The following is a 57,671-nucleotide window of genomic DNA, read 5'->3' as shown; positions in this document are numbered from 1 at the left end:
CCGGTCTACGGAGACCCGGATCAAGGAAGGGTTCCTGGAGCCTACGCTGAAGGAAGCGGTACCCGGTGACCTGGGTCTGGTGCTGCCGTACATCACGATGAAGAGCCTGATTGAAATGGTGGAAGCCTTGGAAAAGGTAACACCAGGTATCGCCTCTGAGCATACGCTGTTCTATGGCGTAGAAGCCAAATTCTATTCCGCCCGTCCGAAGCTGACGGAAGAGTTCGAGACCGAAATCTCCGGCCTCTACTGCGGCGGCGACGGGGCAGGCATTACCCGCGGACTGGCCCAGGCCGGAGCGGCTGGCGTCTGGATTGCCCGCGGCATGATGGCGAAGAATGCACAGGAAGTTAGGATCCAACCGGCGGGAGTGTAATTCTGGGTCGGAGGACACCATTAGAACAGCCGTACTTTCAGATGCTGGAGGCGGCTGTTTTTTGTTTTTTAGCAAACTATGATTTTCCTCATGCTTAAAACCAAATAGCAATTGGCTGGTACAGCGGCACACAGACCAAATGTATGTGAAAAACAGCATACATTGTGCTCGAAAGCAGGCACATGGACCGAATGTATGTGGAAAACAGCATACATTGTGCTCGAAAGCAGGCGCACGGACCGAATGTATGTGAAAAACAGCATATATTGTGCTCGCAAGCAGGTGCACAGACCAGATGTATTTTAAAAACACCATACATCTGCTATATAGATTGAACTAAAAATTTAAGTTAAGGGAAAAGTGGCGGAGGGGAATTTTGGAACTGGAGGAGCGGTAGCGACCGCCTTTGTCTACGGATTTCAACCGTTACAAACGTATAAAATCAAGAAATCTGTAGACAACAGCGGCCGGAAGTCCAAAACTTCTCTGGAGTCGCGGCAAACCCCTAACAGAAAAATATAAGTGCAATCCATAGAGTAATGGTTTCCTTAATTTAACTCTGCTGATATAATGTTAGAATACATAACATGATAGAGTGGAGTGAACGTGCAGAATGGAAATTCGCCGGAGCAAGGCCGCTATCGTTATTATTTTGCTGCTGGGTGTGGGGTTGTATGGCTTATGGATGGAGATGTACTGGATACATAAGGTTGTCTATCTGCTGCTGATGGCGGCACTTGCCGGGCTTGCGCTGGATATCCGCCGGGGCGGAGCAGCCGGAGCCGGGAAACTGGCAGAAGCCCGGAGCAAGGTAGAGAGGCTGGGCAATGAGATTGTGGTTACCTCGGACCGGCTGCATGGTGCTCTGGAGGAGATTACCCGCCATACCGAAGGACTTCAGCAGACAGCGGACTATTCGCATGCCTATGAGGTAGAGCTGCAGACCCGCAGCAATGAGGCGAAGGCCAATATTGAGGGGGCTTTTGCCAGAATGGGCGGAGTAGCAGCGGTTACCGGACAGATTGGAGAGCTGACCGGGCGGCTGAGTGCGGCGATGCAGGCAGCACGTGCAGGGATGGCGGGGATGGTGGATTCCCTGAAGAATACAGATGAGGTCATGGAGGAATTGCAGGAGCAGAGCGGAGATATGCTGGACAAATTCACCGTGTTAAGCGGACATATTGCGCTGGTGGAGGAGATGAACGCCCTGATCGTAGGCATCGGCAATGAGACCTCGCTGCTGGCGCTGAATGCCTCGATTGAAGCTGCGCGGGCCGGAGAAGCAGGCCGGGGCTTCGCTGTAGTCGCAGGCCGGATCAGGCAGCTGGCCGATCAGAGCCGGGATTCCGTGGAGCGTTCTACGGCGGTGCTGCTGGATCTCAATCATGGAGTGCGTCAGGTGCTGGAGTCGGTTACGAAGGAGCAGGCTGCGGTTGCGCACGGAGTGAATGAAGTAACGAAGGTGAAGCAGCGCCTCGGGGACATTTCAGCCCGGGTGGAGGAAGTTGGGGGCATAGTTACGGAGTCAGCGGCTGCGGCCGAGCGGCAGAGCAGGCTGATCGCAGAGGTGACCGGCGAACTAAGCGGTGCAGTGGGGATTGTTAATGAGACCATAGCAGGCGTAGACCTGACCCTGGAGCAGGTAACCCGCCAGCGGACCCAGATCGGGCAGCTTAATGAGATCAGCGCGAGCCTGCTGCTGGAATCTCAGACCCTGCAGCAGTCGGTGAACGGCATTGCCGGACGCGAAGTCATTGAGCTGAGCCAATATACGGCGAGGCTTGCGGAAATGCAGACGGTGCTTCAGGAGATAGCAGCCAAGCAGGAGATGTATGCAGCGGATGCGGACATCCATGGCAGAGTTCTTACAGCTTGCAAGCATAAGGTGCCGGATGTGCAGGCCATCTGGTCCAACCGGACAGATGGCACCTTCATCTACTCCGAGCCTGCGGCCGGGCTGCTGAATGCGAAGCGCCGTGACTGGTGGAACGGGGCGATGGCAGAAGGGCAATACATCTCGCAGCCATATGTCTCGGCCATTACGAAGCGTTCCTGCATCACGCTCTCCAGAGCAATTACGAACAGCGACGGGGAAGTTGTGGGTGTGGTGGGAATCGATCTGGCAGTGTAACAATAGAATACGGCTTCTACATAAGGAGCAGGCTGTCCCCGGGGGACAGCCTGCTCCTTATTTGAAATATAAGAAGTTATATGTTGCACACGATAACTTATCCTTCTATTTCTCGCTGAAACGGTACCGTCCTTTACAAGAACGGCAAAGCCGTTTCCACTTGGATTTCAGGGAGGTTGGGGACCGGCCGCTAACGCTTCCCGGCCGGAAGGACCCGCAGACCGGTCCAGATGCGCTGCCAATTCTTGCTGGCTATCCTCTTCTCATAGACAGGCCAGAGATGCGGATTGGCGGCGAAGTAAGGCGTGGGCCGCACCACCAGCTCAAGCACATCCTCTACGCCATGGGGAGCGCTGAGAATGACTTCGCCGTCTTCACGGAGGGAGAGGCCGAGCGCTGTGGCGGTCTCCGGGAACATGGACATGGCATCCGTGGAGGACCGGTAAGGCTTCAGGTCATTCACCTTATGCATTCGCGCCTGGTTCTTGACCGACCAGGGGATTCCGGGATGCTGCTCCTTCAGCTGTGTCTCCCAGAGCTTCTCCGTCTCCTCCCGCAGGTCACTACGGTCATAATAGATGACATCAATATCCTGGAGCGGGGTCCGCTCCTTATATCCGTGTCGCACATCCCAGATCTTGGAGCGCACAAACCCGGCGCAGACCCACCAGTCCGGCAACTGCGGCACGGCGGCCGAGGCCAGAATTCCCATCATCCAGTCATCTTCCTTCACCAGCCGGAGAATGTCCGGTTCATTATGAAGCTTCATCCCTTGACGCTCCTTCCTTACGCTGTATCTAGTTTCTGTCCATTATATACCACCCGTGCGGTGAGCGGCTGATCCGATTGCTATAACCATTATCCCGTCTTATAATGGACCGATAGCTTGTCCTATGGAGGCGTGAGTGTGCAATATAATCTGAGTATTTTGCTGCAATTGTTTGAGCGGGCAGCGCTGCTGCTGATGTGTCTATTCGTTCTGAGCCGGGTGCCGCGGTTCAAGGAGATTTTTGCCAAAGGCATTCATGCCCCGCAGGAGCTGGCGATTGTCACAGTTATCTTCAGCCTGTTCGCCATCTTCGGAACCTACAGCGGGATTAATGTGGAGGGGTCTCTGGTCAATGTGCGGATTATCGCCATTATAGCCGGGGGGATTCTGTTCGGCCCTTGGGTCGGGCTGATTACCGGGATCCTCTCGGGCGTACACCGCTTCCTGATCGATATCGGCGGGGTTACCTCGCTCCCGTGTCTGATTACCAGCATTACAGCCGGTGTGGTATCCGGGATTATTTACCGGCGCACTTCGCCTGAACGGCGCTGGATCGCTGCCATTGCTGCCGGGATGGCCTGCGAGGCACTGACGATGCTGCTGATTCTGGTGATGGCTGATCCCCACTCGCTGGGGGTGGACATCGTGTCGAAGATTGCTTTTCCAATGATAATGGGGCAGATCTGTGCTGGTCTGATCGTTACGCTTGTACAGAGTGTAGAAGGGGAGAAGGAACGGATTGCCGCGAAGCAGTCCAAGCTGGCGCTGGATATTGCCAATAAGACGCTTCCGTATTTCCGCAGTATTAATCCTGAGTCGCTGCGTATCATCTGCGGAATCATTCAAGAGGATATCGGGGCGGATGCGGTGGCCATTACCGATACCAGAGTCATTCTGGCCTATGTGGGTGTCGGGGAAGAATATTATGCCGAAGCTAATGAGATTATCAGTGAGGAGACGAAGCAGACGCTGAGCAGCGGGGAGATTACCATCCGTGACGACGATACCGAGTACATGAACCGGGACATCCGCTCGCTGATCATTATTCCGCTGAAGGAGAAGGGGGAGGTGACGGGATCACTCAAGATCTACTATACCCATGCGCATAAAATCACCTATTCCCTCCAGGCTATGGCTGTAGGGCTCTCACAGATCATCTCCACGCTGATGGAGGTCTCACGGGTTGAAGGGATCAAGGAGATGGCCAACAAGGCTGAGCTGAAGGCATTGCAGACCAGCATCAACCCGCATTTTCTGTTCAATGCGCTGAATGCGATCATCTCCTCGATCAGGATCGACCCGGACAAGGCGCGCGAGCTGATTGTCAATCTGTCGGGGTATATGCGGTACAATCTGGAGCTGACCGATGAGTCTATAGATATCCGGCGCGAGCTGCAGCAGGTGCAGCATTATGTGGAGATAGAGAAGGCCCGCTTCGGCAGCCGCCTGAGCGTACTGTACGATATCGATGAGGTGGCGGTACGCATTCCGAGTCTGGTCATTCAGCCGCTGGTGGAGAATGCGATTATCCACGGGATTTTGAAGGGAAAAGGGAACGGAACTGTGGACATTTCGGTCAAGGACCACGGAGACAGTGTAAGGGTGCGAATTGCCGATACCGGAGCGGGGATCAGTGAAGAGACGATTGCAAAGGTCTACAGCGGAAGCATGGAAGGCAACAAAATCGGCCTCAACAACGTGCACCAGCGTATCAAGCTGATCTACGGTACAGGTCTGACCATCCGGCGGCTGGCTAAGGGGACGGAAATCTATTTTGATGTGATGAAGGAGCAGCGATGAGAGCGATCATTGTCGAGGATGAAGTGCTGGCAAGACAGGAGCTTACGTATCTGATTCAGACCCACAGCCGGATCAAGATTGCGGCGGAATTCGAGGACGGGCTGGATGCGCTGAAGTACCTGCAGACGGATACGGTGGACGTGATTTTCCTGGATATCAATATCCCTTCGATTGACGGGGTGCTGCTGGCCCATAATATCAGCCGGTTCGCGGTCAAGCCGTATATTGTGTTCATTACAGCTTATAAGGAGCATGCCGCCGAGGCGTTCGAGATTGAAGCGTTCGACTATATTCTGAAGCCTTACAGCGAGACGCGGATCAGAGCGATGCTGCAGAAGCTGGAGGGGGCCATCGCGGCCGGGAGCCGCCAGGGGGAAGAGGGGCCGTTGAAGCTGGGCAGCGATAAGGTCAATCTGTGGAAAAATGAAAAGATTATCGTCGTCGATGCAGACGAGATCTATTATGCTTCGGCGCAGGAGAAAACAACGAGTGTGATTACCAAGGGGGAGGAATACAGCATGGCCTTAAGTATCAGCGAATTCCATACCCGTCTGCCGCAGGAGCAGTTCTTCCGCTGCCACCGCTCCTATCTGGTCAATCTGTCCAAAATCAAGGAAATCATCCCCTGGTTCAACAATACCTATCTGCTCCGGCTGCGTGATCTGAATGCCGAGGTGCCAGTCAGCCGCAGCAAGGTGAAGGAATTCCGGCAGATTATGCGTCTCTAGCGGCAGTTCATTCCCCGTGAGTGTCATCTCATTCCGGATTTCTCTCAGAAGGAGCACCATTCGCTACAATGAAAAGGCAAAGGAAGCCTTGAAGCGGATTCAGCGACTTCAGAGAGAAAGAGGGAATTCTGATGATAACGGATACAGCCAGTAAACGGTGGCTCATCGTACTAGGTACAGTAATTATGCAAATGGGACTCGGTACCATCTACACCTGGAGCCTGTTCAATGCACATCTTGTCAGTACATTTGGTTTTGAGCTTAGCTCAGTTTCGATAACGTTTTCTATTACCAGCTTTGCTTTGGCCTTCGCCACACTGTTCGCAGGCAAGCTGCAGGACCGGTTCGGTCTCCGCAGACTGACTGCAGCCTCCGGCATACTGCTGGGGCTGGGGCTGATTCTGAGCTCGCAGGCCAGTTCCCTGCCGATGTTCTACCTGCTGGCTGGCGTAGTGGTCGGGTATGCGGACGGAACGGCGTATATTACTTCGCTGTCCAACCTGATGAAGTGGTTCCCGAAGAATAAAGGACTGATCTCCGGGGTGTCCGTGGGCGCTTACGGAACGGGCAGTCTGATCTTCAAATACATCAATGGCGGCCTGATTGAATCGGCGGGGGTGTCGAATGCTTTTCTATACTGGGGCCTTATCGTTATGATGATGATCCTCATCGGCGCGCTGCTGATCCGGGAGGCTCCGGCTGCTGCGCCTGCTGTAACTGCTGCGGGAAACCGGGCATCGTCCGCTTCCGGGGCGGCTCTGCTGCCCAAGGATTATACCGTGAAGGAAATGCTTCGCACGAAGGAAGCGTACCTGCTGTTCGTGATCTTCTTCACCGCCTGCATGAGCGGCCTCTATCTGATCGGTATCGTGAAGGATATCGGTGTGCAGCTGGCGGGTATGGATGTGGCGACGGCGGCGAATGCTGTGGCGATGATCGCTATTTTCAACACGGCTGGACGCCTGATTCTTGGCGCATTATCCGACCGGGTAAGCCGGACCAAGCTGATTAGTATCACGCTGGCGGTAACGGCTGTGGCGATGTTTACCCTCAGCTATGCCGCGCTGAGCTATGGCCTGTTCTTCGCCTGTGTGGCGGCTATCGCCTTCTGCTTCGGCGGTAACATTACCGTCTTCCCGGCGATTGTCAGTGACTTCTTCGGCCTGAAGAATCACAGTAAGAACTACGGCATTATCTATCAGGGCTTCGGGATCGGCGCGCTGTCCGGTTCGTTCATCGCCGCCTTCCTCGGCGGGTTCAAGCCCACTTTTAACATCATCGGGCTGCTGTGTATTCTGGCTTGTATCCTGGCGGTTTCACTGAAGCCTCCGGTAGCCAGAGCAGCCAAAGCCAAGGGAATGAGCCTGAAGCCTTCACGGCATACGGCTTAACCATATATCGACTTACGCCGGCTTGAGAAAGTACAGATAAATAAGAGTACTATAGACAGATAAGAGTACCATAGACAGATAAGAGTACTATAGACAAATTTGAGTACTATAGACAAAGAGAATAAATCTGAGAAGAAGAGATGTCCTCCGCCCGCGTAAGCGGGTGGGGGATCTCTTTTTTTCATGGTCGAAAACAAACTTATCTTTCGAGGCACAACTCCAGCATGAAGTGAGTAGTGTTTCTAATACAGCAAACCGGCCACAAATGGCCCGGATGCGCCGCGTGGGCCAAATGTAATCGAAAAACCGATCACAATTGGACTGGGTGCGCCGCCTCGGCTGAATGTGGTCGAAAAACCGATCACAATTGGACCGGATGCGCCGCCTCGGCTGAATGTGGTCGAAAAACCGATCACAATTGGACCGGATGCGTAGCCTCGGCCAAATGTAATCGAAAAACCGATCACAATTGGACTGGGTGCGCCGCCTCGGCTAAATGTGGTCGAAAAACAGGCATGACAAGACAGAGACCTTGTCACCCCCAGGAATGAAAATAAGTGGGTGGCATCCGTCGCATCCATTCTAAAAGAGGCTGTAGTCGTCAACACTACATATACAAATCAAAGGGCGGAAACGGTTACTGGGATACACCCCGTGCGAAAAACTGTTCTATTGCGCTTTTCGAGCATCGCCTATTGTAGCCCCCAAAAGTACGTGTATTAAATTACACTCACTCGAGCGCATGATTTGTAAGCTGACGATGGAGGATGATTGGAATGGATGCTGTACGTATGTGTTGCGCCGGTCTGGACGTGCACCAGGAAACCGTTGTGGCCTGCGTGTTGAAAGGACCGATCGAACAGAAACCCCAATGTCACCTGAAAACCTTTGGGACGACAACCAAAGAATTGCTAGGCCTGCAAGATTGGCTGAGTGAACAAGGCTGTCGGGAGGTGGTGATGGAGAGTACGGGCGTGTTATGGAAACCGGTATGGAACATCTTAGAGGGCAGTTGTGATCTGGTCTTGGCCAACGCCCAGCGGGTAAAGAATACGCCGGGTCGAAAAAGTGACATGCAAGATGCGCGCTGGTTAGCGCAATTGCACCGTTGCGGGCTCATTGAAGGCAGTATGGTGCCCGAACAAGACATCCGGGATTTGCGAGACTTGACCCGTTACCGGAGTAAGATGGTGCAGGCGGTGACGGCGGAGAAAAACCGCATTCACAAAATCCTGCAGGATGCCAACATTAAGCTAACCACCTTTATGTCCGATCTATATGGGGTTTCGGGACGGGGCCTGCTCCAGAAGATCATGGACGGCGAGGTCATCGACGAAGGGACCGTTAAAAACCTGGTCAAAACCCGTTTGAAAAAGAAAGTTCCGCAGTTGCTAGACGCGCTCAATGGCAAGTTGCGCCGTCATCACCGCGAGATGATTCGAGACCACTGGGACCACTTGGTCTATTTGGAGAAAAGGATCACGGAGCTGGAAGCTCGAATCGAGGCGAAGGCAGAACCGTACCTGGAGGTGATTGAACAAATTGACTCCATTCCAGGAATTGAGCGGACGTCTGCCGTGACCATCTTTGCCGAAGTGGGGCCGCATGTCGCGGAAATGTTCCCGAGTGATGCGCAGTTTGCATCATGGGCGGGGGTGTGTCCAGGGAACAACGAAAGCGCGGGAAAGCGAAGAAAGTCAAAAACGATGCAAGGGAACAAGCATCTGAAAGGGGCCTTGTGTCAGGCGGCTTGGGCGAACTCTCGCTCCTCGAACCGGATCGGCCAATTTTTTCGACGAATACGTAAGAGAAGAGGCGATAAAAAAGCAAACGTCGCCACCGCGCATTTGCTGATTCGAATCCTCCATGCCCTGATGCGGGAGAAGAGGTCATACCAAGAAATAGACGTCTCACTAGGCGATGAGACGTCCAAGAAAAACACGTTAGATAGGTACGTGAACTATATCCAGCAGTTAGGATATAGCGTGCAATTAAATCCTATCCAATAGTCTTCCCTTTTTCAAAAAAAACGAAACGTTTTTTTGGGGCGGTGGGTCTTTTTTTGTCAAAACCCGTTCTGCTGCGCATTTTCCGGTACTTTTATTTTCGTATTAAACCGATTACAATTGGACCGGATGCGCCGCCTCGGCTGAATGTGATCGAAAAACCGATTACAATTGGATTGGGTGAGTCGCGTGGGCTGAATGTGGTCGAAAAACCGATTACAATTGGACCGGATGCGCAGCCTCGGCTAAATGTGGTCGAAAAACCGATTACAATTGGATTGGGTGATGCGCGTGGGCTGCCGGGAACAGGCGCATGTTGGTATGAGCGGGTATGGCGGAGTCAGCAGATAGACAAAAAAGGCATCCGGGAAGCGTAAGGCTACGCTCCGCCGGGTGCCTTTATGTTTATCATGTAAGTGGATGGAGAAACTATGTGGCCGGAGAATTAACCTTCCAGCAACAGAGATTCCGGGTCCTCCAGCAATTCCTTGACTCTGACCAGGAAGCTGACCGCTTCTGATCCGTCCACGATCCGGTGATCGTAGGACAAGGCGATGTACATCATCGGACGGTTGACCGTGCGTTCCTCATCCAGCGCGATGGGGCGCAGCTGGATCTTGTGCATGCCGAGAATGCCGACCTGCGGGGTGTTGAGGATCGGTGTGGACAGCAGGGAGCCGAATACTCCGCCGTTCGTGATCGTGAAGGTTCCACCCTGAAGCTCCGGCAGGCTGAGCGTATTCGCCCGCGCCTTGGAGGCCAGCTCGCCGATCCGCCGCTCGATCTCAGGGAAGCTAAGCCGGTCGGCATCGCGGACGACCGGTACAACCAGGCCTTCCTTGGCAGCTACGGCAATGCCGATGTCGTAATATTTCTTCAGCAGGAGATCTTCCCCGTCGATCTCCGCATTCAGCATCGGGTAAGCCTTGAGCGCGCCGATGACTGCCTTGGTGAAGAAGGACATGAAGCCGAGTCCAACCTCGTGCTTCTCCTTGAAGGCATCCTTGCGGCGCTTGCGGATGTCGAGAATCGCGGTCATGTCCACCTCGTTGAAGGTGGTCAGCATCGCAGCCGTCTGCTGCGCTTCGACCAGGCGGCTGGCAATCGTCAGCCGCCGCCGCGACATGCGCTTGCGCTCGGTGGCTTTGCCGTCCTCGGCATGCGGCGCCTTGCCCGCTGCCGGCGGCGCGGGCTTCGCCGGCTCCGGCCGCGCCGCCGGAGCCGCTTGCGCAGCGGCCTGCGGCCCGGCGGCGCTATGACCATCCACATCGGCCTGACCGATCCGGCCGATTGGGTCGCGGGCACTGACCTCGCCGAGGTCGATGCCCCGCTCCCGCGCCAGCTTGCGCGCCCCCGGCGAGGCCAGGGCCGCAGTGCCTGCCGCCGCACCTTCGGCGGCGGCTGGAGCCGTTACCGCAGCGGCCGGTTCAGGCGCTGCGGCACTTGCGGCAGCAGCAGGCGCGCTGCCGCCCTGCGGAACGCTGTCTGCTGCCGGCTTGCTGGCAGCAGCTGCTCCGGCGGCGCTGCCGATGATGCCGATGGCTTCGCCAACGGCAACGTTCTCGCCCGCCTGGCGCAGGATGGAGGAGATGACGCCGTCCTCCTCCGCACTGATCTCGAGATTGACCTTGTCAGTCTCAAGCTCGGCAAGCACATCCCCCTGGCCGACAGTGTCGCCCTCTTTAACCAGCCATTTGTAGATCGTTCCTTCGGAAATCGATTCGCCCAAATCGGGTACTTTTATCTCGGACACAGGCCGTACCTCCCCAAATATAGTGGTGTGCGTGATATTGGATGACCGCCTTGCTGTGCTCAGGAAGACGGTACAGGTGCTTGCACTGCAGCATTCAATTTCAGGGCTTCCCGTACAATGCGCCGCTGCTCGAAGCTGTGGACATCTGCGTAGCCGCTGGCCGGGCTGGAACGGTCCGGACGTCCGATGTACTGGACAGTGACCTTCTGCGGTGCGATGGCGCGCAGCCGGGATTCGGCATACGTCCAGCCGCCCATATTCTTCGGTTCCTCCTGTACCCAGACGATCTCCTCCAGAGAGCTGAAGCCGCTAAGGTGAGTACCAAGCTTGCGTTCCGGGAACGGATAGAGCTGTTCCATGCGCAAAATGTGCAGCCAGGAGAAGTCCTGTCCGCGCGTCGCCTCAAGCTCTGTCTGCAGGTCGATGGCCACCTTGCCGCTGCATACCACGAGGCGCTTCACGGCTTCCGGCTTACTGCCGAGCAGCGGCTCGGGAAGAACCGCCTGGAAGGTGCCCGAAGCGAGGTCTGCTCCGGCTGAGGTACTGCGCGTGTTACGGATCAGGCTCTTCGGCGCCATGATCACCAGCGGCCGGGCATCCGGTTGTCCGCAGAGCGCGGCCTGACGGCGGAGCAGATGGAAATACTGCGCAGCAGTGGTCAGGTTGGCTACAGTCCAGTTCTCCTCGGCGGAGAGCTGGAGGAACCGTTCCAATCTACCGCTGGAGTGCTCTGGTCCTTGGCCCTCGTAGCCGTGAGGCAGCAGGATCGTCAGATTGCTGCGCTGCGTCCACTTGGCGCGGCCGGCGGAAATGAACTGGTCAATAATGACCTGAGCGGCATTGGCGAAGTCTCCGTATTGAGCTTCCCAGATAACGAAAGTCTCCGGTGCGAACACATTATAACCATATTCGAAGCCGAGGACAGAGGCCTCGGACAGCGGGCTGTTGTAGACGCCGAAGGAAGCGCCGGCATCACTCAGCTGATGCAGCGGAGCATAGAGTTCCCCGTTCTCGCTGTCGTGCAGCACCAGATGGCGGTGGGCGAAGGTGCCGCGCTGTGCATCCTGCCCGCTGAGGCGGATCGGCGTGCCGTCCTTCAGGATCGTAGCGAAGGCAAGTGTCTCTGCCAGCGCCCAGTCTACCCGCTCTCCGTCATTCAGTGCATCCTTGCGGCGCTGCAGAATCCGTTCCAGCTTCGGATAGACCTTGAAGCCGGCCGGTACGCGCAGCAGCTCGCGGTTAATCTCCTGCAGACCGGCCAGAGGGAAGGCTGTAGGACGCTGCTGGAGACTATCGTTATCCAGCGCGACGGCGGTCTTAGACTCCGCATTCTTTTGCTTGCCTTCCTTCATCTGGTCGAAGGCCTGCTGAAGGACACTCTCAGCCTCGGCAATCATGTTCTTCACATCATCGGCAGTGACCACCTTCTCGCGTTGAAGACGCTCCGCATAGGAGCGGTAGACGGTAGGGTGGTTGCGCACTTTGCCGTACACAATCGGTTGAGTTGTCTCGGGATCATCCATTTCATTATGCCCGTGGCGGCGGTAGCCGATCAGATCAATCAGGAAGTCCTTCTTGAACATATGGCGGTAAGCACTGGCCAGACGGACAGCGGCAATACAGGCTTCCGGGTCATCGGCATTGACGTGCACGACCGGAATCTCATACCCTTTGGCCAGGTCGCTGGCATAATGGGTGGAGCGGGAATCCTCGCTCTCTGTGGTGAAGCCGATCCGGTTATTGACGATAATATGCACGGTACCGCCATTCTGATAACCCTGCAATTTGCCGATATTAAGCGTCTCAGCGACAATACCTTCGCCAGGGAAGGCGGCATCGCCGTGCATCAGCACAGCCATAGCCTTGCTTGTGTTCAGCTTAGGCAGTCCCGGAGCATTGCGCTCTTCCTGTGCGGCTCGTGTGAAGCCCTCGACGACAGGATTGACAAATTCAAGATGGCTCGGGTTATTGGCCAGCGTGATCCGGGTGCGAACGGTCTCGCCTTCGCGGACGGCGCGGTCAGCCCCGAGATGATACTTCACATCACCGCTCCAGCCGTAGGTCACACCCATAGAGCCTTCCGAAGGGAACAGCTCTTTGTTCGGCGAGTGATGGAATTCCGAGAAAATAATATCATAGGGCTTGCCCAGAATATGAGCCAGCACATTAAGTCTTCCGCGGTGGGCCATGCCCATCAGGATATGCTCTGCGCCGTCATGCGCGGCGGCCCGCACAATCTCATCCAGCATCGGCACGAGGGCATCATTGCCCTCCAGGCTGAACCGTTTCTGCCCGACGAAGGTCTTGTGCAGGAAGGTCTCGAAATGCTCCACCTGAACCAGCCGCTTCAGCAGCTCCTTGCGCTCTGTATTATTCAGCGGGGCAGGGGAGGTCATTGATTCCGCCTGGCTGTTGAGCCAGCGCAGCTCGCGTTCATCGTGTACATGCCCGAATTCATAGGCAATGGTCTGGGTATAGGCCTGACGCATTCTATGGACGGCATCCATTGCGGTATGCACATCCGCAGGGGCATTATCCCAGATCAGCGAAGCAGGCAGAGCATTAAGATCCTCGCGGGTAAGCTCGTAGGTCTCCAGCTCCAGCCATTTGGCCATCGGGTTCGTGCTGCGCTCCAGCGGATCAATGTCTGCAGCCATATGGCCATATATTCGAATATTTGCGATCAGCTTCGAGGCCTTGACAGCCTTCTTGAGCCACTGCGCATCTGCTGATACGGCAGGCCTTGGAGCCCTCTCGGCATCGGGTGCCAGCGGAGGGGGACCGGATACGGTGAAGAGATCGCGGTAATGTTGTTCAACAGAAGAGGGGTCCTTGACAAATTGCTCATATCTTTCTTGGATGTAGCCCAGGTTGGGGCCGTAGTATTTGCTCCATACTGTGTCGTTATAGGGCTCTTTGACTGCCATGAATAGGTCCTCCTAACGGATAAACTCCACGCGGGGCATCCAGTGTGCCACTTGGCGGAGCTGCAAATGTTTGCGGTTTCATTCTCACCTTATTGTGCTACTTTCCGGCGGGGTAATCAATTCATACTTTCGGTCAATCCGTTCGCAATTTGGCATGATTCATTACAGTATTCATACGGAACTATCATAAATAGGCATTAATCATGTATTTTAATTGAACAAATTGATTTTTATGCTTTGGGATTGGCCGTGACTCCAGAGAAGTTTTGGACCTCCGGCCGCTGTTGTCTGCAGATTTCTTGATTTTATCCCGTTGTTAACGGTTGAAATCCGCAGACAAAGGCGGTCGCTACCGCTCCTCCAGTTCCCAAATTCCCCTCCGCCACTTTTCCCTTAACTTAAATTTTCAACAAGTTCAATCCATATCACTGTCCGTAATCCATACAAATGGGTAATTGTCTCTATGCGATGTTGCGCGCAGCGGTAAGGCGGAGCAGTTAGAGTTCCCTTTAGTATATTTAAACTATTACCTAGGGTTTGAACTTGGAACTGGAAATATTTATACAAGCCACTGGCAATATTAGCTAAGTTTCCTCACATTTTATCATAAAAAAATTCCAGAAAACGACACACTAATCGCGCATGATCTTGTATAATGTTATTGCGGAGAACGGTTTCATCGATTCTTGCCAGATCCTTTCATGATGGAAAGGGTCCAGTAAAAGGTAAACCTGCCGAAAGACAGGGGCACAAAGTCTCGGATCTAAAGTAGAGATACTACAAAGTAGCAATACTACTATGATGGCCGGACTGCCTGGGGACGCGAAAATTCTAGGAGGAGATTTCTTGGATATGTCCAACCAGGGGAATGACGAGCTGCAGGCAGTAGATCTGGATTTAGAATGGGTGCACTTGCTGATGTCTGCCAAGCAGGCGGGGATCGCGGCGGAGGAGATCCGCCGGTTTCTAAGTGAGAAGGCGCTCCAGGCGATGTAAGGACGGTCATCATTGCTGCGATACATACAGAAAAGGCACAGCGCCCGGTACGCTGTGCCTTTTCTGTATGCCGCTTGAAAGCATGCCTTCGCCGAAGGCGGCCTCCCTGCCGTGCGGAGTCTTCCCTGTGACATACAATGCTGCGTTTAATTGTCCTTTTGTTCCATCCGCCATTTCTGGTAATCAAGGAATTCCTTGAATTCACGTTTGCTTATACCGGAGGCCATGGCCTCCTGAACCAGCCGGAACCATTCCCCGTCCAGAGCCTGTTCTTCCGTCTCTGCCAGTCCGCCATACAGCAGTGCATGAATGGATACCTGAAGCGCGTCAGCGATTTTTTCGATGAATTGAATGGAGGGGTTGGATTGAATATTGCGTTCTACATTACTGAGATATGATTTCGCCACATCAGCCTTATCCGCAAGCTCGGATAGCGAATAGCCCTTCTCCAGCCGGAGTTTGTGGATGCGGCCTCCCATAGTATCTGACACGATTACAACGCCCTCCGTACTTTTTATTAAAAGATAAGAAGTGATATGCTTCGCGCTATATCCTTATCTTTCTCACTGAAACGGTACCGCCCTCATAGAAAGGCAAAGCCGTTTTCACTTGTCAGTATAACAAAAAACCGCAAATCGGACAAAAATCATTAAGCCCGGCAGCCTGGGAAAAGGAAACGGCACACCCGGCCCGGTTGGGGGAAGGATGTGCCGTCTTGCTGAAACGGTATCGTCCTTTCAAAGGACGGCAAAGCCGTTTTCCACTTGAGTGTTGACTTACTTGGCCTCTCCCAGTCCTTGAAGTGCATCGAAGGTCCAGTTCAGAGCTAGGCCGTCACCCTGGAAAATGTTCTGATCTTGGCTGTTGTCTACGAACTCGAAGGCGATCTTAAAGGTCTTGGACCCGGCTGCGGCAATCCCTCCTGGCAGTACACCTGCTGCTACGAGATCGTAGCTGGGGGTGTTCTTCAGATCCTTCAGGGAGATCTCGGACAGCACATGACCGCTTAGTGAACCGCCGGTGTACGTGTTATCGAGAAGCTTGACCTTGAAGTGGTCTCCGAGATCCTGGCCCGCGTTATCGCCCTTGGCATCGGTTACGGTGTAAGTGGTGGCCAGCTTGAGGAATTTGATATCCAGTGTGCCGTCATTGGACAAGGTGAAGGTGCGGACGGTGTAGTCTCCCGGCTTCAGATTCGTCAACGCTACCGGAGTATTGAAGGAAGAGCCGAGCTTCAGCGTACCTGCGGCGAAGGTTGCCGTGCTGGTGGCTGTGGAGCTGAAGTAAGCGAAGGTGCCCCCGCCGATTAAAGACAAGCCCAGTGCCGCCGATGCTACGCCAAGACCCAATGTTTTTTTGATACCCATGATTGATTTCCTCCTCGAATGGTTTGTTTTGCCCTGAAATTATTTGAGACTGCCTTTTTCCTGGTTGGCTTCAAAATTCAGCGTCAGCGCAAGCGTATCGCCCTGATAATAGTTCTGCGGCTGGAGGGTCTCCTTGAAGGCGAATTGAATGGTCAGGTCATCCGAGGTACCGGCTTTGATGCCGGATTTCTCTCCGCCTAAGATTGCTCCGAGAATTCCCCGGGCCACCAGATCGGGACTCTCCTTCTCCAGATCGGCCAGCGAGATGACCAGAAGCGGTGATTCCTTTTTATCCTTGTTTACTAGGAAGGTCACAATAATATCATCCTTGAAATTATGCGTACCGTTATCACCTTGGGCGTCTGTAATGGCGGACGAGGTGCGCAGTACCACTTTAGGAATATTGAGCGTTCCGTCATTTTTGAGCTTGAAGTCCCGTAAGACTGTATCGCCCGGCTTGAGATTACTGAGATTAACAATGACAGAGGGATCAGATTTCAATGATAGGGTTCCGTTGTTAAAAGAAGCTGAAGAAGTAGAGGTACTGCTGAAGTAAGCGAAGGTACCTCCGCCGACCAGGGTTAAGCCTAATGCTGCCGATACAACGCCGAGACCTAATGTTTTTTTGACGTTCATTTGTTCATCCCTCTCTTATGAGTCTGCTTTGTAGAGCTGTATTGTGGCTCCGCGTTTCGTAAACGGGAGAGGACAATCGATCATTGGACGAGGTCAGTCAGACTATCCGGCCCGCCTCCGCTGGCTGCGGATGAAGCCACGTTCTTCTTTTCCAGTGCCGCAACGGCCTTCCAGGAAGAATACAGCGCGTAGAGGAGCAGAAGCAGCCCGGGAATAATCATCAGCACTACGCTGCCGGCTTTGGAGACTGCGAAGCTCATGGCATAGCCCACATAGGGGACGGTTACGCCGGTGTACTCACCTACCACATTCGTGGAACTGACGGGCGCGGTGTCGGCTGCATCATTATTGTCGCCCTTGGTGATATAGCTGGCTTGCCCCAGCGCACTGTTCAGCTCGGCATCGACCACGCGGTGGGTGATCAGAATATTATCTGGATTCAGAAAAGTGATCACATCGCCCTTCTGGAACCGCGTCATGTCTCCGCCCGGCTTAATGGCCACAATGGAACCGGTCTGGATGCCTGGCTCCATGGAGCCGGACAAAACCGTCTTAATCTGATAGCCGAAGAAGGAGGGCTCGCCGCCGGAGGCTTTGGAGATCACAACGGCTGTGATCAGCACGAGGAACACAATCAGAATCAGTGTGGAGATGATCGTACCTGCTATTTTTCGGATGCGCATCTTATTCGCCGCCTTTGCTGGTGTCGGATTGTGGAGACGGTGTAGCTGCAGGAGCAGGCTGCCCGTCGTCCATCACAGTGCCCGGAATTACGCCGTTAGGTCCTTGATCTGGAGTGGGTTCCGGTAAAAGAATCTCAGGCACAGGAGTGGCCGCTGGAGCAATAACCTCTGCTGCTGCTGAAGCTGTGGGGACTGGAGTATCCTGTACAGGCGCTGTTGGAGCGGGCTCCTCTGCCGGCTGGCTTTTGTCAGGAGGACTGGTTGCGGGCGGCTGGTTCCGGGCTTGTTCATGCTCCAGCTTCAGCGCTTCGTCAGCAGCCTTCTGCTTCTCTATGGCGAGCCGTTCGGCCTCTTCCGCTCTGGCCTTATCGGTCTTTTCCAGCGTCAGGCGTTTCTCTTCCTCCTGCTGTGCCTTCGCCTTGTCCTCAAGGGCCGTCCTGGCACCAGCGATCTCTGCCAGCTGTTCCTCTAAGGTGTGGATGGTGGAGGTCAGGGTATCCTTGGACGCTGTTAATTCGGTATTCAACTGCTCATACGCGGCCAGCAGCGCAGGGGATACCTGCGAATCTACTTGATAGGCGCTGGTTACGAATGAGAGCACAGGCTCCTCAGCGGGGAAGCTGTAGTCATCCTGCCGGAGTAAGACGCGGTCGGGATTACCGGTAGGCAAGGAACCGCCGATATCATGAATCGAGCCAAGGTATTGCACAATTCCGCTTAACGTCTCTGCCAGCGGCTCCGAGAGAATCCCGCTTTGCTGAAGACTCTCTTGAATCTGGTCAAAGAACTGTGCATCACGGATTTCCAGACAGTTAGGATCGAGATTCACCATATACCCTCCGAGCTTGTGCAGAATGGCCGCTGCATAGCCAATTTCCTGCAGAATTTGTTGCCAGACCGTCACGTTGAAGCTTAGTTGCTTCTCCAGCAGACCGATCTCGCTGCCAGCTTGAGTGAGCTCAGACGAGAGTTCGTCTGCAGCCTGATCCAGCTCGGCAAGCGACAGCTCTCCGGTAGCGGCTGAGGTGTTATACACTCCACTGATGCTATGGCTGCCAAGGGAAGCTTTCAGCTCTGCGAGGGTGCTTAGATGCCCGCCTAATTCCGATAACAGCTGTTCAATCTGACCCGGGAATACCGAGCACAGCCCGATGGAGCTGATTTGCTCCTGCGAGGTGTTGAACTCTCCATAGGTGCTGCCGATCTGGCCTGAGGTATAGATCAAAAGCACAGATACAGCCATACCCGATTGCAGAATCCGCAGGCCGAGCTTCCTGGTTGTTCGTTTGCGCCGCTTGGCAGATCTGGGGTACATAGCTAAGCCCCCTCTCAACTTGCTAATGAGTTATTCGTTATATTCGTTCTTTATAAAGAACGATATCGTAAGCAAATCATACACTGCGCCGCTTGGAAAAGAAAAATGTTAATTTCAGCGGAATGTTCGCAATAAAGTACGAATTAGGTGGGATATCTCGCTGTAACTGCGGTTATCGCTGTTTTTCACAAATGTTCTTTATAAAGAACGGATGGGGCGGGTGGCAGGAGCGGAGTGAGGTGAGTACACGTGCACCTGAATGGAGCAAAAGTTGGTGGGGAGCGGAAATGAGGGCATTAGTGCCCCTGAATGCGGCGAAAGTTAGTGTAGTGTGGAAATGAAGAGCATAAGTGCACCTGAATGGAGCAAAAGTTGGCGGGGAGCGGAAATGAGGAGCATAAGTGCACCTGAATGGGGCAAAAGTCGGCGGGGAGCAGAAATGAGGAGCATAAGTGCACCTGAATGGGGCAAAAGTGGGAGGCGTACGGGCCCGATGTATGCGAAAAACCGAATACAATTCAGATGCTGAACCAGTTGGCTAAACGAATGGGTTAGTGTTTCTTGGCAAAGAAGGGGTTGTCCCAAAAGCAGCGATCCTTCCGTTAAAAGAGAATCGCTGCTTTCTGTTTTGGAAGAGAAATCAAATGATATTCTCTTATGATGGGGTGTTACGTATACCGCTTAAACAGCGGAGCGTCCACCCAAGTGCCCACAAACTCAAGGAAGCTTCTCCCCGCGCGAAGTAACGTACAACTCATACCATTCCTTGCGGGATAACTCCAGCTGGTCCGCGCCAGCACAGGCAGCGATCCGCTGCGGATTCACTGTGCCGATCACAGGCTGAATGGCTGCGGGATGCGTCATTAGCCAAGCCAGCACGATAGCCTCGGGTGCCGCGTCCTTCTCGTTAGCGAGTCTCCGTACCATGGCCGCTGTATTCACAACATTCTCCGGCTGGCCTTCAAGCGGCCGTCCGCTGAAAAGTCCCTGGGCCAGCGGGCCCCAGGCCTGGAGCTGGATGTTCCCGGCACGGCAATACTCCATGGTGCCCTCCGGGAACGTAATGTCCTTCCACGGATCGCGGTTCACGCTAAGTACGGCGTCGACCCAGCTGATTTTGTACAGGCTCATATGCAGCTGATTGACAATAAACGGCTCGTCGCAATAAGTCTGCAGCAGCTGGATCTGGGCAGCGCTCATGTTGGAGACTCCGAAGTGGCGTACCTTGCCGGAGGCCTTGAGCTGATGCAGCGCTTCTGCCACCTCTTCAGGGTCCATTAACGGATCGGGGCGGTGCAGCAGCAGAATATCAATATACTCTGTGCCCAGCCGTGCTAGAGTTCCATCAACGCTGGACAGAATGTGCTCCTTGGAGAGGTCGAAGCTATTGGAGAGGTCTCCCGGCTCCATCAGCTTGATGCCGCATTTAGACTGGAGGAGAATGCCCTCGCGCAGCCCCGGCCGTTCCTTGAAGATCTGCCCGAACACCTTCTCCGCCTTGCCCCGGGTGTAGATATCGGCATGGTCAAAAAAATTAATACCTATCGACAGCGCCGCATCCAGCGCCTCATGTCCCTGCTTCATATTCGCAGCCGTGACCGGCTCGCGGTCCCAGCCGCCGCCCAGTCCCATGCAGCCAAGGGCAATACGGCTGGCGGGTATGCCGCGCCGGTTAAGGGGTAACGCTCTCAGCAATGTGATCCCTCCATACTATTAGCTTGAGAATGCTCTCGTTATGTTACCGGACAAGCTTACACCTTTAGAATCCGGTGTGGTATCTCTTATCACTGGAGGAACGGTGCTTCGTGGTCTCTTTATCCTTCTCTTCCTCTTTCTCAAGTGTCAGGTCCTCTACGGGTATCGGGTCCACATGCTGCTGGTCCTCATCTACATCGAACAGGCTGGGCTTGTCCGTAGGGTATTGCTCCGGGTGGTCACGCTCGTCTCTGATCGGCTTTTTATCATCGCTCATCACGGCTTCACTTCCCTTTCCAGAATATACGTCAGGCGGGGGCTGACACAGCTTTAGCCCCTCGCCAGCGGTTTGCTCCAAATATAAGAATTTTGAAACGGTACCGCCCTCTAAAAGGACAGTAAAGCCGTTTCCACTTGCTAATAAACACATATGGTCTCCGCTAAACAATCACAGCGGCTATTCACTTCTATTCATCTGCGATAATAGGTCTGCCGATATCATTCAGTCTGCGGGCGGCCACATCCTCATACAGGCGCTTCAGCCACTTCAGCTCAGTCTGGCAATGCTCGTATCTGCCGTACATCAGATGCAGCACCGAACGCGGTACCACGGCGATATGCTCCTCGTATAGCTGATAGGCGAGGTTTACCTCATGCTCTGCCTCGCGGATACGCTCTTCCAGCAGGCTTTCGACCTTCTCCTGGTCAATCAAATGCGTGAGTGACAGAGCGATCTGTACCGGATGGTACATGGGATCGCTTTTTCGGATCTGCTGCAGAATAAGCTGCTCCATGAAGGTCTTGCCTTTGTCAGTGATCCGGTAGATGGTTTTGTCCGGCCGGTCCGGGCTGTGGATGATCTCAACCGCCTCAATATGGCCGCCTGCTGCCAGCTTATCGACCGCATAATATAATGAACCTGTCTGCATCTTGATCACCCGGTCCATGGAGCGTTCCTTCATAACAAGCGTGATCTCATAAGGATGCATATCCCGTTCCAGCAAAAGTCCCAGAATTGCCAGCTTCATGGGCATGGGCTTACCTCCGTTCGTTATCAGCAGCGTGCTGGCTGCCCTGCGGCAGCAGACGGTCCTTCGGCATCAGCAGGACGAAGACCACGGTAAGCACCGCCGGAACGATGGCCCACAAGAAGGTATGTGAGATCGACGAAGACAGTGAGTTCGTGATTTTCTCAAGGACAGGCGCCGGAATCTGTGCTCTGGCCTCGGGTGTTAACGCGGAACGCGGGTCGCCGAAGGAAGCGGCCTGGCCGCTGTCTCCGAAGGCTGCGCTCAGCTGGGAGGCGAAATGGTTGCGCTGGATAATGCCGAAGATCGTAATCCCCAGCGTCATTCCGAGCGAGCGCATGAAGGTACTGGTGGAGGTTGCCGAACCGCGCTGGCGCATGTCGAAATGCTGGATCGAAGACAGGCTGAGTACGGAGAAGGAGAAGCCCACGCCGAAGCCGGTCAGTGCCATGAAGGCATTAAGCGCCATCCGGGGGGTCTCCGGGGTCAAGGTGCTGAGGGGGTAAATCCCGCCCACGAAGCAGACTGCTGACAGCAGCATGATGTTGCGGAAGCTCGTTTTAGTAGTAAGCAGGCCGCCGGACTGGCTGCCGATTACGGTTCCGATCATCATCGGCATCAGAATCAGGCCGGAGTTGGTGGCGGAGCCGCCGTATACCCCCTGGACGTATATTGGGATATATACCGTTGCTACAATGAATGCCGAACCATAGAACAAGCCCAGTATACTGCTGGTCGCGAACAGGCGCTGCCGGAACATGGCGAAAGAAATAACCGGCTCTGCCGCGAATTTTTCAATGATAATGAAGGCGATCAGCAGCACGGCGAACGCAGCGAACAGTCCAAGAATGGCTGCAGAATCCCAAGCATACTGGTTACCGCCAAGCTCCAGGGCGAACATCAGGCAGATAATCCCTGCCACCAGGGTGAAAGCGCCGCCCCAGTCAATCCGCTGTTTGGAATGCGATATGGATTCCTTATAGGAGGTCATAATAAAGAAGAACGAGACAATCCCGATGGGCAGGTTAATATAGAAAATCCAGTTCCAGCTCACATATTCGGTGATATATGCACCCAGCAGAGGCCCAATTACACTGGAGATCCCGAAGACAGCACCGAAGAGTCCGGTGAGCTTGCCTCTTTTCTCAGGCGGGAAAATGTCGAAGACAATCGTGAAGGCAATCGGCATGAGTGCGCCGCCGCCAATCCCTTGAATCGCACGGTAAATACTAAGCTGGGTGATGCTGGTAGCCGTTCCGCACAGTGCGGAGCCGATCAGGAAGACGATGAGTCCGAAGATGTAGAACCGTTTGCGTCCGTACATATCGGACAGTTTGCCGAAGATCGGGGTGCCGGCCATCACCATGACCATGTAGGCGGAGGTGACCCAGACGATTTTATCAAGTCCCCCGAGATCAGAGACAATCGTGCCCATCGCTGCGGCAACAATCGTATTATCCATGGCCGACATCAGAATGCCGAGCAGCAGTCCGGCAACGACAAGCTTCAGATTGCTCTCTTTGTTATGCATGTTGTTCATACTCCTTTAATTGAAATTGATAAGTTGCAGACCTTATTATATTCAAATTTGAATAGGGGGTCAATCCTTTTTATGCAGCGCTTGTACAGGAGTTCTGAAAGGCCGTTTAAGGAAAGCGGCGCCATTCTAATTGGTATTCCTTAAGCGGCGATTCTTTATTCCTGCAGCTTGACATACCCATGGGGGGTATATTATATTGGTACGTAAGGAGGCTGATTCCTGTGTCTACAAATGAGAAGGACCCTGCCGGACGGGACCCTGCCGAAGCCTGCCATTCTTCTGCTTCCGGTGTGCGTAAGAGTCATCATTCCCCGGAATTCAAGAATGGGCTGACGACCCGGCTGAACCGGATTGAAGGACAGATCCGTGGAGTGAAAGGCATGATTGAACGGGATACCTACTGTGATGATGTGCTGAATCAGCTGGCGGCGGTGCAGGCGGCCCTGAACAGTGTCGGCAAGCTGCTGCTTGAAGGCCATATGAAGAGCTGTATTATTGAACGGATCGAAGCCGGTGAGCATGAGGTCATTGACGAGCTGCTGGTTACGGTGAACAAGCTGATGAAATAAAGGTTGTGCTTTGTATGGATTTAATAGTTCGAATTCTCCAGGCTGTGGTGAGGAAGAGAGAAGAATAACGACCAAGGGTCTGATTGTACTTTGTGCAATAGAATTCCTGTTTAACGATGAAAATATCCATTCTATTGTATTCTGTACAATTGAAGTCAGGGAAATAGGATGAAAGAGCCTAAAAGCTGAAAATCTAATGTGCGAAATACAATAGATTCCATTCAGAGGCTGATTTGTCCGGCATCTGTTGTACAAAGTACAATCAAGCACAGCTATCCTTTCTTCACGCAACAATCTATATTCCGGTTGTAGAATATGAACACAAATTAATCGTGTACCAACAACAATTAGGAGGTAATTCAAATGTCGAACGTAACACTGAATGTTGAAGGAATGTCCTGCGGTCATTGTGTAAGTGCTGTAGAGAAGGCTGTTAGCGGTGTAGGCGCTGCGGCGAAGGTGGATCTGCCGGCGAAGACGGTGGCGGTTGAATTCGATGAGAATACGGTAAGCCTGGATAAGATCAAGGCTGCTATTGAAGATCAGGGCTACGACGTAGTGTGAGCTAATTGTTGTAATATAAGGGCTTGGAGCAGGGAACCCTGGGGTACAGGGCCGGGCGCCAATGCCTTTTCTTTTCAAAATAAATATACCCCTTGGGGGTATGTGGAGGTGCATGAGGATGGAAAAGAGTGCAGAGTCCGCCCCGGAGCAGCAGGCCACGCTGCAAATTACCGGAATGACCTGCTCCGCCTGTGCGGCGCGGATTGAGAAGGGCTTGTCCCGCATGGAGGGGGTATCCCGGGCGAGTGTCAATCTGGCGCTGGAGCAGGCTACGGTAGGCTTCGATCCGGCAGCTATGGATGTGCCGAAGATCGAGGAGAAGATACGCTCGCTAGGTTACGATACACTGAAGGAATCTGCGGATTTTGATATTACCGGCATGACCTGTGCCGCCTGCTCGGCGCGCATTGAGAAGGTGCTGGGACGCATGCCTGGAATCGCGGCCGTGAATGTGAACCTGGCGCTGGAGACTGCGCATGTGGAATATTCGCCGGGCAATGTCAGTCCGGCCGAGATTATGGATAAGGTGAGCAGCATCGGCTATAAGGCGGCACTTAAGCAGGACCGGAAGGATATCGCGGAGCAGCGCAGCGAAGAGATTACACGCAAGCGGAATAAGTGGATGATCTCCGCGTTGCTGTCTCTCCCGCTGCTCTGGGCCATGGCGGGCCACTTCTCGTTCACAACCTGGATCTGGACGCCTGAGCTGTTCATGAATCCCTGGTTCCAGCTTGTGCTGGCGACCCCGGTTCAGTTCGTGATCGGCTGGCAGTTCTATGTCAGCGCCTATAAGGCGCTGAAGAACGGCAGTGCCAACATGGATGTGCTGGTGGTGCTGGGTACATCTGCGGCGTATTTCTACAGCGTGTACCTGACGATTGATTCTCTGAAAATGAGCGGGATGCACCACACCGTGGAGCTGTACTTCGAGACCAGCGCGGTGCTGATCACGTTAATTCTCGTAGGCAAGTGGTTAGAAGCGCTGGCGAAGGGGCGTTCATCGGAGGCGATCCGCAGCCTGATGGGGCTTCAGGCCAAGACAGCGCTGGTGCTGCGTGACGGTGCAGAGCTGAGTATTCCGGTGGAGGATGTAGTGATCGGCGATATTGTGCTGGTGAAGCCTGGAACTAAGGTGCCTGTAGACGGTGAAGTCGTTGAGGGCTTGTCCTCCGTCGATGAATCCATGCTCACAGGCGAGAGTATCCCGGTGGAGAAGAAGCCGGGAGATTCCGTGATCGGAGCTACGCTGAACAAGAACGGAATGCTGCGGGTTAAAGCCCGCAAGGTCGGCCGTGATACGGCGCTGGCACAGATCATTAGAGTCGTGGAGGAAGCGCAGGGCTCGAAGGCACCGATTCAGCGGATTGCCGATGTCATCTCCGGGATCTTCGTGCCGATTGTGGTCGGTATTGCTGCCGTAACCTTCGGGGTCTGGTATATCTGGGGAGCGCCGGGGCAGTTTGCAGAGGCCCTGGAAAAAGCCATTGCGGTGCTTGTCATCGCCTGCCCGTGCGCACTGGGACTGGCGACGCCAACCTCCATTATGGCCGGGTCCGGCCGGGCCGCCGAGTTCGGCATCCTGTTCAAGGGCGGGGAGCATCTGGAAGCTGCGCAGGGCGTGAAGGTAGTGGTCGTAGATAAGACCGGGACCGTGACCAACGGCAAGCCGGTGCTGACCGATATTGTAGCGACTACTGGAATCGCTGCGCAAGGACGGGTGCTTGGCGAGAACCGGCTGCTGGCCATAACAGCGGCTGCGGAGAAGCTCTCGGAGCATCCGCTGGCGGAGGCCATTGTGGCTGGAGCACAAGGTAGAGGAATCGACCTGCCGCCAGCGGGCCAGTTCGAGGCGGTACCGGGCCGCGGGGTGTCGGCGGTAGTGGACGGCCAGAAGGTAAGCGTAGGCACACGGCGTATGATGGTGGAGAACGGGCTGGATATCGAGCCGTGGACAGGGATCATGACCAAGCTGGAGCAGGAAGGCAAAACAGCGATGCTGGTAGCCGTGGAGGATGCGGTTGCGGGAGTGATTGCTGTGGCTGACACGATTAAGGAGACCTCACGGGAGGCGGTAGCCCGGCTGCATGCCATGGGCATCGAGGTTGTCATGATTACCGGAGACAATAGGATTACGGCCCAGGCGATTGCGGATCAGGCGGGCATCCGCACGGTTCTGGCGGAGGTGCTGCCTGAGGGCAAGGCCGAAGAGATCCGCAGGCTCCAGAGCGGCGGGGTCAAGGTGGCTATGGTCGGCGACGGCATCAACGATGCTCCGGCGCTGGCAACCGCGGATACGGGCATGGCAATCGGCACCGGCACGGATGTGGCGATGGAGGCGGCGGATATTACGCTGATGCGCGGTGATCTGATGAGCATTCCGGATGCGATCCTGATGAGCCGCAAGACCATGCGCAATATCAGGCAGAATCTGTTCTGGGCGCTGGCCTACAATATCACCGGAATCCCGATTGCGGCGCTGGGCTTCCTGGCGCCTTGGCTGGCCGGAGCTGCGATGGCCTTCAGCTCGGTATCCGTTGTACTGAACGCGCTGCGTTTACAGCGCGTCAAGCTGTAAGAATGATGCAGCCCTTCCGCAGCCGGAGTCATCCGGACGGACAGAAGGGGGGAAGGAACCCAAAGAATCGCCGGGGAGCACCTAAATGCGTGTCTTCTATAGACGCATTCGGTACATGCTGCTCTATTCGCTGGCTGCTGGGGAAGCCGCAGCGGTCTCTTTTCGGCCAAGCAAGTTCGTGCCAATGACCCCGGCGATGATCAGGAATGATCCGATCCAGTGATAGACCGTGATCTGCTCACCCAGGAAGATCGCTCCGGCTGCAATGGATACGATGGTGGAGAGGTTGGTGAACACGCTCATGAGTGAGGCCTCGATTTTGGATAAAATATAGGTTGAGGTCAGGGTTGTGACCAGCGAGGCGACCACCCCCAGATATACAGCGGACAGGACAAACGTTGCGCTTCCCAGCGGATTCAGGAACTCCCCGAGCGTCCCGCTGACGGTATGTCCGGTAAGCGAGATGATCAGGAAGGTGGCGAAGCCGACCCCCATCATCAGGTAGCTGAGCTCAGCAGGGCTGAAGTGGCTGGAGAGGGAGCGGGCCAGCACACTGTACCCGGCAAACGCGAGACAAGTCATGAACAGCAGCACAATCCCGGTCATACTCGACAGCTGAATGCCGCTTCCCTTCATGACGAAGATGAATACCACGCCGAATACCGAGAGGAAGATGCACAGCTTTTGCAGCAGGGTGGTCTTCTCCTTCAGGAAAACCCCGGCGATGATCATCGTCACCACCGGAGTGAACGAATAGAGGATGCCTCCCTCGGCTGAGGTGGCGCGCTGAAGTCCGAAGACCTGCAGGGTGAAGAAGCCGAGCGGATACATCGCGGCGAGCAGCAGGGCCCGGCCAATCGGCTTGCCCCGGTAGGAAACCTTGACCCAGCCGAGGGCGACCGGAACCGACATCACGGCAAAAGAGGCAGCGAACCGGAAGGTCAGCGTATCGAGCGGCCCGGCATGAACGAGCGCCACTTTGGTGAACAGGAAGGAAAAGCCGATAATGAACGCATTGAGTACGGCGAAGCTGTAGGCCAGTTTGAGTCCTTGTTTGTGCATGGGTACATCTCCTTGTAGGTTAGTGAAGATTGGATGCTGTAAACATTCGATCTATTACTTTAAAATTAAAGGAAAAGGTGTGCACCAACAATACAAGGTTTCCTCAACTGTACCGGTACAGTCTGCCGTGATCCCTATATAATAAGGGGAGAATAATAGGATAGAATATACGGCATAGCAGGGGAATAACGGCAAACGGAGGCGGGCGATGAACAAGTATCATCAGGTGATCACCGAGCTGGAGAAGCAGATGAAGGAAGGGCAGTACCGCCCGGGGGACAAGCTGCCGTCTGTGCGCAGTGCTTCAGAAATCTACGGCTGTAGCGTCAGTACCATACTGAAGGCTTACGGGGAGCTGGAGCGGACGCATACGATCTACTCTATTCCGCAGAGCGGCTATTACATGGTGGACAAGAGTGACGATTCAGCGGCGTCGGGGAGTGAAGGGACGGTTGATTTTGCTTCGGCATCGCCGGATCTGAATGTCTTTCCGTACCTGGACTTCCAGCATTGCCTCAATAAGGCGATTGACCAGTACAAATACCATCTGTTCACCTATGGGGATGCCTTGGGGCTTGCAACACTGCGCCGCACCCTGGTGTCGCATCTGGCGGAGTATCAGGTGTTCGCGAAGGCGGAGTCGATCCTGATTACCTCAGGGATTCAGCAGGCGCTGGAGATACTGGCGAGAATGCCTTTTCCCAGCGGCAGGACGGAGATTTTGGTGGAACAGCCGGGGTATGATATCTATTTGAGGTATTTGGAAGCTGAGGGGCTGCCGGTGAGCGGAATCGGGCGTTCGGCGGCGGGCATTGACCTGCAGGAGCTGGAGGAACGGTTCGCCAGCGGGAGATTTAAGTTTTTTTATACGATGCCCAGATACCACAACCCGCTTGGGACAACCTACAGCACAGAGGAGCGCAAGGCCATTGCCGGACTGGCTGGCAAATACGATGTCTACATCGCAGAGGATGATTATATGGCGGATCTGGGGATCGGACGGCGCTATGACCCCATCTATGCGTATGACCAGACCTCCCATGTCATTTATCTCAAAAGCTTCTCCAAAATCATCTTCCCCGGCCTTAGGCTCGGTGCGGTGGTGGTGCCGCAGCCGCTGCTGGAGACCTTCCGCTCCTATAAAGGCTACACCGATACCTCGCTGCTGTCGCAGGCTGCGCTTGAGGTATACATCAAGAACGGGATGTACGGGCATCACCGGCACAAGATCAAAGCCATGTACGCCAAAAAAATCCGCGCGGTATACGAAGCACTCGGGCGGCATAATACAGACGGCTTAATCGAAGCCTCTGCGGACAGCTCAGGCATCTATATCCAGTTCAGGCTGCCGCTCACCGTCAACCTGGAGCGTCTGGTCAAGCGTCTGGGGGAACGCAAAATTCAGGTGATACCCGGTAACGGCTTCTATCTGCCGGGCTACCAGACCCGGGACAAATTCCTGCGCATCAGTATTTCCCGGGCGGGGCTTACACAGATTGATGAGGGAATCCTGGCGATTATCCAGGAGGTAAAGCGCGGGAGCGGGTGGTAAAGGCCGTAGAGGCGGAAAAGGCAGAAAAGGCGGAAGAGGGGGAAGAGGGGAAAAGGTAAAAGAAGGCGGAAGAGTAGGAGAGAAGGAAGATGCGAATGAGGGACGAAGAGGGTGGAAGGAAGCTCCTTTGTTGTCTGAGCCGCGAAATGGGATCATAATAGGCTTTATATGAGTGAAGAAAGGCGGAACGATAATGAAACCTACGAATGAAACCCTTGAGCTGTTGAACCGTCATACCTCTGTCCGCCAGTACCAGGACAAGCCGGTCAGTGACGAGCTGCTGGCAGCAGTGATTGGAGCGGGGCAGATGGCTTCGACCTCCAGCAATGTCCAGGCGTACACGGTTATTGCGGTAACCGAGCCTGCGCTTAAAGAGCAGCTATCCGTTTTGTCCGGTAATCAGGCCTACATTAAGCAGTGCCCGGTCTTTCTGGTCTGGTGTGCGGACCTGTACCGTCTGCGGGAAGCGTCTGCTCCGCATTTGCAGGGGGAGCCGTCCTACGAGGGCACGGCCGAGAATCTGATTGTAGCGACTGTTGATGTCGCGCTGGCCGCGCAGAATGCCGCTGTTGCCGCAGAATCGCTCGGCCTTGGCATTGTCTACATCGGCGGCATCCGCAATGAGATCGCTGCTGTATCTAAGCTGCTCGGCCTGCCGGAGCTGGTCTATCCGGTCTTCGGCATGTGCCTCGGGTATCCGGCCGCCGTGAATGGCGTCCGTCCTCGCCTGCCGCAGGCAGCGGTGCTGCATCATAACGGCTACAATGCCGAAGCTGCAGTGGAACAGGCCCGTGTGTACGACGCCATCTCCAGCGATTATATGCGCGAGCGTACCGGCGGCCAGAACGCAGCCTCCTGGTCGGAGATGATGGCCGGCCGGCTGGCTCAGCCTGCCCGGCTGCACATGAAGGAGTTCCTGCTTAGCAAGGGATTCATGCAGAGGTAGAGCTAGGGATTTGGTGAGCCTTCCCCGTAGTCAGCGGGGGAGGCTTTTTTTGGGTTGGAGGGGCGCGGGGCGAATGTATGCGAAAAATCGAACATAATGGTCTGATGCGAATGTCTGCAGGCCCCAATATTCAACAGCCAGTAACATATTTAGAGAAATCCTGCCAAAAGTGCAACAATGCCGGGTAATAGAAGCGGCCAATGCAGAAATCTTGCATGAAATGCAACAAAGCCAGCACTAACTTGCTCAAAACACCAAAATTCCTGCAAATCATGCAACATTGCACCGCAGCCAGTAACATGCCTTGAGAAATCATGCAAAAACTGCAACAATGCTGCTACATACAAGCTGTGGCAGAGAGTGAAAACCATCAAAATTGGCCGGAGATAGGCAGAACGTCACCATGATGTGCAACTGCGGGGTATCGGGACGAATGTGTGCCGAAAACAACATACAATGTGCCACTGCAAGGGTGATCGGAGCGAATGAGTGCCGAAAACAACATACAATCGGTGCAACTGCAAGGTGAACGAGGCGAATGTGTGCCGAAAACAACATACAATGTGTCACTGCAAGGGTGATCGGGGTGAATGGATGTCGAAAACAACATACAATGTGCAACTGCAAGGTGAACGGGGAGAATGTGTGCCGAAAACAACATACAATGTGCCATTGCAAGGGTGAGTGAGCCGAAGCGAGCGAAAGGGTATTTTCCCATTTGATCGTTTTGCACGTATAGAAAAATTGCGTTAAAAGAAATATTGCGTGTTGCGCAAAAATATGGAAAGTGCTAAAATTTGGTCAGAGGTTGGATTTCGCTGGACGCCAACACCCGGGCCCGGAATCGCGCCGTAGCCTAATTCCCTCTCCGCTTCGCGGCTGTGTCTGCTGTGGATGATCTTGAAATCATAGATTCGAGAAGGAGGAGAATGGTATGGTACAGGTAGACGGGCAAGAGACAAAGGTGGCTGCACGATTAACGCATAAGGTATTCTTCGAGCGGGATGACATTGAGTTCACGTTCCAGTGGCTGCTGTCGTTCGTACACTGCGGCGGTGTGTCGCAGGGTGAAGTATTTAAGCTTGCACGGAGCATCGATCCGAACTCTTTGGCCAGCTGGAAGACTGAATTCGAGAAGGAAGCCGTTAAGATCGAAGCAAGCGCAGAGAACTGCATGAAGAAGGGCCATCTGATCAGCGCCAGCGAGGCATTTATCCGTGCCCACTCGTATTACCGGGCAGCCTTCTATGGAGCTTTTCCCGGTGAACCGGATTTCGCGCGGTATCATGGCAAAAGTGTGGAATGCTTCCGCAAGGCGCTTGATGCGAAGTCTGAGCAGATTCCCCATGAATGGGTCGAGGTGGAATACAAGGGGTATAAGTTCCCGGGCTGCTTCCTGAAGGCAGAGCACGGGAATGCGCCTAAGCCAACGATTATTTTCCATAACGGCGGGGAGACGCACAAGGAAGATACCTATTTTCTCGGAGGGCAAGCGGCGATTGACCGGGGATATAACGCGCTGATCGTAGACCTTCCGTATGATGTATGTGTCAGATTCTATGAGCCGGAGGCGACAGCCCGGAACTTCCCGCGCGAGGAGCTGCATAATGTCTACAGAGCCACCACAGATTTCGTTCTGGCCCGTCCGGATGTGGACTCTGAGCGGCTGGTGGTCAGCGGGATGAGCTACGGCGGAGCCAAAACAATGGTGCATGCCAGCTGTGACGACCGCTTCGCAGCGGCAGTGCCCAACTCACCGGTGTACTCCATGGCGTCCTTCATTGAACGCGGCATGCCTTCGTTTCTCCGGGGCAGTGCAGAAGAAGCGGCGGAGCAGACTAAGAAAATGCCTTACACCGGCCAGGTCCTGTTCGCCGGATCAGCCTGGTCGCACGGCTTCGACAGTATTGCCGAGTGGTATCCTGTAGCCAGGGAAGCCGTCGAAGTGGACCCGAAGGACGTCAAGTGTCCCCTGCTCTCCATGTATTCGGAGGCAGAGCATCCTGAGATGCAGCGGCAAGCGATCGACACTTACGAGAAAGCCCCGAATGAGAAGAACGCGATCTTCAAGGGGACGGAAGAGGATGGTGCCGACCTGCACTGCCAGCTGAACAATCTGCCGCTCAGCTACCAGGTGATGTTTGACTGGCTGGATGAGGTACTGGATTATAATATCCGGCTACAATCGGCGCGGTAAGCGAGATTCCGCAGGAATCGAACGGATCTGCGGTGCTGTCCTTTCAGCACCGCAGATCTTTGACTACATATAAGGAATGGAGCACTAGACTGCCATGACGAATGAAAAACAAGGCTTGAGAGCACGCAAGAAGGAAGAGACCAGGCGGACGCTGAGCGATGTAGCATGTAGTCTGGCCATGGAAAAAGGGGCCAGCCAGGTTCGGGTGGAGGATATTGCCGCTGCCGCGAATGTCTCCATGCGGACGTTCAATAACTATTTTGCTTCCAAAGAAGCCGCAATGGTCGGAAATGCTTACCAGCGTTCCGAGCGGATAGCGGCTGCCCTTGCCGGCCGCCCTTCAGATGAACCGCTGCAGGACTCCATCCGGGCCGCTGTGCTTGAAGGCTTCGCCGAGACAACAGACCGGCAGTGGTATGCGCGTATCGTCCTCCTCCGCGATGATCCGGCATTGTTCGGTGCGACACGGAAGGTGGAGATCGAGATTGAGCGGGAGCTCGCCAAGGTGATTGCGGAACGTACACATAAGGATGTGAAGCTCGACCTGTACCCGGACTTAATGGCGGCGCTGCTTATGGCAGCGATACGCACAGCGGTTTTCCATTGGGTAAGCGCACCTCCCGGAGGGCAGACGCTGAACGATATGCTGGAGCAGTCGCTCCAAAGGCTGAGGTTTGAGTAATATGCACACGGGGGGCGCTCCTGCTACGATAACGGAATCGTGGACAGGAGCGCCCTATTTTGGCCGGGTGACAGTTGTCACTTTGAATCGGTGACAGTCCATACTGATGCTCTTCTCCAGTCTCCGGTACTATAGCAATATAGCCAAGAAGGCAGAAGGACACGGAGGGATACACGATGGAATATGTCATTGAAATGAACAATGTCAGCCGCAGCTTCCAGGAGAAGCAAGCGGTGAAGCAGGTGAGCTTTACAATTAGCCGCGGCTCGATCACAGCGGTGCTTGGCCCTAACGGAGCCGGCAAAACCACCACACTTGCGATGCTTCTGGGCTTGCTTGAGCCCTCGGAGGGCAGCGTTAAGGTGTTCGGTCTTAAGCCGGCAGACGTCAGAGTGAAGCAGCGGACCGGAGCCATGCTCCAGGAGGTCAGCGTCATGGACCGGTTGAAGGTCCGGGAGATACTGGCGCTGATCCGCAGCTATTATCCTCAGCCCATGGAGATGGAAGTGCTGCTTCAGGCGACCGGGCTGGGGGCGGCGGATCTGAACCGTTACGCGGAGAAGCTCTCCGGCGGGCAAAAGCGCAGCCTCAGCTTCGCGCTGGCGCTGGCGGGCAACCCGGATCTGCTGTTTTTTGACGAGCCGACAGTGGGGCTGGATACGACAGCCCGGCGGCATTTCTGGGAGAGGGTGCGGGGACTGGCTGACCAGGGCAAAACAATTCTGTTCAGCACTCATTACCTGCAGGAAGCGGAGGATATCGCGGACCGGATTCTGCTGTTCAACCGGGGAGTGCTGGCGGCGGACGGAAGCCCGGACGAGGTTAAGGCGAGACTGGTTAAGAAGTCGCTGTCCTTCCTGGCGTCCGGCGACCCGGCGCTGCTGCACAGTCAATTACTGGAGCTGCCAGCCGTGGACGGCTGCTACGAGAAGGATGGACGGCTGCATGTGACGACAGAGAATACGGATGAGGCGCTGCGGGCTATTTTCGTGAACGGACTGGCTGTGCAGGATGTACGGATCGACCAGGGGAAGCTGGATGAAGCGTTCGAGCAATTGACCCTGAATCAAGAGGAGGCGGCAGTATGATGAAACCTATGATGGCCCAGTGCAAGGCAGAGCTGCTGCGGATTATCCGCAATCCCTATTATGTGTTCTGGTCGCTGCTCATGCCGATTCTGTTCTACTTCATCTTCACCCGGGTGGTGAATACGGGGACGGACGATACGAAGCTGTGGCAGGCGCATTATCTGATGTCGATGGCGGCCTTCAGCGTGATGGGTTCCGCAATTATGACCCTCGGCATCCGGCTGGTGCAGGAGCAGACACAGGGCTGGAATACGTTTATCCGCATTACTCCGCTGCCGTCCTCGGTTTATTTTTTCGGCAAAATGTTCGGTCAGAGCGTCATGCATCTGTTCTCGGTTCTGTGTATTTTCGTAGCCGGGTATTTAATCAACGGGGTGTCGCTGACAGCGGCGCAGTGGCTGCTTTGCGGATTGTGGCTGCTTGCGGGCTCTCTGCCTTTTCTGGCGCTGGGTACGATTATCGGGTCCATGAAGCGGGTGGATACGGCGAGCGGGGTGAGCAATGTACTCTATATGGGGCTGGCGGTGGCCGGGGGCATGTGGATGCCTCTCGACATTATGCCTAAGCTGATGCAGAAGATCGGGCACTGGCTGCCGTCCTATAATTATGGAGATGGAGCCTGGGCGATTGTAGCGGGAGGTTCCCCGTCGTGGAAGGCCGTGCTGCTGTTGCTCGGTTACCTGGCCGTATTTATGTTATTATCGGTCTATATAAGGCGAAAACAGGAAGCGGTGTAATCCATGGCGGCACGTATGCAGTTCCGGATTTTTCCGGAAAGGTTCGGTTTCTTCCCCTATATTTGGCTGATCTATCTGGTGTTCCCGGTGCTGAATTTCGATGGTTACAGCGGCTACAAGCTGATGGCAGGGTATGTGCTGCTCCTGCTGTTCCTGGTGACGTACCGCCAGCTCTACTGGGCGGAAGAGAGGGCGTATACGGCCTGGCTGGGACTGCAGCTGCTGATTATTGTCGTGTTAACCGTAGTCTATAGCCCCTACAACATGTATATGGGCTTCTTCACCAGTAACTTTATCGGCTGGTATACCGATATGCGCCGGTTCAGGCAGGCTCTGGCGGTGTTCACTGCTGTACTGGTTGGACTGGGCCTGTTCTACCTGCCGCAGGCGTATGGCCTGGATATGCTGTTCCTGCTCCCATTCGCACTGATGATGCTGATCACGCCCTTCGGCATCCGCTCCATTAACCGGCGGCGGGTGCTGGAGAAGGAGCTGGACCAGGCCAACGAGCAGATCAAGGAAATGATCAAGCGTGAGGAACGGATGCGCATCGCCCGCGATCTGCATGACACGATGGGACACACACTGTCGCTGATTACGCTGAAAAGCCAGCTTGTCGAAAAGCTTGTCGTCAAGAACCCCGAGCGGGCGCAGGCGGAAGCCCGTGAGATCCAGCGGACCTCACGGGCCGCGCTGCGCCAGGTGCGGGAGCTGGTCTCTGAGATGCGTGCAGTCTCAGTTGCCGAAGAGCTGGCTGAGGCGGCGGAGATGCTGCGCAGTGCGGAGATCGCACTTGAGGTAGAGGGAGATGCAGCGCTGCCGGGTGTATCCGATCTGACGCAGAGTATTCTCAGCCTCTGCATCAAGGAGGGAATCACCAACATCGTTAAGCATAGCCGTGCGGACCAGTGCCGGATCAGCATCGTAATGACACCGGGCGAGGTACAGATTACGCTGGAGGATAACGGCATAGGTCCAGAAGCGAGCGGTGCGGGAGGGACGGAGCGCCGGGACGGCAACGGCATGAAGGGGATGGGCGAGCGGCTGGCCCTGATTGACGGCTCGCTGACGTTTGCTCCGGGACCGGGCGGGGGAACCCGGCTGAGCGTGGTTACACCAAGAGTAGTGAAGGATGGAAAGGATGGGGAAACAGCATGATCAGGATCATAATTGCCGAGGATCAGCGGCTGCTGCGCGGCGCGATGGCATCGCTGCTTGATCTGGAGGATGATATTGAGGTGGCGGGCGAAGCCGGGGACGGGGCGGAGGCGCTGTCCCTGATCGAACGCGTCCAGCCGGATGTGTGTCTGATGGACATAGAAATGCCGCTGATGAGCGGCCTGGAGGTGGCAGAGATACTGAAATCCCGGGGCTGTGCCACCAAAATTATTATCCTGACCACCTTCGCCCGTCCCGGCTATTTCGAACGCGGAGTGAAGGCCGGGATTCAGGGCTATCTGCTGAAGGACGAGCCGGTAGATAAGCTGGCGGATGCCATCCGCCGCGTGATGGCCGGAGGGCGCGAGGTCTCGCCGGAGCTGGTCTTCGGCAGCCTGCGTGAAGAGAATCCGCTAACTGACCGGGAGCGTGAGATTCTGAAGCTGGCCGCAGCGGGCCGCAGTGCCGGTGAGATCGCAGCGGCGCTCCACCTCTCCTACGGCACCGTCCGCAACTACATCTCAGAGATTCTCAGCAAGCTTGCGGTCAAGACCCGGATCGAAGCCGTGCGGCTGGCGGAGGAGAAGGGCTGGATGTAGGGTGACCTGGGGCTCTGTACAACTAAATCGTTTGTGTACCGCCGAATCTCCATATAGCTGTATTTGGTGCAATTAAACTAACTGTATATTCTGGTTGTGGTCCGATTGAGAGGTGGAATGGTTAGCTCAATTGTATTTTATACAACAGATGTCCCCAAAATCCGCAGCAAATCCGATTCTGTTGTACTCTGGAGTCAATTTCATAATTCAGTTTACTGAAAAGCAAGATTGGTCCAAAATCTAAGGTCATATTTTTAAAAAAATCAGGCCACTTGCTGGGAGTCTCTCAACTGCTGATTCAATTTGTCTAATGCAAACTTACTCAAATTGTACGCGAGCGTACTGAGCTGGAAATCGACACTTGCCCGGACACCCCGGTGACGTGTGCGTTTCATCCCGAAATACTCTTTGAGATAGGCAAACACACGCTCCACGGCCGTCCGCTTGTTGTACAGGGTGGTAAAACTTTCGCTACCTCTGGCGGGATAAGTGTGCAACCGCAAATCCGTTTGCATGCGAATTTTAAACACTTTTTGGCAATCGGAACCGGAAAGCTCACAGCCTTTGCATTCGCTAGGCCGGGTGTACTTCAGGGTCTCATACTTGGCATCAAAACTGTCGTAACGGTACGTATGTCCTTGAGCGCACACCGGCGTGTAATCCAGATTCATTCCTGCAGGCGGGTCTTTATGGTGAATCAGGGAAATCGCAGGATAGGCGCCGAGCGTATGAATCAACTGGTAGATTGCCGCGCAGTCGTAGCCTTTGTCGCCCAAGATATGCTTGACCTTTAGCATCGGAAACTTTAGGAGCAGGCCTTTGAGAAGGACGACCGCCATACGCTGGTCATTCGGATTGGCCGAACTAAAGAGCCCACTGAGGATATACTGGCTGTCCGTGTCGACTAGCAGATTCGCCTTGAACCCGTAATAGCTGGTCATTCGGCCCTTCGTATTTTTCTTATCACAACGCGCAGCATGCCGGGGCAACTCGGTCAGCAGTTCATCGTACGTGTACGGCAACATCGCTTCAATGGTTTTCTGGAACGGTCCGAGACTTTGTTCATAGGCTTCCATTTCCTCGCGCCGACGTTCCTTTTCGGCCTGGGATGGACGACCTGGCTTGCTGTACCTGGGTTTCTTCAGCGGCGCGTTCACCGCCTTCGGCTCAGGCTCTTGATGTTCGAGCTGAAGTTGTTCGGCCCCCGGAGCTTCGCCTTTCTTTTGCTCCCGGCGAGCCGCACGACGCTTGGAGGCTGATTCGCTAAATTGGCAATCCCATGCCTCAACCATCGAGGAATCCACAGCCAGATGGGTGCCGCTCACAAAACCTTCTTCTAGGGCAGAGGTGACTAGGCGATCCTGAAGTTGTTCCAGCATTCCCGTTTGCGCTAGGGCATGAATCAAACGAGAATAGGAGGCCTGACTGGGAATATTGTCCGAGCCCGTAAACCGGCACTGGACTCGAAATTCGTGGCTATGATTCAATCGCCGGACCAAGGCAGAGACAAACTCGATGTTCTCCATTTTGGCAATCAGCAGCGAGTAGATCATGGCAGGTACGTTTAGTTTTTCAGGCCGTCCACGGTGGCTCTTTTTCCGCAGTGCGAACAGAACTGGAGCTAAATGTAAGTGTTCAAAGATTTGGCTATATTTATCTTCCGGAGCCATCTGGAGCAATTCCTCAAAGGAAAACAGTTCTTCTTGTCGAATAGAATAGATAGGGATTACCTCTTTTCTTCTCGGGTGTTGGTTTCGTCACCTATAACTTCGAGAATTTGGGGAGGTACTCCTTTTTCTATGCTCAAAAAAACCAGGTATAGCAAGGGTTTTGAATTATGAAATTGTCTCCTCTGTACAGCAGAAATCTGCGAAAGTGGTGTTTTTGGGCAAATAAACAAAAATCTGCTGTACGAAATACAGCAGAAGTGAATTTTGACTGGAATATTGCAGATTCTATTGCAGTAAATACAATCAGGCAGAGTTATGCTGCTACAGACAAGGCAGTGCCGAGTCACGAAGGCTGTTGTTATGTATAGCAGGGCGCGCCACGCCACCTTTCCTGCTAAGTCACCAGCGCAGCAACCCCTCTTAACTCTGGCTCTTCGCCTGCTCCTCGCGCATCCACTGGGAGAGCTGGCGCCGCATCCGGAGGAACTCCGGCGAATCGGCGATCTCTTCGCGGCGCGGACGCGGGAAGGGGACCTCCACGGTGTGGAGGACGGAGCCGGGACGCCCCGAGAAGACGTAGATGCGGGTGGAGAGCAGCAGCGCTTCTTCGATGTTGTGGGTGATGAACAGCACGGAGCGGCGGTTCTCCTCCCACAGCTCCAGCAGCCAGCGCTGCATCTGCTCACGGGTCAGCGCATCGAGCGCGCTGAACGGCTCATCGAGCAGCATCAGCTCCTGCGGCGCGAGCATGGCCCGCAGGAAGGCGGCCCGCTGCTGCATGCCGCCGGACAGCATGTGCGGGTAGGCCCGCTCGAAGCCGCCGAGGCCGATCTTCGCCAGCCAGTGGCGTGCCGCCTCACGGGCCTCCCGCTTGGGGGCGCCTTGCAGCTCGGCGCCAAGCAGGACGTTGTCGAGCGTGCTGCGCCACGGGAACAGCGCGGGCTGCTGCGGCATATAGCTGATCTTGCCGCGCTGCCCGGTCACCGGGATGCCGTCCATGCTCACGGTTCCGGTATCCGGCAGCGTAAGGCCGCCGATGATATGGAACAGCGTGCTTTTACCGCAGCCGGACGGGCCGACAATGGAGACGAACTCCTGCGGCTCCACGGTCAGGGACACCTGATTCAGCACCTGCGTCTCCCGGCGGCGGTGCGTGAATGACTTGGAGATGCCGCTGACTTCAAGCGCAGGCGGCACACTCTGAGTACGCAGGCGTCCATCTACGTTCGCCTTCTCCAGTTCAATCCTCGTAAGCTCAGACACTTCGTCCAGCCTCCTTCAGTTTTATTTTGGTTGGTCCGTTTTGGATGATCCTCCCGTGCTTCTTAAGCATCCTTGCGCGGCTTCCAGCGCACCAGCCATCTCTCCAGCAGGGCAATGAGCGCGAATAACACGAGACTTAGCAGCACGATGATGGCGATGGCCACGAACATCCGGTCCGCACGGTAAGAGGACTTCTGCAGCAGCATATAATAGCCGATCCCTCTGTCGGCGCCGATCCATTCGGCCACCACTGCGCCCATCACCGCATAGGTGGCGGAGATTTTGAGCCCGGAGAACAGGGAGGGCAGGGAGCCGGGAAGCTCCAGCCGGGTGAAGATCTGCCACTTGCCCGCACCGGCCATCTTCATATAATTCAGCATCACCCGGTCGCTTTGGGCTAGCCCGCCCATGGCTGCAACAGCTACGGGGAAGAAGCAGACAAGGGTGATCAGGATAATTTTGGGCAGCAGACCGAAGCCGAACCAGATAATCAGCAGCGGGGCAAGCGCAATGGAGGGCACATTCTGGCTGAGGATCAGCAGCGGATAGATCGCCCGCTTGACCCAGGGCAGCAGGTGCAGCAGCAAGGCGGTGAGCAGGCCGATGCCTGTGCCGACCGGGAAGCCGATCAGGGTCAGCCGCAGCGTGGCGGCGGTGTGCTCCCAGATCCCTGAGGCGTTGTTCTTCGACTCACGCGCGATATCCGCGGGGCTGGGCAGCTGGTAAGCCGGGATGTGAAACAGCATGACCGAGAGCTGCCATATCCCGACAAAAAAGAGGACCGCCACAAAGGGCGGCCACACTAGCTTCCAGGTGCTTCTCACGGCCGGTATTTCTCGGTCAGCTTGTCCATGCTGATGCCGACCGGATTATGGGCAATCTTGATCTGTGAGATGACACTCGGACTGCCGGAAGCGACCAGCGCCTCATGCATGTCACGGACGATATCCAGCAGCTCGGACAGCTCGCCTTCCATCGTGGTCTCCAGCGGATTCACCTGATGCTTCACGCCTGACTTCTGAATGACCTCAATGGCCTTGTCCACATAAGGGATGGAATCCTCGTTGTTCGGTGTCTTGGGAATTACTTGAATGCTCAGCAATGTATTAGCCATGATGAATCCTTCCTCTCCAAATTAAGTATAAGATTCCCGCCATGCGGGTTCATTATGATTCCGGCAAAAATTCATTCGTAAACGTACTCTCCGCATCCAGCGGTTTATCCAGCAGCTTCAGGCCGTACATCCAGTCGGCGTAATTCTTCCAGATCTCAAGCTTCTGCTCCCCCCAGCGCGGGGCGTCGTCTTTGTATTTCGGGCTAAGCCATTTCTGGCTGGCCAGCACCAGCTTGGGATCAAGGTCTGGTACAGCGTCCGACAGGACCGTCGCAGCTTCTTCCGGGTTATCGATAGCGTACTGATAGCCCTTCGACGTAGCCTTCAGGAAGGCCTTCACCACTTCAGGATGCTCGGCGATCTCCTTCTCGCTGGTCGTCAGCACCGGGGTGTAGTAATCCAGCTGCGGAGCGTAATCCTTCAGATACAGCATATCCAGCGGCTCCCCGCGCAGCTCGGCCTCCACACCGGTCCAGGCATAGAAGATCCAGGCGAAGTCAATATCCCGCTTCACGGCTGTGAAAAAGTCCGCTTCGCCGATATTCACCAGCTTCACCTTGGAGACATCCCCGCCTTCGGGGTCCATGATCGCTTTCATGGCAGCCTGCTCCGCAGGGGAGCCCCAGCCTCCGTACGTTTTGCCTTCGAAATCCTTCGGCGTCTTAATATTGCGGTCCTTCGGAGCCGCGAACCCGGAGGTATTATGCTGAATGATGGCAGCAATCGACACCAGCGGCACATCCTGCAGACGGGCCAGAGTCAGGGCTTCCTGGGCGCTGATACCGAACTGGGCTTCGCCGGAAGTGACCATCGTATCGGACCCGGCAGCGCCGGGCTGTACAATCTGTACGTCGAGACCTTCCTCTGCGTAATAACCCAGCTCCTTGGCAGCATACAGGCCTGTATGATTGGTGTTTGGCGTCCAGTCCAGGGCAATCTTAACCTGGGTTAGCGCCTTAGGTGCATCCGTGGGTGCGGCTGCGGCTGCATCAGGTGCAGCTGTGCTGTTTCCTGCAGCAGGTGCGCTGGCCCCCGCATTGCCGCTGTTGTTCCCGCCGCCACATCCTGCTACGGTAAGCAGCAGCATGGAGCTGAGCAGGAGTAGTGCTGTTTTTTTGACTCCCATTTCTCTTTCTCTCTCCTTCCAGCAACCCCTGGTCTTCAGAGCTTACAGAAACCGTATTCCTGTACATCCTTAGAATCAAAAAAGCGTCCCGAAGATCGGGACGCCAGTGACTTGCGTGAGGGGACTTCAGCTTCAGTACCGCTTAGGGGCACTGTGCCGAATGAAGATTCCTACGCTGGCATTATCCAGATCAGGTATAAGGGTCAGTATCTTGTGGGATACAATCTCAGCCGGCCAATTCCAGCACCCCTGGTTCTATAAAGTTCACGGGTATTGCTATGTTCTTACGGTGTATTATAGACGGCAGTCCCGCCGTTGTCCACCCTCATATCTTAATCCCTCGTATAATGCCGCTTCTTGCGGCGGCTGCGGATGCCGTTCCAGATCTCTCTTACCGTTAGGCCGATACTGACGGTGATCCCCGAGAAGGTCAGGAACAGAGCCAGATACTCGAACGCGGAGTACTCCAGCATTTTGCTCCAGTCAATCTGTCCCTTCAGATCCTCGATCACCTGATTCATCCCGTAAATCCCGCTGATGACCGTGAACACGGTGAGCACCATCAGGAGCGTATCCCGCCGTTTGGCCTGGAATTTGTCCTGATACTGGAACAGGTCATTCAGCGTCATTTTCACCTCATCGAACAGGGCATCATTGCCATACACCTTACGCAGCTGAAAAAAAATCTCACGTCCCTGCGACTGCGAAATCAGCTCCAGGAAGTAGAATTTGGCCGAGAATTTGTTGATCAGGAAGATCAGATTCTCAATCTCGTCGTTATCGTGGTTGATGCGCAGCCGGGAGTGGAGGTTGGCGAGCTTCAGCAGCACGATTTTGTGGAAAATACTCAGCAGCATTCCGTAATAATACTCGCCGTACATCTGGCTGATCAGGCCTGCGGCAATCTCCGGCCTCGCCCGGCTCACGCAGCAGAAGGTCTGCTCATTGGTCATGTAGTAGGTGTCCGGCCCCCAGCGGCTATAGCAGTGCTCCCGGGTGTACTGCTTGATATAGTCCGGATCACTCGCACTCATATAGGGGCTGCCGTCGATGTTCAGACCGTCCACCTGGGAGGCCCGGTAGAGCAGCTCGACACTGATCTCTTCCTCGTCCTCCGGGAGATTAACGCCGTAGAAGGCCTGCACCAGCATCCGTTCATCGACGAAGAAGGGCAGGGTCTCGAAATAATTGCCGTTCGTCTCCGCAGGATCGAGATACGGCTCAAGCCCGGCTGCCAGATGCCTGAACACGAAATCCTCCACCCGGGCAAAAGACTTCTGATGACAATGAATGAAAGTATGCTCATCCTGAACACTTACATCCTCCAGATTGCGGAAGCGGTCGGCGAATTCCAGCACCATGCTGAAGGGGAGATTCTCCTCCTCAATAGCGACTCTTACCGTCAGGAAGCCCAGCTCGAACGGGCAGAGGAACACATCGGTCGACAGCACGCGGAAGGGAACCGTCTGGAAGGGCATTTGCAGCCCGCACAGCAGATCGTTAGCCCGGGAAAAGCGGCGGAAGGAATCCCTGTCCTTCTCACGCGGAAACAGGACATGGGCGGCAAACGGAAGATAGCTGCGCTCCATTTTCTCATGGGATACACAGTGATTCTCCCCGTAATAGGCATGTTCCAGTTCCTTGTTCTCCAGAAAAAAACGCGTAAATCCATCCTCCTGAAGGCTCTCAATCAGCTCTTGATCGACTTCCGCCTTAATTGAAAAGGGGAAAATGAATTGCAGTAAGGCGGTATGCAAAGTGGGCTCAGAATGCAGTTCAGCCATGTGTGGGTTCCATCCTTATTCACAGAATATGGACCTTGTAGTTTACATTTACCCTATTCTCCAAGCGGTCACGCTCAGCACGAATAACAGCGCGGCACAAGCGGCCGAAAGTCCCGAGGTCTGGGCGATCTGCAGATGATCCATGGACCAGCCGGTCCAGATTAGTTTTTTCAAGGATAAGACTCCTTATTAATCAATTTATGAACAGATGGCGGGATTCAGAATGAACGGGAAGGGTACACTATATTAGGCACAGGTTAATCATAAATCCAAACCGTGGACGTGAATATAAACTTATATTCACATGAATTTGAAGGGAGCTGTGACGTCAATGGACAACAAAGAGCTGGAGAAAACAATCATACAGGTGCTGGACGACAACAGGTTCGGTTCCTTCGGCACGATTGAGGCCGGTAACAAGCCTAAAGTGCGTTATATGGCAGTATTTCATGACGGGCTGTCCATCTATCTGGCAACTAACCGCAAGACTCATAAGGTAGAAGAGCTTCAGGATAATCCGAATGCTTGTCTCTTGCTCGGCTATGAACAGGGCGGCGGCAAGGATGTACTGGAGATCGAAGCAACGGTTGCTGTAACGAAGGACGACAGCTTGCGCTCTAAGGTATGGAATGAGTCCCTGGAGAAATGGTTCAAGGGGCCGGATGATCCCGATTATGTCATTCTTGAGCTGTCACCTTCACGGATTGAATATATGGGCAAGAACGGCGGGCATGGGGTATGGCAGTCTTAAGTATATAGTCCGGCAATCCGGGCCTCTTAGGAACCTTCAAGGTTCATAGGGGGCTCTTTCTGCTGCGGCTTTCCGCATTGTGCCTTGTGCCGGAGGAATCATGCTATAATGACCTCAGGTTATCGACATCATGAGGCGGAGGGATTGCCATGAACTGTGTTGATTGTGCTGACATCGACCCGATTGAGGATCAAGGGGAGCTGAAGCTCCGCCCCTGCTCCGATCCGCTGGCTGCTGCCATCCGAAATGCCGGTTATGAACTATATCAGACAAGCAAGACCTGTATCATTCCATATCATCGTAAGGAAGAGCTGTTGAAGCTTATAGAAATGCTGGTGGCAGCTAAGGACATAGCGGATTCCTTAGCGGTATGCGTTAAGAGTAAAGGTGCCCCTGAGGCCCCGGACCGGTGGCTGACCTTCGATCAGCTGAAGGTCCGCTTCGCTAATGAGAATCTGGTGTCCATCATTATGAGCCATGATTTCTGCAGCCACATGCAGCCGATTGTGAATTTCAGCGAGGAGATTGTCGGCTTTGAATTTCTGCTGCGCCCGCTGCCTCAGGGCAGTTATTTTCAGCCCTATGAGCTGTTTGAGATTGCCCGGCGGACAGGGTTTCACTCCTTCCTTGACCGGGCCGCCCGGATCTCGGCGATAGAGACCGGCAGTAAGCTGCTGCCCAAAGGCATCAAGCGGTTCATTAACTTCCTGCCCTCTTCTATTTATAATCCCAAGTATTGTCTTACGCATACTTTTGAGGCGATCCGGAGACTGGACCAGAATCCGGAGGATTATGTATTTGAGGTTGTGGAGACGGAGCAGATCAGCGATATTCCGCATCTTCGCGCCATCTTCGCCGAATACCGCCAGCAGGGGATGCGGGTTGCGCTGGATGATGTAGGCGCGGGCTATTCCACCGTTGAACTAATGTCCAGCCTCCAGCCCGATTATGTCAAGGTGGACCGCAGTCTGATCAGCTTCTGTGACCGGGATGAGGGGAAGCAGCGGATTCTTAGGGAGATTATCTCCAGGGCTGGAGAATTCGGTGCAAGCCTGCTGGCCGAAGGCATTGAACGCCGTGAGGAATTCCTGGTCTGCCGTGATCTGGGCATGGATCTGGGACAAGGCTATCTGTTCGGGCTGCCGGAGGATAAGCCGCCGGGACGGTTCGGAATTACAGCCTGAATAGCAAGGATGATTCTCCTCGAATAGCGGCAGTCTTGAGGTCTGCCGCTATTCGGGGATTTGTTGCGCCATTTGAAGCAAGAAAGGACGGTTAACAACGTGAGTGTGACCCTATTGTACGTAGAAGACGACCGGGAGATCGGCAGTGCCTTGGCGGCTGATCTGAGGGAAAGGGAATATGCTGTTCGCTGGCTGGAGAGCGGAGACGGGGCGCTTGAAGCCGCAGAGGGCTGCCAGCTTGCGATTCTGGATGTGATGCTGCCGGGGCTGGACGGCTTCACCGTCGGCCGGCGGCTGAAGCGGGCCTATCCGGAGCTGCCGGTACTGATGCTCTCGGCGCGCACCTCCATTGATGATAAGCTTCAGGGGCTGGACTTCGCGGATGATTACCTGACCAAGCCGTTTCATCCCGATGAGCTGGCGGCGAGAATCGAGGTTCTGCTGAGAAGAAGCGGCGCTGCCGCGCCCGCTCAGTTCACGCTTAAGCATCTGGTTGTCAGACCGGGAAGCAGTGTGGTCACGGAAGCTGCGACCGGACGGGAAATCATGCTTACCGGCAAGCAGTTTCAGATCTTCTCATATCTGCTGCGGCATCTGGGCCAGATTCTGACCAAGGAGCAGATCTATGAGGCGGTCTGGGGGGAGAGCTACATTGAAGGCGACAAGACGCTGATGGTACATATCCGTTATCTGCGTGAGAAGCTGGAGCTTGATCCGGCCGCGCCGGAGATTATTGAGACGGTCCGGGGGATCGGCTACAGGGTGAGAGGGTGAAAGGGGCGGGGCGTTTCAAGCTGCTGCACCGCTCGCTGCTTTTTCGTTATCTGCTCATTATCGTAGCTGCACTGCTGTTCGTGCCCGTTGTTATTCCGCTGACGATTGCCGTGTACAGCATCTTCGGGGGGATTACTCATACAAGTCCACCCAAGGCGTATGAGCAGTATTCGAGGATAGATAAGCTGGAGAGGATGTGGCATGAGGAAGCCCGCAAGCTCCTTGACCAGCCTCCTGAGGATATCAGCCGCCGGCTGTTGGCCTTAAGCGAAGCCTATCCGCTGTCGAGAATATTCTGGGTCGATCCTGCAGGGAGAACACAGCTGGTGACCGAGCCTTCAGGACCGCCGCTGCTCTTGACGGGAGAGGCTCCGGCTATTCCCGCCCAGTGGAGCGCCGCTGAAGCGGTATCCTTCATGAAGGACAGTGCGGCACTGAAGCCGCTGGCGATTGTCGCTTTTATAGGAGACCGGGCAGAGGCCGCAGAGGGCTTCATGGTGATGCAGCTGCCTGAGGATATTACGAAGAGCAAATATACCGCAGGGCTGGATAAATGGTATACGATTGCCATGCTGGTGTTCTTCCTGCTGTTCATTACCAGCTCCTGGTTCTTCTTCATCATGATCCGCAGAAGGCTGCTGCGGCTGCAGACCGCTATGGTGTTCACCGGGCAGGAGGGCTTGCCGCAGATTGTTCCGCCGGGGAAGCCGGATGAGATCGGGCATCTGGAGGAAGCCTTCAATACCATGGTGACGGAGCTTAAGGCAGGCCGTGCCCGGGAGGCGGAAGAAGAGGCGCTGCGCAAACGGCTGGTGGCCGATCTGTCGCATGATCTGCGGACTCCGCTTACCGTTATTCGCAGCCACCTCCATGTACTGGGCAAGGAGCCGTTGTCTCCGCACGCTCAGTCCTCCCTTAAGCTGATGGATCAGCGGATTGAGAGCCTTGGCATCCTGATTGAGAACCTGCTGTCCTACAATCTGCTGAACAGCGGACGCATTACGCTGCATCTGGAGCGCCGGGATGTGCTGAGACTGGTGCGGGAGAGCGCTGCCGCCTGGTATCCGGTGTGGGAGAGGGAGGGGTATCGGATCGATATTGATCTCGAAGGAGCGCCGCTGTACTGGGAAATCGATGACAGCTGGTTCCGCAGAGTGCTGGACAATCTGTTCCAGAATATTCTGCGTCATGCACGCAGCGGGTTATATGTAGGAATACTTACGGAGATCCGTGATGGCAACCGGGTGATTATTATCTCGGATCACGGCGGTGGTCTTGCGCAGAGCACTGACTCCGCAGGAGCAGGCCTGGGCCTGTCGATTGTCGATCTGCTGCTGAAGCGGATGGACCTGGAATGGAGCATGGAGAGTAGGGCGAAGGGGACCGAGGTTGTAATCTGGAAGCGGAACGCCTGAACAATTTAAACGAAATTTAAACTTGCTGCCTCCGTGCTTTTAACCTTGGGGCGTTATGCTGTTACCGAGGTGAAGAGAATATGAAAGATACAGTGATAGAGACAAGAAATCTGCTTAAGGAATACCGCGGCCGTGCGGCTGTGAAGAACCTGAATCTCAATATCACCAAAGGGGAAATCTACGGTTTCCTCGGACCGAACGGTGCCGGCAAAACAACAACCATCCGCATGCTGCTCGGTCTGATCAAGCCGACCTCCGGCAGCATTGAAATCTTCGGCAAGGAGCTGCGTGCGAACCGGATGCAGATTCTGCGCAAGGTAGGCTCGCTGGTGGAATCGCCGTCCTACTACGGACATCTGAGTGCATGGGACAACCTGGAAGCGATCCGCCGCATTCTGGCTGTGCCGAAGGTGCGCATTGCCGAGGTGCTGGAGATCGTCTCGCTTACCGGGGAGGAGACGCGGCCGGTCAAGGGCTTCTCGCTGGGCATGAAGCAGCGGCTGGGGATTGCGGCAGCCCTGCTGGGCAGCCCGGAGCTGCTTATTCTCGATGAGCCGACCAACGGGCTGGACCCGTCAGGCATACAGGAGATCCGCTCCCTGATTAAGCGGCTGCCTGAAGAGCAGGGGATTACGGTGCTGGTATCCAGCCATCTGCTGAGCGAGATTGAGCAGATGGCCGGTACGGTCGGCATTATCCGCGAGGGACAGATGGTCTATCAGGATACCATTGCCCATCTCCAGCAGCAGGCGGCGGGCCATCTCCGCCTGGCGTTATCCGAGCCGGAGACTGCGCTGATGACAGCGGTGCGGCGCGGCTGCGGCGGCGAGCTGCAGGAGGGCCGGCTGGTCCTGCCCCGGATGAGTGATGCGCGAGTATCGCTGCTGGTCAAAGAGCTGGTCGAGGAGGGACACGCGATCTACAGGGTAGAGGAGCACAGGCAATCTCTGGAGGAATTCTTCCTGCAGGTGGTCGGGGGAGGGGAGCTATGATGTGGCGTGCGCTGTCAGCGGACTGGCTTAAGATCCGTGGCAAAGGCATATGGTTCCTCGCCTTCCTCGGCCCGCTGGGTCTTATCGCCATGCAGGGGCTGAATTTCGGCCTCCGCTATGACTATCTTCGCGGGCAGTACCGGGAAGACCTGTGGGGTGGCCTGCTCAGTGAGGTCATACCCTTCGTACCGATTGCCCTCTATCTTGGAGGCACACTGATCTGCTCACTGATTGCGAATGTCGAGCATCAGACCAGCGCCTGGAAGCAGCTGCTGGCGCTGCCTGTCTCCCGTACGGCTGTGTTCATAGCGAAGCTGCTGCTCTGCCTGCTGCTGCTTATCGTGTCCTGCCTGCTGCTGTCGGCGGGGACTGTCATTCTCGGGCTGCTGCTAGGATTCGGCACTCAGCAGATACCGCTTGCGGATGTCCTGCGGATGGGCTTCGCCGCTTATGCTGCGGCCATGCCGATCATTGCACTCCAGTTGTGGCTGTCTCTAACCAGCCGGAACCAGACCCTTCCGGTATCGGTGGGATTGACCTTGTCGCTGGTCAGCCCGTTCGGCTCATACTTCACGCAGTGGTTCCCGCTCTCCTGGCCGGAATTGGCTTGGAGTGATCCGCGTCCATGGCTGTTCAGCGGAGCCGGCCTGTTGCTTGGATTCCTGGTAATCCTGCCTGGAGCCGTACATTTCGCGCGAAAGGATGTGGACTGAACATGCGGACGTTTCTGCGAATGATCTCTGCGGAGTGTCTGAAGATAGCCGGATTCCGCACCTGGCTGTTGATTCTGCTCAGTCCGCTGGTCTCCCTGCCGATTGGTGCACTTTCGGACATGCCGGGAAATCAGACAATCACCTGGCAGGTTCTGCTAAGCACGATGTCAACGCTGCATGCGCTGCTGTTTCTTCCGGTGCTCTCAGGACTCTTCGCGGCCTTAATCTGCCGCAATGAGCATAGTGACGGCGGCTGGAAGCAGCTTCTGGCGCTCCCGGTGACGCGGACTTCAGTATACTTTGCCAAATATGTACTGATAATAGGGCTATTGGGTGCGGTACAACTGCTGTTTGTTGGAGGGGTTCTGGGAATCGGATGGTATCGGGGCGCAGAAGGGGGAGTTCCCTGGGGGCTGCTGCTGAGCAGTCTGTTCGGAGGCTGGTTCGCCTGCCTGCCGCTGGCCGCCCTGCAACTGGCGGTATCCCAGGGCTGGAGCAGCTTCGGCGCTCCGCTGGCGCTGAATGTCTGCTTCACCATTCCCAATATACTGATTGCCAATTCCGCCACCTACGGCCCTTATTACCCATGGGTACAACCGATGCTGGCCATGTCCCCCTTCGGCGAAGAACGGTTCGGCGCCTTCAACCTGCCGCTGGAGAGCCTGATGATTGTCGTGTCGGGCAGCCTGCTTCTGTTCCTGGGTGCGGGCTTGATCGCTTTTTGGCGTAAGGCGGTATAAGATTCCCTTCTCCATGGACATTGGACGCTATTTTTTCTATAATTAATCGTAGAAGATACTATTAAGCGCCGGTGATGCCGGATGAGCATATGGAGGAGGGCGGGAGCATGGAACCAGCGGCACTCGAAGAATGCGACAACACCTGTAATGGTTCCGAACTGGAACCGGAATCTATGGCCTTGATTCTGCCGGACCGTGAGACTACAGATAAGATGGCAGAAATGTTCAAGGCACTGGGTGATCCGACAAGAGTTCGGCTGATCTACGCTTTATCCCAGCAGGAGCTATGTGTGCATGATTTGTCCTCCATACTGGATATGGGACAGTCGGCAGTCTCCCATCAGCTCCGCTATCTGCGCAATCTGCGGATTGTGAAGCGCCGCAAGGAAGGCAAGACCGTATATTATTCGCTGAATGATGCACATGTGGAGCAGATCTTCCTGCAGACCCATGAGCATATCCGGCATGAATAGATCGTTAGGTCAGGAAAAAGGGCTGTCCCCAAGCCAGGTAATGGCATGGGGCAGCCCTTTTATAAGTTATGATGTACGATAATCCGCATACATGTGCCAGTGCGAGGGCATGTGTTCAAAATATATGTGGAAAACAGCATACAATCGGTCGTTGTGAGGGCATGTGTTCAAAATATATGTGGAAAACAGCATACAATCGGTCGTTGTGAGGGCAAGTGGTTCGAATGTATGCGAAAAACAGCATACAATCGGTGGTCGTGAGGGCAAGTGGTTCGAATGTATGCGAAAAACAGCATACATTCGGCAGGCCTACAGAATCGTTAGGTTTTTCTCGGATTCCCTCAAAATTCCTCGAACTCTCCCGGACTCCCTCCGACGCACAGACTCCCTTACCCTTACCCGCTTACCTCCTCTTCCTCAGACCGGAAGCTGACCGTGCTTCACAACGGAATTCTCAAGCTGCAATGTGGTGTGCCGGATGCCGAAATGCTCTTCCACTAATTGAAGTGCCTGCTGCAGCACCTGCTCCGTATTCACTCCGTCTCTAATCAGCAGATGACCACTGAGGGCATCCATGCCGGAGGTGATGGTCCAGATATGCAGATCATGTACATCCTGAACCCCTTCAATGCCCAGTAGCGCCTTCTCGACATCTTCGGCATTCACGCTAAGCGGAGCTCCTTCCATAAGAATATGGAAGGCCTGCTTGATGACACCCCAGGCGCTGCGCAGGATCAGCAGGGCAACCAGTACACTGATGATAGGGTCTGCAACATACCAGGAGAACAGGTTCATGATCAGACCGGCCGCCAGCGCACCGACGGAGCCGAGAGCATCGCTGATGACATGCAGGTAAGCGCTGCGGATATTGATGTTGTCTTTAGCCCCGCTTTTGCGCATCAGCGACCAGGCGCTGACGAGATTGGCCAGCAATCCGACACTGGCAATTAACATCATCGTTCCGCTGGCTACCGCCGGAGGGGCGGAGAAGCGCTGGAAAGCTTCATACATAATGAATCCGGCAATGACGAACAGGGTCACCCCGTTGAACAAGGCTGCCATGATCTCGAACCGGTGGAAGCCGTAGGAGTTCTTGGAGGATGCCGGCTTCACTGCGATAATCATTGCCACAAGGCTAAGGGCAAGGGAGGCGGTGTCGCTGAGCATATGGCCGGAGTCGGACAAAAGAGCCAGACTTCCCGTAAACAGGCCGCCGAAGAACTCAAGGAACATAATGCCGCCGGTGATAATTAAGGCGATCAGCAGGCCCTTTTTATTATCAGGTGCGTGGGAATGTGAATGGGAGTGCGAATGCCCGTCAGAGTGCGAGTGGGCATGTGTTCCAGTGTGTGAGTGAGTGTGTGAATTGATATTAGAATTGTTCATTAGATAGGACCTCGCTTCAGTTAACATATGAATTATTGCTCATATGTTAATATTATAACTGCCGCAAACGAATTACAAGCTTTTCTTTTTCTCATTTTTAAGCTCATTTTATAAGTAAGATACGAACAGTTTGCCCAAAATAACTCCATCGGCATCATATTCTTCACAGTACATAATTAGCCGTAATCTGTGGGCTGAATGCATTGACACTGTATGATTCAGGGGAATATAATAGGTGTAAGTTAACATATGAACAAATACTCATATATAGGAACAATCAAGGGAGATGAGTCATTTGAGTACGGTAGAAGACAATGTGAAGCGGAAATGGGTACTGGATGGGCTGGACTGCGCGAATTGCGCAATGAAGATCGAGAATAAGGTCAAGAAGATTGAAGGTGTGTCCTCCTGCTCCGTCAACTTCGCCACCAAGACCATGACATTGGAGACAACCGCTGCTGCTGCGGATGAGATCGCCCAGCAGGCTGAGCAGACGGTAACCAAGCTGGAGCCGCATGTGAAGCCGCGCGCGGTTCAAGCTTCGCGGGCTGTTAAGAAGTCCTTGTCTGCGGAGGGAGCAGCTCAGGTGCGCAGCACAGCGGTTCAAGGACAGGGGCATGTTCATAACCATCCTGAACCGCACGGTCATGAGCATACCCGCGGAGAAGGGCATTCCCATGAACATGGGCACCAGCATTCACATGCTGCTGAGCACAGCCACGGGGATTCCCATGGTCACGGACACAGCCACGAGCATGGGGAGGGCGATACGCGCCGCATCCTGATGCGGCTGGGCGGCGGTGCCATTCTGGCTGCTGCCGGGATGTTCCTGCCGGTCAGCGGGATCACCGAGCTGCTGATCTTCCTGGCAGCCTATCTGATTGTCGGGGGGGAGGTTGTTTTCTCCGCTGCCCGGAATATTGTAAGAGGCCAGGTGTTCGATGAGAACTTCCTGATGGCCCTGGCTACCATCGGTGCCTTCGCTATCGGCGAATATCCTGAAGGCGTCGCGGTTATGCTCTTCTATCAGGTGGGTGAGCTGTTCCAGGGAATGGCTGTGAACCGTTCGCGCCGTTCGATTACAGCGCTGATGGATATCCGGCCGGAGTTCGCTTATCTGAAGGAAGGCAATAATCTGCGCAAGGTGTCCCCGGAAGAGGTTAGAGTAGGGGACAGCATCGTGGTTAAGCCCGGCGAGAAGGTGCCGCTGGACGGGATTATTCTTGAGGGCAGCGCGATGATGGATACCTCGGCGCTGACCGGAGAATCGGTTCCCCGCTCGACACAGCCGGGAAGCCAGGTGCTGAGCGGATTTATTAACCGCAATGGCGTGATTACCATTGAAGTGACCAAGGACTTCGGAGAATCCGCAGTCTCGCAGATTCTGGAGCTGGTGCAGAATGCTACGAATAACAAAGCGAAGACAGAGAATTTCATCACCAAATTCGCCCGTGCCTATACGCCGGTTGTAGTGATAACAGCGCTGCTGCTGGCAGTGGTTCCGCCGCTGGTGCTGAGCGGAGCCACCTTCTCGGACTGGATCTACCGTGCACTGGTCTTCCTTGTTATCTCTTGCCCTTGTGCGCTGGTCGTGTCGATCCCTCTCGGGTTCTTCGGCGGGATTGGTGCCGCGTCGAAGAACGGGATTCTGGTGAAGGGCAGCAACTATCTGGAAGCCTTGAACGATGTGAAGGTCGTCGTGTTCGATAAGACCGGAACCTTGACCAAGGGCCAGTTCACGGTAACCGGCAATGTTCCGGCGGAAGGCTTCACAAGGCAGGAGCTGCTGCGGGTAGCGGCTTATGCGGAGAGTCATTCCAGCCATCCGATTGCAGAATCCATCCGTGCAGCCTATGGTGAAGCTATTCCTGGTGAAGCCATTAGCGACTATAACGAAATCTCCGGCCACGGCATCGCAGTTACCGTGGAGGGGAAGGCAGTGCTGGCCGGGAATGCGCGGCTGATGGAGCGTGAAGGGATTGCCAGTGTAACCCCGCAGGAGTACGGGACGATCGTGCATATTGCTGTAGATAAGCGCTACGCAGGCTATCTCGTCATTGCAGATGAAGTGAAGGACGATTCCCTTAAGGCAATTCAGGCTCTGAATGCACTGGGAATCCACAAGACGGTTATGCTGACTGGTGACGCCGCTCCGGTAGCCGAGTCTGTCGGTAGACAGCTGGGCATTCAGGAGATCCATGCAGAGCTGCTGCCGGGAGATAAGGTTGCGGCGATTGAACAGCTGGAGCGGGAAAAGGGGCCGAAGGAGAAGATCATTTTTGTCGGGGACGGGATCAATGATACTCCGGTGCTGGCCAGAGCGGATGTCGGGATCGCCATGGGCGGACTTGGCTCGGATGCGGCCATCGAGGCGGCGGATATTGTAATTATGACGGATGAGCCTTCCAAAATCGCCTCCGCCATCGGCATCGCCAAGCGGACGCGGACCATTGTCTGGCAGAACATTGCTTTTGCGCTGGGAGTCAAAGCGGTCTTCCTGCTGCTGGGAGCATTCGGGATTGCCACCATGTGGGAGGCCGTATTCTCAGATGTCGGAGTCACTGTACTCGCTGTACTGAACAGCATGCGCGCCTTACAGCCGCCGAAATCGGTATAATCGTATAAGATGAATCAATAATGAAATAATTATGAAAAGTATAAGCCTTAATGATCCTAATTTTTGGGTCTTAAGGCTTATTTTTATGGGGTGTAATATATTTTTTGTCTATTTATGCCGATATATCAATATATATTTACAGCATATGGAAGACCACAATGGGTTTCTAGGGGGATTTTGCGGTGAATGAGGCAAGTGTACGGTCAAAATTGAAAATGAAAGCAAAGAACGGAAAATCATTATCGCTGCAAAGCAAGTATTCGCTTGTTATTTTGGCAATTGCTATTGTACCTCTGCTTGGCGTCACGATCTTTTTCATGCAGTACTTCGGGGGTGTAACCAGAGACGACAGTGAGGAGCTCGCCCAGAATATTCTGGAGATGAACACCACACGGATTGCAGAGTGGCTGAATACGCGGACATCTGCGGTCCAGGAGCTGATTGCGCAGCATCCGGAATTCGATACCGCAAGACCGGATACTATTTTTCCCGTGGTCAAGGTACTGGAGGAGAGCGATACTCAGTCCGAAGGCTACAGCGTCATTAACAAGCAAGGCATTCTGGCCAATTCCCTTAAGCTTACGGCGGATGTAGGGCAATCGGCATATTTCCTGCAGGCGAAGGAGAGTCTTGCTCCGGCGGTAGCGGAGATGTCTTATCTGGAACAGCTCAGCAAATATATTATCCCGGTATTCGTTCCGGTCGTGGACAAGGACAAGCAGTTTGGCGGCGGCATCGCCTTCTCGGTGACACCGGACATTCTGATGGAGATGGGCAAAAACATCCACGTGGGCGATACCGGCTACGGATACGTGATCTCGGGCAAGGGTGATTATTACGCCTACTCCGAGACGGAGCGGATCGGCAAGAATATCGCGGATTACGCCAAGACCACAGAGATGAAGCAGGCAGTAGAGCATATTCTCGGCAAGGAAGCAGGCTCGGAAGTTTATAAGGGAGAGGACGGCAAGCAGGTGATTACCTATTTCCGTACCGTCCCGGGCACAGACTGGAAGCTGCTGATTACGGTTCCCAAAAGCGAGATTACCGCCAAAGTCACCTCAGCCCAGCGGATATCCACCTTATTCATTGGAATCATCATTCTGGCGGTCATTGCCTTGGCCTTATCTCTGACCCGGCTGATTGTGAAGCCGATTGTGGCGATCTCTGGAGTGATGAAGAAAGTGGCAGACGGCCATCTCAGCGAACGGGTAACCGTACGCTCGGGTGATGAGATTGGCCAGATGAGCCAGAGCATTAATGATATGATCGGATCATTGTCCGGCATTGTCGGCAAAATCGATGCTACAGTGGCGCAGGTGGCTGTCTCGGCAGAAAGTGTGCTGAATTACGCCAGCCAGACCTCAAATACGTCGGCAGAGATTGAGACGGTCGTTCAGGAAGTCGCCCAGGGAATGGGCGAGCAGTTCAAGGGCTCGGAACAAGCTGCCAGAGCTACGGAAGAGATGGCGATCGGGCTGCAGCGGATTGCGGAATCCTCCGTCAATGTGTCCGACCAGGCAGAGACGGTCAGCACCGAGGTCGAGAACGGGTATGTGGAGATTCAATCCACACTTAAGCAGATGACTGTCATCAGCGGCGCTGCGGAGGAGACCTCGGCTCTGATCAGGAATCTGAGCGGGCAATCTGAGCAGATTGGCCAAATTGTTGACGTAATCTCGGAAATCTCCAATCAGACGGGGCTGTTATCCCTCAATGCATCGATTGAAGCGGCCAGAGCAGGCGAGCACGGGCGCGGGTTCGGCGTGGTGGCGAATGAAGTGAAGAAGCTGGCAGAACGCACGAACAGTGCCATTGTGAACATTGTGGAGCTGATCCGTCAAATTCAGGAATTTACCAGAGCAGCCGAGGTCTCTATGGAGAAGAGCATTGCAGAGATCGGAGACGGGATGGGTAAAATGCAGAACGTAGGCACCTCCTTCGACCATATCCGCTCGTCCATCCGTGAGGTATCGGTTCAAATTCAGGATGTCTCTGCCGTCAATGAGCAGATGTCCGCCGGGACGGAGGAGATTACAGCCTCTATCTCCGATATGCTGATTATTGCCAGAGATTCTGCCGAGAGCGCCGAGATGGTGGCGGAGGCTTCCACCGAGCAGCGGAATCTGATGGGCCAGGTCGTCACCTCAGCCGAATCCCTCAACCAGTTAATGAGCGAATTGCGCAGCGAGATTGAGAAGTTTCAATAGTATCAGGTAAAATTACCGCAAACACCCCTCTGTCACACAGGTTACTGTGTGAAGCAGAGGGGTGTTTGCGGTATAGGCTGTGCGGTTAAGCTTAGTGATGCTCCTCCAGTGTGAGGCTATCAATTCCCGCGCGGATAATGCTGCAGGAGGCGGTGAATTTGGCCATCTCCGTATCGCTGAGATTCAGCTCCAGCAATTCCTGAATGCCGCTGCTGCTGATAATGGCAGGAACTCCGGCACATACGCCGCTTTGTCCGTATTCTCCGTCCAGGATGGCGGAGACGGCGATGATTTTGTGCTCGTCATTCAGAATGGAGCGGGTGATATAGGCGAGTGCACTGCCGATTCCGAAGTGGGTTGAGCCTTTGCGCGTAAAAATCTCCCAGCCGGCATCCTTCGTCTTGCGGGCAATATCCTCCAGGTCCAGGCTGCTGAAGCGCTCGCGGTGCTGCTCCATAATCTGCAGAATCGGCTTGCCGCCGATGGTTACATGGGACCAGGCCACGAACTGCGACTCTCCGTGCTCGCCAAGGGCGTAGCCGTTGACGCTGCGCGGATCAATCGTGAACACCTCTGACAGCAGGGTTTT

52 protein-coding genes and 2 riboswitches (2 of these 54 running past the window's edge) are annotated in these 57,671 nt (G+C 54.8%); of the genes, 29 read left to right on the top strand and 23 right to left on the bottom strand.

Annotated features, from left to right (window positions below):
• Together MKX63_RS02415 and MKX63_RS02410 are read left to right on the top strand one after the other, a co-directional pair.
• Window positions 1-376, top strand: the 3' end of a protein-coding gene (locus MKX63_RS02415) for an NAD(P)/FAD-dependent oxidoreductase (protein ID WP_341015026.1). 1,088 nt of this gene lie to the left of the window's left edge; only the last 376 of its 1,464 coding nucleotides appear in the window; the start codon falls outside the window, past its left edge; the stop codon is at window positions 374-376.
• A gap of 613 nt (window positions 377-989) precedes the next feature.
• Window positions 990-2,507, top strand: a complete 1,518-nt coding sequence (locus MKX63_RS02410; protein WP_341015024.1) for a methyl-accepting chemotaxis protein — start codon at window positions 990-992, stop codon at window positions 2,505-2,507.
• 190 nt (window positions 2,508-2,697) lie between these two features.
• On the opposite strand, the gene MKX63_RS02405 is transcribed toward MKX63_RS02410, so the two are convergent.
• Entirely contained in the window at window positions 2,698-3,276 is a 579-nt protein-coding gene (locus MKX63_RS02405; RefSeq protein WP_341015023.1) for a nucleotidyltransferase family protein, read from the bottom strand.
• A gap of 195 nt (window positions 3,277-3,471) precedes the next feature.
• Here MKX63_RS02405 and MKX63_RS02400 point away from each other — a divergent pair, with 195 nt between their 5' ends.
• The 5 genes from MKX63_RS02400 to MKX63_RS02380 all read left to right on the top strand — a co-directional run bounded on the left by MKX63_RS02400 (window position 3,472) and on the right by MKX63_RS02380 (window position 9,578).
• Window positions 3,472-5,076, top strand: coding sequence for a LytS/YhcK type 5TM receptor domain-containing protein (locus MKX63_RS02400; RefSeq protein ID WP_445323514.1), 1,605 nt, complete (start codon window positions 3,472-3,474; stop codon window positions 5,074-5,076).
• Window positions 5,073-5,804, top strand: a complete 732-nt coding sequence (locus MKX63_RS02395) for a LytR/AlgR family response regulator transcription factor (RefSeq protein WP_341015019.1) — start codon at window positions 5,073-5,075, stop codon at window positions 5,802-5,804. The genes MKX63_RS02400 and MKX63_RS02395 overlap by 4 nt, the downstream gene beginning before the upstream one ends.
• 134 nt (window positions 5,805-5,938) lie before the next feature.
• Entirely contained in the window at window positions 5,939-7,195 is a 1,257-nt protein-coding gene (locus MKX63_RS02390) for an L-lactate MFS transporter (RefSeq protein WP_445323513.1), read from the top strand.
• Between the two features lie 767 nt (window positions 7,196-7,962).
• Window positions 7,963-9,204: an IS110 family transposase gene (locus tag MKX63_RS02385; RefSeq protein ID WP_341015016.1), complete on the top strand. Its 1,242-nt coding sequence runs from the start codon at window positions 7,963-7,965 to the stop codon at window positions 9,202-9,204.
• 53 nt (window positions 9,205-9,257) lie between these two features.
• A complete protein-coding gene (locus MKX63_RS02380; protein WP_341015015.1) occupies window positions 9,258-9,578 on the top strand; it encodes a hypothetical protein in 321 nt (106 codons plus the stop codon).
• A 68-nt stretch (window positions 9,579-9,646) separates the two neighbouring features.
• Here the strand turns inward: MKX63_RS02380 and odhB are convergent, their stop codons facing one another.
• Together odhB and MKX63_RS02370 are read right to left on the bottom strand one after the other, a co-directional pair.
• On the bottom strand, window positions 9,647-10,954 hold the full coding sequence (gene odhB / locus MKX63_RS02375) for a 2-oxoglutarate dehydrogenase complex dihydrolipoyllysine-residue succinyltransferase (RefSeq protein ID WP_341015011.1): 1,308 nt from the start codon (window positions 10,952-10,954) through the stop codon (window positions 9,647-9,649).
• Between the two features lie 59 nt (window positions 10,955-11,013).
• The gene (locus MKX63_RS02370) at window positions 11,014-13,881 is read right to left on the bottom strand and encodes a 2-oxoglutarate dehydrogenase E1 component (protein ID WP_341015009.1); all 2,868 of its coding nucleotides are present in this window, start codon (window positions 13,879-13,881) and stop codon (window positions 11,014-11,016) included.
• A gap of 714 nt (window positions 13,882-14,595) precedes the next feature.
• A riboswitch (cyclic di-GMP riboswitch) is annotated at window positions 14,596-14,699 on the top strand.
• A 34-nt stretch (window positions 14,700-14,733) separates the two neighbouring features.
• On the opposite strand from MKX63_RS02370, the gene MKX63_RS02365 reads away from it, so the two are divergent.
• Window positions 14,734-14,877 carry an anti-repressor SinI family protein gene (locus tag MKX63_RS02365; RefSeq protein ID WP_341018495.1) on the top strand — a complete coding sequence of 48 codons (144 nt, stop codon included), beginning with the start codon at window positions 14,734-14,736 and terminating at the stop codon, window positions 14,875-14,877.
• Window positions 14,878-15,023: 146 nt separating this feature from the next.
• On the opposite strand, the gene MKX63_RS02360 is transcribed toward MKX63_RS02365, so the two are convergent.
• From MKX63_RS02360 to MKX63_RS02320, 9 genes are all read right to left on the bottom strand, one after another.
• On the bottom strand, window positions 15,024-15,356 hold the full coding sequence (locus tag MKX63_RS02360; RefSeq protein ID WP_341018493.1) for a helix-turn-helix domain-containing protein: 333 nt from the start codon (window positions 15,354-15,356) through the stop codon (window positions 15,024-15,026).
• Between the two features lie 297 nt (window positions 15,357-15,653).
• Window positions 15,654-16,244, bottom strand: coding sequence for a TasA family protein (locus MKX63_RS02355; protein ID WP_341015008.1), 591 nt, complete (start codon window positions 16,242-16,244; stop codon window positions 15,654-15,656).
• 39 nt (window positions 16,245-16,283) lie between these two features.
• On the bottom strand, window positions 16,284-16,880 hold the full coding sequence (locus MKX63_RS02350; protein WP_341015007.1) for a TasA family protein: 597 nt from the start codon (window positions 16,878-16,880) through the stop codon (window positions 16,284-16,286).
• Window positions 16,881-16,960: 80 nt separating this feature from the next.
• A complete protein-coding gene (gene sipW / locus MKX63_RS02345; protein ID WP_341015005.1) occupies window positions 16,961-17,563 on the bottom strand; it encodes a signal peptidase I SipW in 603 nt (200 codons plus the stop codon).
• 1 nt (window position 17,564) lies between these two features.
• A complete protein-coding gene (locus tag MKX63_RS02340) occupies window positions 17,565-18,878 on the bottom strand; it encodes a hypothetical protein (RefSeq protein WP_341015003.1) in 1,314 nt (437 codons plus the stop codon).
• Window positions 18,879-19,595: 717 nt separating this feature from the next.
• Window positions 19,596-20,573: an aldo/keto reductase gene (locus MKX63_RS02335; protein ID WP_341015002.1), complete on the bottom strand. Its 978-nt coding sequence runs from the start codon at window positions 20,571-20,573 to the stop codon at window positions 19,596-19,598.
• 64 nt (window positions 20,574-20,637) lie between these two features.
• Entirely contained in the window at window positions 20,638-20,850 is a 213-nt protein-coding gene (locus MKX63_RS02330) for a hypothetical protein (RefSeq protein ID WP_341015000.1), read from the bottom strand.
• Between the two features lie 190 nt (window positions 20,851-21,040).
• Window positions 21,041-21,607, bottom strand: a complete 567-nt coding sequence (locus tag MKX63_RS02325) for a PadR family transcriptional regulator (protein ID WP_341014999.1) — start codon at window positions 21,605-21,607, stop codon at window positions 21,041-21,043.
• Window positions 21,608-21,611: 4 nt separating this feature from the next.
• On the bottom strand, window positions 21,612-23,132 hold the full coding sequence (locus MKX63_RS02320; RefSeq protein ID WP_341014998.1) for an MDR family MFS transporter: 1,521 nt from the start codon (window positions 23,130-23,132) through the stop codon (window positions 21,612-21,614).
• A gap of 299 nt (window positions 23,133-23,431) precedes the next feature.
• Here MKX63_RS02320 and MKX63_RS02315 point away from each other — a divergent pair, with 299 nt between their 5' ends.
• The 3 genes from MKX63_RS02315 (at window position 23,432) to MKX63_RS02305 (ending at window position 26,849) form a co-directional block, all read left to right on the top strand.
• On the top strand, window positions 23,432-23,710 hold the full coding sequence (locus MKX63_RS02315) for a metal-sensitive transcriptional regulator (protein ID WP_235218520.1): 279 nt from the start codon (window positions 23,432-23,434) through the stop codon (window positions 23,708-23,710).
• 363 nt (window positions 23,711-24,073) lie between these two features.
• On the top strand, window positions 24,074-24,274 hold the full coding sequence (locus MKX63_RS02310) for a copper ion binding protein (protein WP_036732845.1): 201 nt from the start codon (window positions 24,074-24,076) through the stop codon (window positions 24,272-24,274).
• 118 nt (window positions 24,275-24,392) lie between these two features.
• Window positions 24,393-26,849 (top strand): heavy metal translocating P-type ATPase, encoded by a 2,457-nt coding sequence (locus MKX63_RS02305; RefSeq protein WP_341014996.1) that lies wholly within the window; start codon window positions 24,393-24,395, stop codon window positions 26,847-26,849.
• A 123-nt stretch (window positions 26,850-26,972) separates the two neighbouring features.
• Here MKX63_RS02305 and MKX63_RS02300 read toward each other — a convergent pair whose 3' ends face one another.
• Window positions 26,973-27,911: a DMT family transporter gene (locus MKX63_RS02300; RefSeq protein WP_341014994.1), complete on the bottom strand. Its 939-nt coding sequence runs from the start codon at window positions 27,909-27,911 to the stop codon at window positions 26,973-26,975.
• A 208-nt stretch (window positions 27,912-28,119) separates the two neighbouring features.
• On the opposite strand from MKX63_RS02300, the gene MKX63_RS02295 reads away from it, so the two are divergent.
• Window positions 28,120-29,463 carry an aminotransferase-like domain-containing protein gene (locus MKX63_RS02295; protein WP_341014993.1) on the top strand — a complete coding sequence of 448 codons (1,344 nt, stop codon included), beginning with the start codon at window positions 28,120-28,122 and terminating at the stop codon, window positions 29,461-29,463.
• Between the two features lie 193 nt (window positions 29,464-29,656).
• Window positions 29,657-30,409, top strand: coding sequence for an oxygen-insensitive NADPH nitroreductase (gene nfsA / locus MKX63_RS02290; protein ID WP_341014992.1), 753 nt, complete (start codon window positions 29,657-29,659; stop codon window positions 30,407-30,409).
• 149 nt (window positions 30,410-30,558) lie between these two features.
• On the opposite strand, the gene MKX63_RS02285 is transcribed toward nfsA, so the two are convergent.
• Window positions 30,559-30,756, bottom strand: coding sequence for a hypothetical protein (locus tag MKX63_RS02285; RefSeq protein WP_341014991.1), 198 nt, complete (start codon window positions 30,754-30,756; stop codon window positions 30,559-30,561).
• Window positions 30,757-31,343: 587 nt separating this feature from the next.
• Here MKX63_RS02285 and MKX63_RS02280 point away from each other — a divergent pair.
• From MKX63_RS02280 to MKX63_RS02255, 6 genes are all read left to right on the top strand, one after another.
• Complete coding sequence (locus tag MKX63_RS02280) at window positions 31,344-32,606, top strand: alpha/beta hydrolase family protein (protein ID WP_341014989.1); 1,263 nt, start codon at window positions 31,344-31,346, stop codon at window positions 32,604-32,606.
• Window positions 32,607-32,700: 94 nt separating this feature from the next.
• Window positions 32,701-33,288 (top strand): TetR/AcrR family transcriptional regulator, encoded by a 588-nt coding sequence (locus MKX63_RS02275; protein ID WP_341014987.1) that lies wholly within the window; start codon window positions 32,701-32,703, stop codon window positions 33,286-33,288.
• Between the two features lie 176 nt (window positions 33,289-33,464).
• Complete coding sequence (locus tag MKX63_RS02270; protein WP_341014986.1) at window positions 33,465-34,376, top strand: ABC transporter ATP-binding protein; 912 nt, start codon at window positions 33,465-33,467, stop codon at window positions 34,374-34,376.
• Entirely contained in the window at window positions 34,376-35,113 is a 738-nt protein-coding gene (locus MKX63_RS02265; protein ID WP_341018491.1) for an ABC transporter permease, read from the top strand. The genes MKX63_RS02270 and MKX63_RS02265 overlap by 1 nt, the downstream gene beginning before the upstream one ends.
• A 3-nt stretch (window positions 35,114-35,116) precedes the next feature.
• Window positions 35,117-36,271 carry a sensor histidine kinase gene (locus MKX63_RS02260; RefSeq protein WP_341014984.1) on the top strand — a complete coding sequence of 385 codons (1,155 nt, stop codon included), beginning with the start codon at window positions 35,117-35,119 and terminating at the stop codon, window positions 36,269-36,271.
• A complete protein-coding gene (locus MKX63_RS02255) occupies window positions 36,268-36,870 on the top strand; it encodes a response regulator transcription factor (protein WP_341014983.1) in 603 nt (200 codons plus the stop codon). Before MKX63_RS02260 ends, MKX63_RS02255 begins: the two co-directional genes overlap by 4 nt.
• Window positions 36,871-37,133: 263 nt before the next feature.
• On the opposite strand, the gene MKX63_RS02250 is transcribed toward MKX63_RS02255, so the two are convergent.
• The 7 genes from MKX63_RS02250 to MKX63_RS02220 all read right to left on the bottom strand — a co-directional run bounded on the left by MKX63_RS02250 (window position 37,134) and on the right by MKX63_RS02220 (window position 44,001).
• Window positions 37,134-38,540, bottom strand: coding sequence for a transposase (locus MKX63_RS02250; RefSeq protein WP_341014692.1), 1,407 nt, complete (start codon window positions 38,538-38,540; stop codon window positions 37,134-37,136).
• Window positions 38,541-38,960: 420 nt separating this feature from the next.
• The gene (locus MKX63_RS02245) at window positions 38,961-39,785 is read right to left on the bottom strand and encodes an ABC transporter ATP-binding protein (protein WP_341018489.1); all 825 of its coding nucleotides are present in this window, start codon (window positions 39,783-39,785) and stop codon (window positions 38,961-38,963) included.
• Between the two features lie 80 nt (window positions 39,786-39,865).
• Complete coding sequence (locus tag MKX63_RS02240; RefSeq protein ID WP_341014982.1) at window positions 39,866-40,627, bottom strand: ABC transporter permease; 762 nt, start codon at window positions 40,625-40,627, stop codon at window positions 39,866-39,868.
• Window positions 40,624-40,917 (bottom strand): thiamine-binding protein, encoded by a 294-nt coding sequence (locus MKX63_RS02235; protein ID WP_341014981.1) that lies wholly within the window; start codon window positions 40,915-40,917, stop codon window positions 40,624-40,626. The genes MKX63_RS02240 and MKX63_RS02235 overlap by 4 nt, the downstream gene beginning before the upstream one ends.
• Window positions 40,918-40,969: 52 nt before the next feature.
• Entirely contained in the window at window positions 40,970-42,043 is a 1,074-nt protein-coding gene (locus MKX63_RS02230; protein ID WP_341014979.1) for an ABC transporter substrate-binding protein, read from the bottom strand.
• 150 nt (window positions 42,044-42,193) lie between these two features.
• A riboswitch (TPP riboswitch) is annotated at window positions 42,194-42,304 on the bottom strand.
• 71 nt (window positions 42,305-42,375) lie between these two features.
• Window positions 42,376-43,827, bottom strand: a complete 1,452-nt coding sequence (locus MKX63_RS02225; RefSeq protein WP_341014977.1) for a hypothetical protein — start codon at window positions 43,825-43,827, stop codon at window positions 42,376-42,378.
• Window positions 43,828-43,875: 48 nt separating this feature from the next.
• Window positions 43,876-44,001 carry a hypothetical protein gene (locus MKX63_RS02220; protein WP_341014976.1) on the bottom strand — a complete coding sequence of 42 codons (126 nt, stop codon included), beginning with the start codon at window positions 43,999-44,001 and terminating at the stop codon, window positions 43,876-43,878.
• A gap of 157 nt (window positions 44,002-44,158) precedes the next feature.
• On the opposite strand from MKX63_RS02220, the gene MKX63_RS02215 reads away from it, so the two are divergent.
• From MKX63_RS02215 to MKX63_RS02180, 8 genes are all read left to right on the top strand, one after another.
• Complete coding sequence (locus tag MKX63_RS02215) at window positions 44,159-44,578, top strand: pyridoxamine 5'-phosphate oxidase family protein (RefSeq protein WP_341014975.1); 420 nt, start codon at window positions 44,159-44,161, stop codon at window positions 44,576-44,578.
• A gap of 149 nt (window positions 44,579-44,727) precedes the next feature.
• Entirely contained in the window at window positions 44,728-45,762 is a 1,035-nt protein-coding gene (locus MKX63_RS02210) for an EAL domain-containing protein (protein ID WP_341014974.1), read from the top strand.
• A 99-nt stretch (window positions 45,763-45,861) separates the two neighbouring features.
• On the top strand, window positions 45,862-46,536 hold the full coding sequence (locus MKX63_RS02205) for a response regulator transcription factor (protein WP_341018487.1): 675 nt from the start codon (window positions 45,862-45,864) through the stop codon (window positions 46,534-46,536).
• Window positions 46,533-47,951, top strand: a complete 1,419-nt coding sequence (locus tag MKX63_RS02200) for a sensor histidine kinase (RefSeq protein WP_341014973.1) — start codon at window positions 46,533-46,535, stop codon at window positions 47,949-47,951. Before MKX63_RS02205 ends, MKX63_RS02200 begins: the two co-directional genes overlap by 4 nt.
• Window positions 47,952-48,031: 80 nt before the next feature.
• Window positions 48,032-48,943 (top strand): ABC transporter ATP-binding protein, encoded by a 912-nt coding sequence (locus MKX63_RS02195; RefSeq protein ID WP_341014972.1) that lies wholly within the window; start codon window positions 48,032-48,034, stop codon window positions 48,941-48,943.
• A complete protein-coding gene (locus MKX63_RS02190; protein ID WP_341014971.1) occupies window positions 48,940-49,656 on the top strand; it encodes an ABC transporter permease in 717 nt (238 codons plus the stop codon). The genes MKX63_RS02195 and MKX63_RS02190 overlap by 4 nt, the downstream gene beginning before the upstream one ends.
• A gap of 2 nt (window positions 49,657-49,658) precedes the next feature.
• Window positions 49,659-50,396, top strand: coding sequence for an ABC transporter permease (locus MKX63_RS02185; protein WP_341014970.1), 738 nt, complete (start codon window positions 49,659-49,661; stop codon window positions 50,394-50,396).
• Between the two features lie 107 nt (window positions 50,397-50,503).
• Window positions 50,504-50,869, top strand: a complete 366-nt coding sequence (locus MKX63_RS02180) for an ArsR/SmtB family transcription factor (protein WP_036702072.1) — start codon at window positions 50,504-50,506, stop codon at window positions 50,867-50,869.
• 417 nt (window positions 50,870-51,286) lie between these two features.
• Here MKX63_RS02180 and MKX63_RS02175 read toward each other — a convergent pair whose 3' ends face one another.
• A complete protein-coding gene (locus MKX63_RS02175; protein WP_341014969.1) occupies window positions 51,287-52,255 on the bottom strand; it encodes a cation diffusion facilitator family transporter in 969 nt (322 codons plus the stop codon).
• Window positions 52,256-52,550: 295 nt separating this feature from the next.
• On the opposite strand from MKX63_RS02175, the gene MKX63_RS02170 reads away from it, so the two are divergent.
• Together MKX63_RS02170 and MKX63_RS02165 are read left to right on the top strand one after the other, a co-directional pair.
• Window positions 52,551-54,872 carry a heavy metal translocating P-type ATPase gene (locus MKX63_RS02170; RefSeq protein ID WP_341014968.1) on the top strand — a complete coding sequence of 774 codons (2,322 nt, stop codon included), beginning with the start codon at window positions 52,551-52,553 and terminating at the stop codon, window positions 54,870-54,872.
• Window positions 54,873-55,087: 215 nt separating this feature from the next.
• Window positions 55,088-57,082 (top strand): methyl-accepting chemotaxis protein, encoded by a 1,995-nt coding sequence (locus MKX63_RS02165; RefSeq protein ID WP_341014965.1) that lies wholly within the window; start codon window positions 55,088-55,090, stop codon window positions 57,080-57,082.
• 91 nt (window positions 57,083-57,173) lie between these two features.
• Here the strand turns inward: MKX63_RS02165 and MKX63_RS02160 are convergent, their stop codons facing one another.
• On the bottom strand, window positions 57,174-57,671 hold the 3' portion of the coding sequence (locus MKX63_RS02160) for an L-lactate dehydrogenase (RefSeq protein WP_341014964.1). Its footprint extends 465 nt past the window's final position; only the last 498 of its 963 coding nucleotides appear in the window; its start codon lies off the right edge, out of view; its stop codon occupies window positions 57,174-57,176.

The sequence above is a fragment of the Paenibacillus sp. FSL R7-0179 genome (assembly GCF_038002265.1).
Lineage (GTDB): Bacteria > Bacillota > Bacilli > Paenibacillales > Paenibacillaceae > Paenibacillus_AQ.
Note: the sequence above shows the minus strand (reverse complement) of the source record. Positions and strands in the feature narration are given on the sequence as shown.

Excerpts from the sequence above, each read along its gene's own strand:
- MKX63_RS02410 (WP_341015024.1), top strand. The coding sequence starts at position 990 with ATGGAAATTCGCCGGAGCAAGGCCGCTATCGTTATTATTTTGCTGCTG.
- MKX63_RS02405 (WP_341015023.1), bottom strand. The coding sequence starts at position 3,276 with ATGAAGCTTCATAATGAACCGGACATTCTCCGGCTGGTGAAGGAAGAT.
- MKX63_RS02400 (WP_445323514.1), top strand. The coding sequence starts at position 3,472 with ATGTGTCTATTCGTTCTGAGCCGGGTGCCGCGGTTCAAGGAGATTTTT.
- MKX63_RS02395 (WP_341015019.1), top strand. The coding sequence starts at position 5,073 with ATGAGAGCGATCATTGTCGAGGATGAAGTGCTGGCAAGACAGGAGCTT.
- MKX63_RS02385 (WP_341015016.1), top strand. The coding sequence starts at position 7,963 with ATGATTGGAATGGATGCTGTACGTATGTGTTGCGCCGGTCTGGACGTG.
- MKX63_RS02370 (WP_341015009.1), bottom strand. The coding sequence starts at position 13,881 with ATGGCAGTCAAAGAGCCCTATAACGACACAGTATGGAGCAAATACTAC.
- MKX63_RS02365 (WP_341018495.1), top strand. The coding sequence starts at position 14,734 with ATGTCCAACCAGGGGAATGACGAGCTGCAGGCAGTAGATCTGGATTTA.
- MKX63_RS02360 (WP_341018493.1), bottom strand. The coding sequence starts at position 15,356 with ATGGGAGGCCGCATCCACAAACTCCGGCTGGAGAAGGGCTATTCGCTA.
- MKX63_RS02355 (WP_341015008.1), bottom strand. The coding sequence starts at position 16,244 with ATGGGTATCAAAAAAACATTGGGTCTTGGCGTAGCATCGGCGGCACTG.
- MKX63_RS02350 (WP_341015007.1), bottom strand. The coding sequence starts at position 16,880 with ATGAACGTCAAAAAAACATTAGGTCTCGGCGTTGTATCGGCAGCATTA.
- sipW (WP_341015005.1), bottom strand. The coding sequence starts at position 17,563 with ATGCGCATCCGAAAAATAGCAGGTACGATCATCTCCACACTGATTCTG.
- MKX63_RS02340 (WP_341015003.1), bottom strand. The coding sequence starts at position 18,878 with ATGTACCCCAGATCTGCCAAGCGGCGCAAACGAACAACCAGGAAGCTC.
- MKX63_RS02330 (WP_341015000.1), bottom strand. The coding sequence starts at position 20,850 with ATGAGCGATGATAAAAAGCCGATCAGAGACGAGCGTGACCACCCGGAG.
- MKX63_RS02325 (WP_341014999.1), bottom strand. The coding sequence starts at position 21,607 with ATGCCCATGAAGCTGGCAATTCTGGGACTTTTGCTGGAACGGGATATG.
- MKX63_RS02320 (WP_341014998.1), bottom strand. The coding sequence starts at position 23,132 with ATGCATAACAAAGAGAGCAATCTGAAGCTTGTCGTTGCCGGACTGCTG.
- MKX63_RS02310 (WP_036732845.1), top strand. The coding sequence starts at position 24,074 with ATGTCGAACGTAACACTGAATGTTGAAGGAATGTCCTGCGGTCATTGT.
- MKX63_RS02305 (WP_341014996.1), top strand. The coding sequence starts at position 24,393 with ATGGAAAAGAGTGCAGAGTCCGCCCCGGAGCAGCAGGCCACGCTGCAA.
- MKX63_RS02300 (WP_341014994.1), bottom strand. The coding sequence starts at position 27,911 with ATGCACAAACAAGGACTCAAACTGGCCTACAGCTTCGCCGTACTCAAT.
- MKX63_RS02295 (WP_341014993.1), top strand. The coding sequence starts at position 28,120 with ATGAACAAGTATCATCAGGTGATCACCGAGCTGGAGAAGCAGATGAAG.
- nfsA (WP_341014992.1), top strand. The coding sequence starts at position 29,657 with ATGAAACCTACGAATGAAACCCTTGAGCTGTTGAACCGTCATACCTCT.
- MKX63_RS02280 (WP_341014989.1), top strand. The coding sequence starts at position 31,344 with ATGGTACAGGTAGACGGGCAAGAGACAAAGGTGGCTGCACGATTAACG.
- MKX63_RS02275 (WP_341014987.1), top strand. The coding sequence starts at position 32,701 with ATGACGAATGAAAAACAAGGCTTGAGAGCACGCAAGAAGGAAGAGACC.
- MKX63_RS02270 (WP_341014986.1), top strand. The coding sequence starts at position 33,465 with ATGGAATATGTCATTGAAATGAACAATGTCAGCCGCAGCTTCCAGGAG.
- MKX63_RS02265 (WP_341018491.1), top strand. The coding sequence starts at position 34,376 with ATGAAACCTATGATGGCCCAGTGCAAGGCAGAGCTGCTGCGGATTATC.
- MKX63_RS02260 (WP_341014984.1), top strand. The coding sequence starts at position 35,117 with ATGGCGGCACGTATGCAGTTCCGGATTTTTCCGGAAAGGTTCGGTTTC.
- MKX63_RS02255 (WP_341014983.1), top strand. The coding sequence starts at position 36,268 with ATGATCAGGATCATAATTGCCGAGGATCAGCGGCTGCTGCGCGGCGCG.
- MKX63_RS02250 (WP_341014692.1), bottom strand. The coding sequence starts at position 38,540 with ATGGCTCCGGAAGATAAATATAGCCAAATCTTTGAACACTTACATTTA.
- MKX63_RS02235 (WP_341014981.1), bottom strand. The coding sequence starts at position 40,917 with ATGGCTAATACATTGCTGAGCATTCAAGTAATTCCCAAGACACCGAAC.
- MKX63_RS02230 (WP_341014979.1), bottom strand. The coding sequence starts at position 42,043 with ATGGGAGTCAAAAAAACAGCACTACTCCTGCTCAGCTCCATGCTGCTG.
- MKX63_RS02225 (WP_341014977.1), bottom strand. The coding sequence starts at position 43,827 with ATGGCTGAACTGCATTCTGAGCCCACTTTGCATACCGCCTTACTGCAA.
- MKX63_RS02215 (WP_341014975.1), top strand. The coding sequence starts at position 44,159 with ATGGACAACAAAGAGCTGGAGAAAACAATCATACAGGTGCTGGACGAC.
- MKX63_RS02210 (WP_341014974.1), top strand. The coding sequence starts at position 44,728 with ATGAACTGTGTTGATTGTGCTGACATCGACCCGATTGAGGATCAAGGG.
- MKX63_RS02195 (WP_341014972.1), top strand. The coding sequence starts at position 48,032 with ATGAAAGATACAGTGATAGAGACAAGAAATCTGCTTAAGGAATACCGC.
- MKX63_RS02190 (WP_341014971.1), top strand. The coding sequence starts at position 48,940 with ATGATGTGGCGTGCGCTGTCAGCGGACTGGCTTAAGATCCGTGGCAAA.
- MKX63_RS02185 (WP_341014970.1), top strand. The coding sequence starts at position 49,659 with ATGCGGACGTTTCTGCGAATGATCTCTGCGGAGTGTCTGAAGATAGCC.
- MKX63_RS02180 (WP_036702072.1), top strand. The coding sequence starts at position 50,504 with ATGGAACCAGCGGCACTCGAAGAATGCGACAACACCTGTAATGGTTCC.
- MKX63_RS02175 (WP_341014969.1), bottom strand. The coding sequence starts at position 52,255 with ATGAACAATTCTAATATCAATTCACACACTCACTCACACACTGGAACA.
- MKX63_RS02165 (WP_341014965.1), top strand. The coding sequence starts at position 55,088 with ATGAAAGCAAAGAACGGAAAATCATTATCGCTGCAAAGCAAGTATTCG.